The 57,671-nt window shown below is 68.3% G+C and carries 51 protein-coding genes; 33 read left to right on the forward strand and 18 right to left on the reverse strand.

Going from position 1 to position 57,671, the window contains the following annotated elements; genetic code table 11:
- Window positions 1-103 precede the first annotated feature (103 nt).
- Window positions 104-1,051 carry a threonine/serine dehydratase gene (locus KL771_RS24890; protein WP_261971213.1) on the reverse strand — a complete coding sequence of 316 codons (948 nt, stop codon included), beginning with the start codon at window positions 1,049-1,051 and terminating at the stop codon, window positions 104-106.
- 253 nt (window positions 1,052-1,304) lie between these two features.
- Here KL771_RS24890 and zapE point away from each other — a divergent pair, with 253 nt between their 5' ends.
- The 9 genes from zapE (at window position 1,305) to lpdA (ending at window position 13,124) form a co-directional block, all read left to right on the forward strand.
- Entirely contained in the window at window positions 1,305-2,474 is a 1,170-nt protein-coding gene (gene zapE, locus KL771_RS24895) for a cell division protein ZapE (RefSeq protein ID WP_261971214.1), read from the forward strand.
- A gap of 154 nt (window positions 2,475-2,628) precedes the next feature.
- Complete coding sequence (gene mdh, locus KL771_RS24900) at window positions 2,629-3,591, forward strand: malate dehydrogenase (protein WP_261971215.1); 963 nt, start codon at window positions 2,629-2,631, stop codon at window positions 3,589-3,591.
- A gap of 136 nt (window positions 3,592-3,727) precedes the next feature.
- Entirely contained in the window at window positions 3,728-4,921 is a 1,194-nt protein-coding gene (sucC, locus tag KL771_RS24905; protein ID WP_261971216.1) for an ADP-forming succinate--CoA ligase subunit beta, read from the forward strand.
- Between the two features lie 120 nt (window positions 4,922-5,041).
- Window positions 5,042-5,920 (forward strand): succinate--CoA ligase subunit alpha, encoded by an 879-nt coding sequence (gene sucD, locus KL771_RS24910; protein ID WP_261971217.1) that lies wholly within the window; start codon window positions 5,042-5,044, stop codon window positions 5,918-5,920.
- A 190-nt stretch (window positions 5,921-6,110) separates the two neighbouring features.
- Window positions 6,111-9,080, forward strand: coding sequence for a 2-oxoglutarate dehydrogenase E1 component (locus KL771_RS24915; protein ID WP_261971218.1), 2,970 nt, complete (start codon window positions 6,111-6,113; stop codon window positions 9,078-9,080).
- Window positions 9,081-9,144: 64 nt separating this feature from the next.
- Window positions 9,145-10,377, forward strand: coding sequence for a 2-oxoglutarate dehydrogenase complex dihydrolipoyllysine-residue succinyltransferase (gene odhB / locus KL771_RS24920; protein ID WP_261971219.1), 1,233 nt, complete (start codon window positions 9,145-9,147; stop codon window positions 10,375-10,377).
- A gap of 187 nt (window positions 10,378-10,564) precedes the next feature.
- A complete protein-coding gene (locus tag KL771_RS24925; RefSeq protein ID WP_261971220.1) occupies window positions 10,565-10,795 on the forward strand; it encodes a hypothetical protein in 231 nt (76 codons plus the stop codon).
- Window positions 10,792-11,538, forward strand: coding sequence for an SDR family oxidoreductase (locus KL771_RS24930; protein ID WP_261971221.1), 747 nt, complete (start codon window positions 10,792-10,794; stop codon window positions 11,536-11,538). The genes KL771_RS24925 and KL771_RS24930 overlap by 4 nt, the downstream gene beginning before the upstream one ends.
- A 188-nt stretch (window positions 11,539-11,726) precedes the next feature.
- A complete protein-coding gene (gene lpdA, locus KL771_RS24935) occupies window positions 11,727-13,124 on the forward strand; it encodes a dihydrolipoyl dehydrogenase (RefSeq protein ID WP_261971222.1) in 1,398 nt (465 codons plus the stop codon).
- Window positions 13,125-13,345: 221 nt separating this feature from the next.
- On the opposite strand, the gene KL771_RS24940 is transcribed toward lpdA, so the two are convergent.
- The 3 genes from KL771_RS24940 to KL771_RS24950 form a co-directional block, all read right to left on the reverse strand.
- Window positions 13,346-13,819 carry a hypothetical protein gene (locus KL771_RS24940; protein WP_261971223.1) on the reverse strand — a complete coding sequence of 158 codons (474 nt, stop codon included), beginning with the start codon at window positions 13,817-13,819 and terminating at the stop codon, window positions 13,346-13,348.
- Window positions 13,820-13,957: 138 nt separating this feature from the next.
- Window positions 13,958-14,977: a TraB/GumN family protein gene (locus KL771_RS24945; RefSeq protein ID WP_261971224.1), complete on the reverse strand. Its 1,020-nt coding sequence runs from the start codon at window positions 14,975-14,977 to the stop codon at window positions 13,958-13,960.
- Between the two features lie 8 nt (window positions 14,978-14,985).
- Window positions 14,986-15,927: a tyrosine recombinase XerC gene (locus tag KL771_RS24950; protein ID WP_261971225.1), complete on the reverse strand. Its 942-nt coding sequence runs from the start codon at window positions 15,925-15,927 to the stop codon at window positions 14,986-14,988.
- A 101-nt stretch (window positions 15,928-16,028) separates the two neighbouring features.
- On the opposite strand from KL771_RS24950, the gene KL771_RS24955 reads away from it, so the two are divergent.
- From KL771_RS24955 to KL771_RS24985, 7 genes are all read left to right on the forward strand, one after another.
- The gene (locus KL771_RS24955) at window positions 16,029-18,242 is read left to right on the forward strand and encodes a primosomal protein N' (protein ID WP_261971226.1); all 2,214 of its coding nucleotides are present in this window, start codon (window positions 16,029-16,031) and stop codon (window positions 18,240-18,242) included.
- Window positions 18,243-18,482: 240 nt separating this feature from the next.
- The gene (locus tag KL771_RS24960; protein WP_054358694.1) at window positions 18,483-19,043 is read left to right on the forward strand and encodes a F0F1 ATP synthase subunit delta; all 561 of its coding nucleotides are present in this window, start codon (window positions 18,483-18,485) and stop codon (window positions 19,041-19,043) included.
- A complete protein-coding gene (gene atpA / locus KL771_RS24965) occupies window positions 19,043-20,572 on the forward strand; it encodes a F0F1 ATP synthase subunit alpha (protein ID WP_261971227.1) in 1,530 nt (509 codons plus the stop codon). Before KL771_RS24960 ends, atpA begins: the two co-directional genes overlap by 1 nt.
- 80 nt (window positions 20,573-20,652) lie before the next feature.
- Entirely contained in the window at window positions 20,653-21,534 is an 882-nt protein-coding gene (locus KL771_RS24970) for a F0F1 ATP synthase subunit gamma (protein ID WP_261971228.1), read from the forward strand.
- Between the two features lie 54 nt (window positions 21,535-21,588).
- Complete coding sequence (locus KL771_RS24975; protein WP_261971229.1) at window positions 21,589-21,813, forward strand: hypothetical protein; 225 nt, start codon at window positions 21,589-21,591, stop codon at window positions 21,811-21,813.
- 62 nt (window positions 21,814-21,875) lie between these two features.
- The gene (gene atpD, locus KL771_RS24980; protein WP_261971230.1) at window positions 21,876-23,315 is read left to right on the forward strand and encodes a F0F1 ATP synthase subunit beta; all 1,440 of its coding nucleotides are present in this window, start codon (window positions 21,876-21,878) and stop codon (window positions 23,313-23,315) included.
- Window positions 23,316-23,487: 172 nt separating this feature from the next.
- Window positions 23,488-23,904: a F0F1 ATP synthase subunit epsilon gene (locus tag KL771_RS24985; RefSeq protein WP_261971231.1), complete on the forward strand. Its 417-nt coding sequence runs from the start codon at window positions 23,488-23,490 to the stop codon at window positions 23,902-23,904.
- Window positions 23,905-24,044: 140 nt separating this feature from the next.
- Here KL771_RS24985 and KL771_RS24990 read toward each other — a convergent pair whose 3' ends face one another.
- The 5 genes from KL771_RS24990 to KL771_RS25010 form a co-directional block, all read right to left on the reverse strand.
- On the reverse strand, window positions 24,045-25,376 hold the full coding sequence (locus tag KL771_RS24990; RefSeq protein WP_261971232.1) for an Hsp70 family protein: 1,332 nt from the start codon (window positions 25,374-25,376) through the stop codon (window positions 24,045-24,047).
- A gap of 245 nt (window positions 25,377-25,621) precedes the next feature.
- Entirely contained in the window at window positions 25,622-26,416 is a 795-nt protein-coding gene (locus KL771_RS24995) for an ATP-grasp domain-containing protein (RefSeq protein WP_261971233.1), read from the reverse strand.
- Window positions 26,417-26,427: 11 nt separating this feature from the next.
- A complete protein-coding gene (locus KL771_RS25000) occupies window positions 26,428-27,600 on the reverse strand; it encodes a hypothetical protein (protein ID WP_261971234.1) in 1,173 nt (390 codons plus the stop codon).
- Window positions 27,601-27,910: 310 nt separating this feature from the next.
- The gene (locus KL771_RS25005; RefSeq protein WP_261971235.1) at window positions 27,911-29,152 is read right to left on the reverse strand and encodes an aminopeptidase; all 1,242 of its coding nucleotides are present in this window, start codon (window positions 29,150-29,152) and stop codon (window positions 27,911-27,913) included.
- Between the two features lie 5 nt (window positions 29,153-29,157).
- Window positions 29,158-29,667: an RNA pyrophosphohydrolase gene (locus KL771_RS25010; protein WP_261971236.1), complete on the reverse strand. Its 510-nt coding sequence runs from the start codon at window positions 29,665-29,667 to the stop codon at window positions 29,158-29,160.
- Between the two features lie 415 nt (window positions 29,668-30,082).
- Between KL771_RS25010 and rsfS the strand changes: the two genes are divergently transcribed.
- From rsfS to KL771_RS25040, 6 genes are all read left to right on the forward strand, one after another.
- Window positions 30,083-30,433 (forward strand): ribosome silencing factor, encoded by a 351-nt coding sequence (gene rsfS, locus KL771_RS25015; RefSeq protein WP_315901525.1) that lies wholly within the window; start codon window positions 30,083-30,085, stop codon window positions 30,431-30,433.
- Window positions 30,434-30,489: 56 nt separating this feature from the next.
- The gene (gene rlmH, locus KL771_RS25020; RefSeq protein WP_261971237.1) at window positions 30,490-30,972 is read left to right on the forward strand and encodes a 23S rRNA (pseudouridine(1915)-N(3))-methyltransferase RlmH; all 483 of its coding nucleotides are present in this window, start codon (window positions 30,490-30,492) and stop codon (window positions 30,970-30,972) included.
- 612 nt (window positions 30,973-31,584) lie between these two features.
- Window positions 31,585-32,913, forward strand: a complete 1,329-nt coding sequence (locus KL771_RS25025) for a murein hydrolase activator EnvC family protein (protein ID WP_261971238.1) — start codon at window positions 31,585-31,587, stop codon at window positions 32,911-32,913.
- On the forward strand, window positions 32,910-34,244 hold the full coding sequence (locus KL771_RS25030) for a S41 family peptidase (protein ID WP_261971239.1): 1,335 nt from the start codon (window positions 32,910-32,912) through the stop codon (window positions 34,242-34,244). The genes KL771_RS25025 and KL771_RS25030 overlap by 4 nt, the downstream gene beginning before the upstream one ends.
- 254 nt (window positions 34,245-34,498) lie before the next feature.
- The gene (locus KL771_RS25035) at window positions 34,499-35,674 is read left to right on the forward strand and encodes a divergent polysaccharide deacetylase family protein (RefSeq protein ID WP_261971240.1); all 1,176 of its coding nucleotides are present in this window, start codon (window positions 34,499-34,501) and stop codon (window positions 35,672-35,674) included.
- An 83-nt stretch (window positions 35,675-35,757) separates the two neighbouring features.
- The gene (locus tag KL771_RS25040; protein WP_261971241.1) at window positions 35,758-36,213 is read left to right on the forward strand and encodes a hypothetical protein; all 456 of its coding nucleotides are present in this window, start codon (window positions 35,758-35,760) and stop codon (window positions 36,211-36,213) included.
- Between the two features lie 38 nt (window positions 36,214-36,251).
- On the opposite strand, the gene KL771_RS25045 is transcribed toward KL771_RS25040, so the two are convergent.
- From KL771_RS25045 to proB, 6 genes are all read right to left on the reverse strand, one after another.
- A complete protein-coding gene (locus tag KL771_RS25045; protein WP_261971242.1) occupies window positions 36,252-36,695 on the reverse strand; it encodes a hypothetical protein in 444 nt (147 codons plus the stop codon).
- Window positions 36,696-37,064: 369 nt separating this feature from the next.
- A complete protein-coding gene (locus KL771_RS25050) occupies window positions 37,065-37,556 on the reverse strand; it encodes a type II toxin-antitoxin system HicB family antitoxin (RefSeq protein ID WP_390867689.1) in 492 nt (163 codons plus the stop codon).
- Complete coding sequence (locus tag KL771_RS25055) at window positions 37,553-37,747, reverse strand: hypothetical protein (protein ID WP_140940252.1); 195 nt, start codon at window positions 37,745-37,747, stop codon at window positions 37,553-37,555. Before KL771_RS25055 ends, KL771_RS25050 begins: the two co-directional genes overlap by 4 nt.
- A gap of 75 nt (window positions 37,748-37,822) precedes the next feature.
- A complete protein-coding gene (locus KL771_RS25060; RefSeq protein ID WP_261971375.1) occupies window positions 37,823-38,452 on the reverse strand; it encodes a nicotinate-nucleotide adenylyltransferase in 630 nt (209 codons plus the stop codon).
- 2 nt (window positions 38,453-38,454) lie between these two features.
- Complete coding sequence (locus KL771_RS25065) at window positions 38,455-39,744, reverse strand: glutamate-5-semialdehyde dehydrogenase (protein WP_261971243.1); 1,290 nt, start codon at window positions 39,742-39,744, stop codon at window positions 38,455-38,457.
- Window positions 39,741-40,859: a glutamate 5-kinase gene (proB, locus tag KL771_RS25070; protein WP_261971244.1), complete on the reverse strand. Its 1,119-nt coding sequence runs from the start codon at window positions 40,857-40,859 to the stop codon at window positions 39,741-39,743. The genes KL771_RS25065 and proB overlap by 4 nt, the downstream gene beginning before the upstream one ends.
- Before the next feature lie 208 nt (window positions 40,860-41,067).
- Between proB and KL771_RS25075 the strand changes: the two genes are divergently transcribed.
- The gene (locus KL771_RS25075) at window positions 41,068-41,535 is read left to right on the forward strand and encodes a DUF3806 domain-containing protein (protein WP_261971245.1); all 468 of its coding nucleotides are present in this window, start codon (window positions 41,068-41,070) and stop codon (window positions 41,533-41,535) included.
- A 3-nt stretch (window positions 41,536-41,538) separates the two neighbouring features.
- On the opposite strand, the gene KL771_RS25080 is transcribed toward KL771_RS25075, so the two are convergent.
- Complete coding sequence (locus KL771_RS25080) at window positions 41,539-41,925, reverse strand: hypothetical protein (protein ID WP_261971246.1); 387 nt, start codon at window positions 41,923-41,925, stop codon at window positions 41,539-41,541.
- A gap of 243 nt (window positions 41,926-42,168) precedes the next feature.
- Here KL771_RS25080 and KL771_RS25085 point away from each other — a divergent pair, with 243 nt between their 5' ends.
- From KL771_RS25085 to leuB, 7 genes are all read left to right on the forward strand, one after another.
- Window positions 42,169-42,507, forward strand: coding sequence for a ribbon-helix-helix domain-containing protein (locus KL771_RS25085; RefSeq protein ID WP_261971247.1), 339 nt, complete (start codon window positions 42,169-42,171; stop codon window positions 42,505-42,507).
- A gap of 102 nt (window positions 42,508-42,609) precedes the next feature.
- A complete protein-coding gene (locus KL771_RS25090; RefSeq protein ID WP_261971248.1) occupies window positions 42,610-43,020 on the forward strand; it encodes a c-type cytochrome in 411 nt (136 codons plus the stop codon).
- 42 nt (window positions 43,021-43,062) lie between these two features.
- A complete protein-coding gene (locus tag KL771_RS25095) occupies window positions 43,063-43,458 on the forward strand; it encodes a VOC family protein (RefSeq protein ID WP_261971249.1) in 396 nt (131 codons plus the stop codon).
- A gap of 47 nt (window positions 43,459-43,505) precedes the next feature.
- Complete coding sequence (locus tag KL771_RS25100) at window positions 43,506-44,054, forward strand: gluconate 2-dehydrogenase subunit 3 family protein (RefSeq protein ID WP_261971250.1); 549 nt, start codon at window positions 43,506-43,508, stop codon at window positions 44,052-44,054.
- 20 nt (window positions 44,055-44,074) lie between these two features.
- The gene (locus KL771_RS25105) at window positions 44,075-45,646 is read left to right on the forward strand and encodes a GMC family oxidoreductase (RefSeq protein WP_261971251.1); all 1,572 of its coding nucleotides are present in this window, start codon (window positions 44,075-44,077) and stop codon (window positions 45,644-45,646) included.
- A 163-nt stretch (window positions 45,647-45,809) separates the two neighbouring features.
- Window positions 45,810-46,493, forward strand: a complete 684-nt coding sequence (locus KL771_RS25110; RefSeq protein ID WP_261971252.1) for a carbonic anhydrase — start codon at window positions 45,810-45,812, stop codon at window positions 46,491-46,493.
- A gap of 187 nt (window positions 46,494-46,680) precedes the next feature.
- A complete protein-coding gene (leuB, locus tag KL771_RS25115) occupies window positions 46,681-47,793 on the forward strand; it encodes a 3-isopropylmalate dehydrogenase (RefSeq protein ID WP_261971253.1) in 1,113 nt (370 codons plus the stop codon).
- A gap of 141 nt (window positions 47,794-47,934) precedes the next feature.
- On the opposite strand, the gene KL771_RS25120 is transcribed toward leuB, so the two are convergent.
- Window positions 47,935-49,473: a hypothetical protein gene (locus KL771_RS25120; RefSeq protein ID WP_261971254.1), complete on the reverse strand. Its 1,539-nt coding sequence runs from the start codon at window positions 49,471-49,473 to the stop codon at window positions 47,935-47,937.
- 314 nt (window positions 49,474-49,787) lie between these two features.
- Here KL771_RS25120 and KL771_RS25125 point away from each other — a divergent pair, with 314 nt between their 5' ends.
- Genes KL771_RS25125 through KL771_RS25135 form a run of 3 tightly spaced genes read left to right on the forward strand, consistent with a single transcriptional unit; the run spans window position 49,788 to window position 56,633 of the window.
- The gene (locus KL771_RS25125) at window positions 49,788-53,102 is read left to right on the forward strand and encodes a transglutaminase family protein (protein WP_261971255.1); all 3,315 of its coding nucleotides are present in this window, start codon (window positions 49,788-49,790) and stop codon (window positions 53,100-53,102) included.
- A 13-nt stretch (window positions 53,103-53,115) separates the two neighbouring features.
- Window positions 53,116-55,713 carry a circularly permuted type 2 ATP-grasp protein gene (locus tag KL771_RS25130; RefSeq protein WP_261971256.1) on the forward strand — a complete coding sequence of 866 codons (2,598 nt, stop codon included), beginning with the start codon at window positions 53,116-53,118 and terminating at the stop codon, window positions 55,711-55,713.
- Window positions 55,710-56,633 carry a transglutaminase family protein gene (locus tag KL771_RS25135; RefSeq protein WP_261971257.1) on the forward strand — a complete coding sequence of 308 codons (924 nt, stop codon included), beginning with the start codon at window positions 55,710-55,712 and terminating at the stop codon, window positions 56,631-56,633. The genes KL771_RS25130 and KL771_RS25135 overlap by 4 nt, the downstream gene beginning before the upstream one ends.
- 110 nt (window positions 56,634-56,743) lie before the next feature.
- Here KL771_RS25135 and KL771_RS25140 read toward each other — a convergent pair whose 3' ends face one another.
- The gene (locus KL771_RS25140) at window positions 56,744-57,664 is read right to left on the reverse strand and encodes an aminotransferase class IV (RefSeq protein ID WP_261971258.1); all 921 of its coding nucleotides are present in this window, start codon (window positions 57,662-57,664) and stop codon (window positions 56,744-56,746) included.
- Window positions 57,665-57,671 lie beyond the last annotated feature (7 nt).

Here is a 57,671-nt window from a genome sequence, read left to right on the forward strand (position 1 = left end):
GACGATCTGGATGCCGTTGCGGAGCGAGTAGGCCCCGGATCGGCGGCCCTTCGGGCCTTGTCCGGGGATGCGGCCGGAAGATCTGGGACCGACCGCCCCCCGGCTACCCGGCGGTGACGGCGAGTTTGGCGAGGTCGACATTGGCGCCGCAGACCAGGACGCCGACGCGCTCACCGGAGGCCGGGCGATAGGCGCCGGAGACGATCGCGGAGAGCGCCGCCGCCCCGCCCGGTTCCGCGGCGATGCCGAGCCGGCGCCACAGCCGGCGCTGCGTCTCCTCGATGGCGTTGTCGCCGACCAGCACGGCGTCGGCGACATGCTCGCGCGCGATCATGTGCACGATCTCACCGACCCGGCGTGCGCCTAGGCTGTCAGCGGCGATGGAATCGACCGGCACGTCGACGGGAGCACCGGCTTCCAGGGCGGCATGGAGGGCGCGCGACCCCTGCGGTTCGACCGCCACCACCTTGACGCGCCCGCCGTACCAGAGCGCGATGCCGGCGACGAGGCCACCGCCGCCAGCCGCGACCAGCACGGTGTCGAGATCCGGCATGTCGCGCTCCCATTCGAGACCGACCGTGCCCTGTCCGGCGACCGTGAACGGGCTGTCGAAGGGATGCACCATCAGCGCGCCGCTCTCCGCCGCATAGGCCTCCGACAGCACCTGCGCGTCGGCATAGCGCTCACCCTCGATGACCACGTCGGCGCCGTAGTCGCGGATGCGGGCGACCTTCACGGGGCTGGAGATGACCGGCACGAAGATGCGCGCCTTCACGCCCAGGCAGGCCGCCGCATAGGCGACTGCGGCGCCGTGATTGCCGCCCGAGGCGGCGGTCACGCCGGAGGCCGGAATCGTGCGCGCCAGCAGATTGTTGAACGCGCCGCGCGGCTTGAACGAGCCGGCATGCTGGAGCAGTTCGAGCTTCAGGTGGATCGGCTCGGCGACCCCGAAGGCAGCGCCTTCGACGGTCATCACGGGCGTGTGGCGGACATGCGGTGCGATGCGCCGATAGGCGGTCTCGATCGCGGCGGCATTCAGAACTTCGGCCATGAGGTCTCCCCACTGTGCCGACGGTCCTACAGGAGTGCGCCGTGCGCGCCAAGACTCAGCAGGGTTTCACAGAAACAGCCCCCCGACTTTGGGATAAAAACTCTGCTGAAACAAAAGGATCGAAGCCGGCAGGCGCGGGCCTGCCGACGCAGGCCTGCCCATCCGCCGCAGGACCGTCATCCCGACGGCTGACTTGTCGCCCCGGCGGCGGCACGGTATGGCGTTGCTGCGCCGCAACAGGGGACGGGCTCAGATGGGCGAAGCCATGCCGGCCATGCGCACCGTGACCGAACGCTACGAGCATCTCGTGGCGACCGGCGCGATCGGCCGCGATCCGGCCCAGGTCGACCTCGTCAACCGGCTCGACCGTCTGGCCGACGAACTCGGCACCGCGGCCCCGGCCTCCAAGGGCTCGGCGCTCGGCTGGATCTTCGGCCGCCGGATGCAGGCGAACCAGAAATCGGTGCGCGGGCTCTATGTCTGGGGCAAGGTCGGCCGCGGCAAGACCATGCTGATGGACCTGTTCTTCGAGCGCGCCCAGGTCAGCCGCAAGCGCCGGGCGCATTTCCACGCCTTCATGAGCGAGGTCCAGGACCGCATCCATGCCGCCCGGCAGGCGATCCTGAAGGGCGAGATCAAGGGCGACGACCCGATCGCCCCGGTCGCCGCCGACATCGCCAAGGAGGCGCGGCTGCTGTGCTTCGACGAGTTCGTCGTCACCGACATCGCCGATGCCATGATCCTCGGCCGTCTCTTCGCCCGGCTCTGGGAGGCCGGCACCTGCGTGGTGGCGACCTCCAATGTCGAGCCCGACCGGCTCTATTGGGAGGGGCTGAACCGGCCGCTGTTCCTGCCCTTCATCGACCTCCTGAAGGCCAACATGACTGTGCTGGAGCTCGACAGCCGCACCGATTTCCGCTCCGAGAAGGAGGATATCGGCCGGGTCTATTTCGCGCCGCTCGGGCCGGAGGCGGTCCAGGCGATCGATGCGATCTGGAACCGGCTGACCGGCGGCGCGGTCGGCGAGATGGCCTCGATCGATTTCCGCGGGCGCAAGATCGCCATCCCGCGCGCAGTCGGCGGCATCGCCCGCTTCTCCTTCGCGGATCTTTGCGAGCGCCCGCTCGCCGCCGCCGACTATCTGAAGATCGCCGGGCAGTACCATACCGTGATGCTCGAGGGCGTGCCCCTGCTCGGGCCGGAGAAGCGCAACGAGGCCAAGCGCTTCATTCATCTGGTCGACGCACTTTACGACAACCATATCCGTCTGGTCCTGACCGCCGCGGCCGAGCCTCAGGGGCTCTATCGCGGCGGCGAGGGAACCGAAGCCTTCGAGTTCCGGCGCACGGTTTCGCGGCTCATGGAGATGAGGTCGGCCGAATATCTTGCGCTGCCGCAAAATCCGTCTCAGTCGTCGCGATGAACTTGCCCAAACTATTGGCATGCCAGTCCTTTTACGGACATGCTGCACGGCCGCATCATTCGTTCGTTCGACTTGCACCCCGGTGCGGTTCGGAGTATTGCGACCCGCGGACAGGATGTCGCAGCCACCACCCCTCGACGCAAAGGATAGTCGCATGGCGCGTAACAAGATCGCCCTGATCGGCGCAGGCCAGATCGGCGGAACGCTCGCTCATCTTGCCGGCCTGAAGGAGCTCGGCGACATCGTTCTGTTCGACATCGTCGACGGCGTGCCGCAGGGCAAGGCGCTCGACCTGGCAGAATCCTCGCCGGTCGAGGGCTTCGACGCCAAGCTGGCCGGTGCCTCCTCCTACGAAGCGATCGCCGGGGCCGACGTGGTGATCGTCACCGCCGGCGTGCCGCGCAAGCCCGGCATGAGCCGCGACGACCTGCTCGGCATCAACCTCAAGGTCATGGAAGCGGTCGGCGCCGGCATCAAGCAGCATGCCCCCGACGCCTTCGTGATCTGCATCACCAACCCGCTCGACGCGATGGTCTGGGCGCTGCAGAAGTTCTCGGGCCTGCCGGCCAGCAAGGTCGTCGGCATGGCCGGCGTGCTAGACTCGGCCCGCTTCCGCTACTTCCTCGCCGAGGCGCTCGGCGTGTCGGTGCGCGATGTCCACGCCATGACGCTCGGCGGCCACGGCGACGACATGGTGCCGCTGGTCCGTCATTCGACCGTCGGCGGCGTGCCGCTGCCCGACCTGGTCACGATGGGCTGGCTGACCCAGGAAAAGCTCGACGCGATCGTGGAACGCACCCGCAAGGGCGGCGGCGAGATCGTCGCGCTGCTGAAGACCGGCTCGGCCTTCTACGCCCCGGCCAGCTCCGCCATCGCGATGGCCGAGAGCTACCTCAAGGACCAGAAGCGCATCCTGCCCTGCGCCGCCTATCTGACCGGCCAGTATGGCGTCGACAGCACCTATGTCGGCGTGCCCTGCCTGATCGGCGCCAACGGCGTCGAGAAGATCGTCGAGGTCGCCTTCAACGACGCCGAGAAGGCGATGTTCGCCAAGTCGCTCGCCTCGGTGAACGGCCTGATCGAAGCCTGCAAGCAGATCCAGCCGGCGCTCGCCTGATCGGGCCCGGCCGCAAGGCCGATCCGGCGGCGGCTCTCCTGCCGCCGGGTAGCCAGACCCGTTTCTTCCCGCAGCATCCTTTCGACCCTTCGCGCCGATGCCATGACATCGGCCGACCCGACGAGGCCAGGGACCCATGAATATCCACGAGTATCAAGCCAAGGCGGTCCTCAAGGACTACGGGGTTCCGGTTTCGGCCGGCGTTCCCGCCTTCACGGTCGACGAGGCCGTGGCGGGCGCGAAGGCGCTGCCGGGTCCGCTCTATGTCGTCAAGAGCCAGATCCACGCCGGCGGCCGCGGCAAGGGTAAGTTCAAGGAACTGCCCGCCGACGCCAAGGGCGGTGTCCGGCTCGCCAAGTCGGTCGAGGAGGTCGCGGCCCACGCCAAGGACATGCTCGGCAACACGCTGGTGACCCTGCAGACCGGCGCCGCCGGCAAGGTCGTCAACCGCCTCTATATCGAGGACGGCTCCGATATCGCCCGCGAGCTCTATCTGTCGATCCTGGTCGACCGCGCGACCGGCAAGGTCGCCTTCGTGGTCTCCACCGAGGGCGGCATGGACATCGAGGCGGTCGCCCACGACACGCCCGAGAAGATCCACACCTTCCGGGTCGACCCCGCCGCCGGCTACCAGCCCTATGTCGGCCGCAACGTCGCCTATGCGCTGAAGCTCGAAGGCGCGCAGATCAAGCAGTGCGTCAAGCTGGTCGGCGATCTCTACCGGGCCTTCGTCGAGAAGGACATGAGCCTGCTCGAGATCAACCCGCTGATCGTCACCAAGGACGGCAACCTGCGCGTCCTCGACGCCAAGGTGAACTTCGATTCCAACGCCCTCTTCCGGCATCCCGAGATCGTCGCCCTGCGCGACGAGACCGAAGAGGACCCGAAGGAGATCGAGGCGTCCAAGTACGACCTGTCCTATATCGCCCTCGATGGCACGATCGGCTGCATGGTCAACGGCGCCGGCCTCGCCATGGCGACGCTCGACATCATCCAGCTCTATGGCGAGAGCCCGGCCAACTTCCTCGACGTGGGCGGCGGTGCCTCGGAGGAGAAGGTCACCGCGGCCTTCAAGATCATCACCGCCGACCCGCAGGTGAAGGGCATCCTGGTCAACATCTTCGGCGGCATCATGAAGTGCGACATCATCGCGCGCGGCGTGCTGGCGGCGGTGAAGGCGGTCGGCCTGCAGGTTCCGCTGGTGGTGCGCCTTGAAGGCACCAATGTCGAACTCGGCAAGCAGATCATCCGCGAATCCGGTCTCAACGTGATCGCCGCCGACGACCTCGACGACGCCGCGCAGAAGATCGTCGCGGCGGTGAAGGGCTGAACATGCTCGCGCGGGAGGCGCTCGCCGCCTCCCAGCACGGCCGCCGCCTGAAGGCGGATAGCCCATTTACCTTCGTATTCCTTCCTGACAGCTGGCGGGTTCGCCTGGAGCTTCGAAGCCATGTCCGTACTGGTCAACAAGAACACCAAGGTCATCACCCAAGGCTTCACGGGAGCCCAGGGGACCTTCCATAGCGAGCAGGCGATCGCCTACGGCACCAAGGTGGTCGGCGGCGTGACCCCGGGCAAGGGCGGCTCGACCCATATCGGCCTGCCGGTCTACGACACGGTCGGCGAGGCCAAGGCCGCCACCGGCGCCACCGCCTCGGCCATCTACGTGCCGCCGCCCTTCGCGGCCGACGCGATCCTGGAGGCGATCGACGCCGAGATCGAGCTGATCGTATGCATCACCGAGGGCATCCCGGTGCTCGACATGGTGCGCGTCGGCAAGGCACTGAAGGGCTCGCGCTCGCGCCTGATCGGGCCGAACTGCCCCGGCGTGCTGACGCCCAACGAGTGCAAGATCGGCATCATGCCGGGCCACATCTTCCAGAAGGGCTCGGTCGGCATCGTCTCGCGCTCCGGCACGCTGACCTATGAGGCCGTCAAGCAGACGACCGATGTCGGCCTCGGCCAGACGACGGCGGTCGGCATCGGCGGCGACCCAGTCAAGGGCACCGAGTTCATCGACGTGCTCGACATGTTCCTGAACGATCCCGAGACCCAGTCGATCATCATGATCGGCGAGATCGGCGGCTCGGCCGAGGAAGAGGCGGCGGAGTTCATCGCCGGCCATGCCGTCAAGAAGCCGATGGTCGGCTTCATCGCCGGCGTCGCGGCCCCTCCCGGTCGTCGCATGGGTCATGCCGGCGCGATCATCTCGGGCGGCAAGGGCGGCGCCAACGACAAGATCAAGGCCATGGAGGCCGCCGGCATCCGCGTGTCACCGTCGCCGGCCAAGCTCGGCCAGACGCTCGCGGCGGTCCTCGCCGGCAAGTGAGACGACGACGCCTCGCGGCACCGTGAGGCGGACCTCGCGGCACCGTGAGGCGCAATCCGGGCTTCGGCCCACTAGATAAGGGGATGACGGCCGTCGGAGCCGAAATTTCGACGGCCGGTCCGAAGAGGCCGCGGCGGCCAGCCGCGCCCGGCAAGCCAAGAGAGGCGGAGCCGAGGGCTCCGGGACGGATATGGGTGAACCGGCCAATTCCGCGCTCCAGTTCCTGTCGGGCGGCAATGCCGCCTATATCGAGGAGCTGCACGCCCGCTACGAACAGGATCCGGCCTCCGTCGATGCCGGCTGGCGCGACTTCTTCGAAGAGGTCAAGGACGAGAAGCAGACCGTCCTGAAGAACGCGCGCGGCGCCAGCTGGGAGCGCAGCGACTGGCCGCGGCCGGCCAACGGCGAACTGGTCTCCGCGCTCGACAGCGACTGGGGCTGGCTGGAAAAGCAGGCCGGCGACAAGATCAAGGCGAAGGCCAAGGGCACCGAGATCACGCAGGAGCAGTTGCAGGCTGCTGCGCGCGACTCCGTCCGCGCCATCATGATGATCCGCGCCTACCGCATGCGCGGCCACCTGCATGCCGATCTCGACCCGCTCGGCCTCGCCCCCGAGAAGGACCACGAGGAGTTGCATCCGGCCAGCTACGGCTTCACCGAGCGCGACCTCGATCGCAAGATCTTCATCGACAACGTGCTCGGCCTCGAATTCGCGACCGTGCGCGAGATGATCGCGATCCTGCGCCGCACCTACTGCCAGACGCTCGGCGTCGAGTTCATGCACATCTCCGATCCGGCCGAGAAGAGCTGGATCCAGGCGCGCATCGAGGGGCCGGACAAGCAGATCGCCTTCACCCGCGAGGGCAAGCGCGCCATCCTGCGCAAGCTGATCGAGGCCGAGGGCTTCGAGAAGTTCATCGACGTGAAGTATACCGGCACCAAGCGCTTCGGCCTCGACGGCGGCGAGGCGCTCGTGCCGGCGCTCGAACAGATCATCAAGCGCGGCGGCAATCTCGGCGTCAGCGAGATCGTGCTCGGCATGGCCCATCGCGGCCGGCTCAACGTGCTCGCCCAGGTGATGGGCAAGCCGCACCGGATCATCTTCCACGAGTTCAAGGGCGGTTCGGCCGCTCCCGACGAGGTCGAAGGCTCCGGCGACGTCAAGTACCATCTTGGCGCGTCCTCGGACCGCGAGTTCGACAACAACCGGGTCCACCTGTCGCTGACCGCCAACCCGTCGCACCTTGAGATCGTCGATCCGGTCGTGCTCGGCAAGGCGCGCGCCAAGCAGGACCAGCTCGCCGACAAGCCGCGCAGCGAGGTCGTGCCGCTCGAGCAGCGCGCCCGCGTGCTGCCGCTCCTGATCCATGGCGACGCCGCCTTCGCCGGCCAGGGTGTGGTCGCCGAATGTCTCGGCCTGTCCGGCCTGCGCGGCCACCGCACCGCCGGCTCGATCCATTTCATCATCAACAACCAGATCGGCTTCACCACCAATCCGCGCTTCTCGCGCTCCTCGCCCTACCCGTCCGACGTGGCGAAGATGATCGAGGCGCCGATCTTCCACGTGAACGGCGACGATCCGGAAGCGGTGACCTTCGCCGCCAAGGTGGCGACCGAGTTCCGGCAGAAGTTCCACAAGCCGGTCGTGATCGACATGATCTGCTACCGGCGCTTCGGCCATAACGAAGGCGACGAGCCCGGCTTCACCCAGCCGATCATGTACCGGAAGATCCGCAACCATCCGACCTCGGTGCAGATCTATTCCGAGAAGCTGGTCGCCGAGGGCGTGGTCACGCGCGGCGAGGTCGAGGAGTGGATCGCCGACTGGCGCAAGCACCTCAACAACGAGCACGAGGCCGGCCAGAGCTACAAGCCCAACAAGGCGGACTGGCTCGACGGCCGCTGGGCGGGCCTGAAGTCGGCCGGCGGCGATCCGGACGAGGCGCGCCGCGGCAAGACCGGCCTGCCCACCGACAAGCTGAAGTCGCTCGGCCTCAAGCTGACCGAGGTGCCGAAGGGCTTCAACGTCCACAAGACGATCGGCCGCTTCCTCGACAACCGCCGCACCATGATGGAGACCGGCGAGGGTATCGACTGGGCGACCGCCGAGGCGCTGGCCTTTGCGACCCTGATCGACGAGGGCCATCCGATCCGCCTGTCCGGGCAGGATTGCGAGCGCGGCACCTTCAGCCAGCGTCACACGGTGCTCTACGATCAGGAGACCGAGGCCCGCTACATCCCGCTCAACAACCTGGCGCCGGGCCAGGCCCGCTACGAGGTCATCAACTCGATGCTCTCGGAAGAGGCCGTGCTCGGCTTCGAATACGGCTACACCCTGGCCGAGCCCGACGCGCTGACCCTATGGGAAGCCCAGTTCGGCGACTTCGCCAACGGTGCCCAGGTCGTGTTCGACCAGTTCCTGTCCTCCGGCGAGCGCAAGTGGCTGCGCATGTCGGGCCTCGTCTGCCTGCTGCCGCACGGCTACGAAGGCCAGGGGCCGGAGCATTCCTCCGCCCGCCTGGAGCGCTTCCTGCAGATGTGCGCGGAAGACAACATGCAGGTGGTCTACGCCTCGACGCCGGCCAACTACTTCCACGTCCTGCGCCGGCAGCTGCATCGCGAGTTCCGCAAGCCGCTCATCCTGATGACGCCGAAGTCGCTGCTGCGTCACAAGAAGTGCGTCTCCAAGCTGTCCGATCTGGCCGACGGTTCGTCGTTCCACCGGGTGCTGTTCGACCACGCCGAGACCAACCCGGAACTGACCGCGACCCGGCTGAAGCCCGATCAGCAGATCCGGCGCGTCGTGCTCTGCACCGGCAAGGTCTATTACGACCTGCTCGAGGAGCGCGAGAAGCGCGGCATCGACGACATCTACCTGATGCGCGTCGAGCAGCTCTATCCGGTACCGCTCAAGGCGCTGGTCAAGGAGTTGACCCGCTTCCGTCATGCCGAAATCGTGTGGTGCCAGGAAGAACCCAAGAACATGGGTTCTTGGTTCTTCATCGAGCCCTATCTCGAATGGATCCTGGCCCAGATCGACGCCAAGACCCGGCGGCCGCGCTATACCGGCCGCGCCGCCTCGGCCGCCACGGCGACCGGCCTGATGTCCAAGCACGTCGCGCAGCTGCAGGCGTTCATGAACGACGCCCTCGGCGATTGATCCTCCTCCAGCGTCGGGCGACCCCGGGTCGCCCGATGACCCAAGAAGGCAAGAGACCCTCACCATGGCCACCGAAATCAAGGTTCCGACGCTCGGGGAATCCGTCACCGAGGCCACCGTCGCCAAGTGGTTCAAGAAGCCCGGCGAGGCCGTGAAGGCGGACGAGCCGCTGGTCGAGCTGGAGACCGACAAGGTCACGGTCGAGGTTCCCGCCCCGGCCGCCGGCGTGCTCGAATCGATCGTCGCCAAGGAAGGCGAGACGGTCGGCGTCGCCGCGCTGCTCGGCACCATCGCGGCCGGCGCCGCCGCCACCGCATCGGCCCCCGCCGCCGCGCCGGCCCCTGCCCCGGCGGCTGCCGCCCCGGCACCCGTGGCCACCGCGGCCGCTCCGGCCGGCGGGATGCCGCCCGCGCCGTCGGCCGCCAAGATGATGGCCGAGACCGGCGTCAGCGTCGCGGAAGGCTCCGGCAAGCGCGGCCAGGTCCTCAAGGAGGACGTGATCGCCGCCGCCACGGCCCCCAAGCCGGCGCCCGCCCCGGTCGCCGTGGCCCCGGCCGCCCCGCCGGCGCCGCGCCCGACCCCGCAGGCCGACGATTCGGTGCGCGAAGAGCGCGTCAAGATGACCAAGCTGCGCCAGACCATCGCGCGCCGCCTGAAGGACGCCCAGAATACCGCCGCCATGCTGACGACGTTCAACGACGTCGACATGTCGGCCCTGATGGCCATCCGCAATCAGTACAAGGACCTGTTCGAGAAGAAGCACGGCGTGCGCGTCGGCTTCATGGGCTTCTTCGTCAAGGCCTGCGTGGCCGCACTGAAGGAGATCCCGGCCGTCAACGGCGAGATCGACGGACAGGACATCATTTACAAGAACTACTACCACATCGGCGTGGCGGTCGGCTCCGACAAGGGCCTCGTCGTTCCGGTCGTGCGCGATGCCGACCGGCTGTCGATCGCCGGCGTCGAGAAGACGATCGGCGAGTTCGGCCGCCGCGCCCGCGACGGCCAGCTCAAGATCGACGAGATGATGGGTGGCACCTTCACCATCTCCAACGGCGGCGTCTACGGCTCGCTGATGTCGACCCCGATCCTGAACGCGCCGCAGTCGGCGATCCTCGGCATGCATCGCATCGAGGACCGTCCGGTGGTGCGCAACGGCCAGATCGTCATCCGCCCGATGATGTATCTCGCCCTCTCCTACGACCACCGCATCATCGACGGCAAGGAAGCCGTCACCTTCCTGGTGCGCGTCAAGGAGATGATCGAGGACCCGCAGCGCCTGGTCATGGACATCTGACGCCACGCACGGGCGCGGTCGGAGCAGCCCTGCGCTCCGCCGGGCTTGCGCCGTGACAAAGCTTGTGGCGGCATCCTGTCCGGTCGGGCCGGATGCCGTTTGCGTTCCGGCCCGTCGCGTGCCGGCGGCGGGGATTTCCCGATCCGACGCGCAGCACCGTCATGTCGCCCGCCAGGAGATCCGCCCGATGCGCCTTCGTCCCCTGTTCCTGGTCGGCCTGGTGCTGGTCATGACCGGGTCCGGCGTCGCCGCGGCGGCCGGGTCGCTCGCATGGCGCGGCCATATCCCGGCCGACACCGGCCTGATCGCCTTCGGCCTGGCGGCGACGGCGCTCACGGCAGGCATCCATTTCGTCATCAAGGCCATCGTGCCCAAGAAACGCCGCGACGCGGCCCAGGGATCGGAGACCAGACCATGAGCAAGGGCGTCCTCATCGTCACCGGCGGCAGCCGCGGCATCGGCCGCGCCACCGTGCTGCTCGCCGCCGCGCGCGGCTACGATGTCGTGTTCTCCTATGTCAGCGACGAGGGCGCAGCCCGCTCGCTGGTCGCGGCCGTCGAGGCGGCCGGCGGCAAGGCCGTCGCAGTGAAGAGCGACATCGGCTCGGAGGCCGACACGCTCGCCCTGTTCGCGGAAGCCGATCGGCACGGCACCCTGGTCGGCCTCGTCAACAATGCCGGCGTGGTCGACCTGCCGGCGCGCGTGGAGGAGATCAGCGTCGAGCGTCTGGAGCGGATGCTGCGGATCAACGTGATCGGCTCGATCGTCGCCGCGCGCGAGGCGCTGAAGCGCATGTCGACCCGCCATGGCGGCAAGGGCGGGGCGATCGTCAACCTGAGCTCGGCCGCCGCCACGCTCGGCTCGCCCGGCCAGTATGTCCACTATGCCGCCGCCAAGGGCGCCATCGACGTGTTCACCCTCGGCCTCGGCCGCGAGGTGGCCGCGGAGGGCGTGCGCGTCAACGCCATCCGGCCCGGCCTGATAGACACCGACATCCACGCCTCCGGCGGCATCCCAGACCGGGTCGCACAGCTGCGCGAGTCCATCCCGATGAAGCGCGAAGGCACCGCCGAGGAATGCGCCAACGCCATCCTATGGCTGATCTCGGACGAGAGCAGCTACACCACCGCCTCGGTGGTCACGGTCTCGGGCGGACGCTGAGCCGCTGCGGCCGGCAGGATCCCCGAAACGGTCGGCACCTATACCAAAGCCGAGTGCGTCCGGGGCCATTCCTGCGCTATAAGGCCGCAACCCCATCGCGGTCCGGCACCGGCCGGGCCGGCATCATCGGCTGAACCGGTCGGCACGGTCGACCGGTCCGGCCGGCAGCCAGGAAAGCACCGAACGCCATGTTGTACGATCTCGTCGTCATCGGAACCGGCCCCGGCGGCTATGTCTGCGCCATCCGCGCCGCACAGCTCGGCATGAAGGTGGCGGTGGTCGAGAAGCGCAAGACCCATGGCGGCACCTGCCTGAATGTCGGCTGCATCCCGTCCAAGGCGCTGCTGCACGCCTCCGAACTGTTCGACGAGGCCCGCCACGGCTTCGCCGCCCTCGGCATCAAGGCGACCGCCGAACTCGACCTGCCGACCATGATGAAGCACCGCGCCGACACCGTGACGTCGAACGTCACCGGCATCGACTTCCTCATGAAGAAGAACAAGATCACGCCGATCCACGGCACCGGCCGCATCCTGTCGCCCGCCCAGGTCGAGGTGACCGCGGCCGACGGCGCCGTGCAGGTGATCGACACCAAGGCGATCGTGATCGCCACGGGCTCGGATGTGGCCCGGCTGCCGGGCATCGAGATCGACGAGCGCCAGGTGGTGTCCTCGACCGGCGCGCTCGAACTCGACGCCGTTCCGGCGCGGCTGATCGTGGTCGGCGCGGGCGTGATCGGGCTCGAACTCGGCTCGGTCTGGCGCCGACTGGGGTCCAAGGTGACGGTGGTCGAGTATCTCGACCGCATCCTGCCCGGCATGGACACGGAGGTCGCCAAGGCCTTCCAGCGCATCCTGGAGAAGCAGGGCTTCGCCTTCAAGCTCGGCACCAAGGTGACCGGCATCGCGAAGACCGAAGCCGGCCTGACGGCGACGGTCGAGCCGGCCGCTGGCGGCGCCGCGGAGACGATCGAGGCCGACGTGGTGCTGGTCGCCATCGGCCGCGTGCCGTTCACCGCCGGGCTCGGCCTCGACGAGGTCGGCGTCGCCAAGGACCCGCGCGGCCGCGTGGTGATCGACGACCATTTCCGCACCAACGTTCCGGGCATCTACGCCATCGGCGACGTGGTGCGCGGGCCGATGCTGGCCCACAAGGCCGAGGACGAGGGCGTCGCGCTGGCCGAGATGCTCGCCGGCCAGGCCGGCCACGTGAACTACGACGTGATCCCGGGCGTGGTCTACACCATGCCGGAGGTGGCGACCGTCGGTAAGTCCGAAGAGGACCTGAAGGCCGCCGGCATCGCCTACCGGGTCGGCAAGTTCCCCTTCACCGCCAACGGCCGCGCCAAGGCCAACCGCCAGACCGACGGCTTCGTGAAGATCCTCGCCGACGCCGCGACCGACCGCGTCCTCGGCGTCCACATCCTCGGCGCCGGCGCCGGCGAGATTATCCACGAGGCCGCCGTGCTGATGGAGTTCGGCGGCTCCGCCGAAGACCTCGCCCGCACCTGCCACGCCCACCCGACCATGTCGGAAGCCGTCAAGGAGGCCGCCATGGCGGTCGACAAGCGCGCCATCCACATGTGACCGGCTCCCCGAACGCCTGCCGATCCACCCCCTTCATCCGCCCTTCGGGCACCTTCTCCCCCCTTCAGGGGGCGAAGGGGAAGGAGCCGCGGGCGCGGCGACTTGCGCGGCTTTCCTCGATCTCTCAACCCGTTGTCCCCTTCTCCCCTCAAGGGGGGAGAAGGTGGCCGAAGGCCGGATGAGGGGGTCGATGCCGCGGAAACGCGAAAAATTTCCGGCCCTCACTTCTGCCGTTTCAGGCGGTAGGTGACCCGGCGGGGTTCGAGGGGCACGGTGCGGAATCGGGTGGTGACGGTCATGCGCAGGCTGCCGCGTTCGGGAGCCTCGACCAGGATGCGGCGTTCGACGCGTTCCTCGTCGATCACGGCGGCGAGGGTCGGCGTGCCGCCTTCGCCGGCTTCGCCCCATTGGCCGGAAACCGGCCGCCAGACGCATTCGTAGTGCAGGCAGCGAACCGTCAGGGCGATCTGCACCTTCGGCCCCTCGCCGCGCGGAACGGGGCGGCGGCAGTCGACGCGGATTTCGGCCGCGATCACGTCGCTGCCCTCAACGGCCTCGCTGTTCAGCCAGGACCCGGCATAGCCCCATTCGTCGCAGGCCGGCCCGGCCGCCCATGACGGGATCGCGCCGCCGGAACCGGCCAGCACGAACGCGGCGGTCCAGAGCGCGACGACGTTCGTCGCAGGCCTCGTCATCGGTCTCTCCCGCTCTCGCCGGACCCGCACCGGACAAACGTCCGGGTCGTTCCGAAAGCATGGCGGGGAGACTGGAGCGAGGCTGGTGAACCGGGCCGGAAACGCCCGTTCAGCCGGCATTCATCCGGTGTGCGCGGTTCAGCGGACGGCGGTGACCTTGTAGCCCGCTTCGCGCAGCAGGCGGACCAGGCCCTTCTCGCCGATCAGATGCAGCGCACCGACCGCCAGGAAGGCGCCGCCCTGGTCGATCAGCGGCCTTGCCGCCTCCAGCATCTTGGCGTTGCGGCGGAAGGAGGCGTTCTCCATCACGCTCGCCGCGGTCTTGTCGGCGCCGGTGCGCGCGAAGATGTCGATCGAGAAGGCCCAGAGCAGGTCGATGCGACCGGCCGCATAGAAGCGCACCGACGTCTCCTGATAGTCGACCGATCGGGCGTCGATCGACAGGATCGACTTCAACAGGGCGATTTGCTCGGCCTCGCTCATCTGGTCGATGGACGAGAACTGGTCCTTGACCGTTTCGAGGTCGAGCACGGGGACTTTGCGCGCCCGTCCGGCCTTGCCGATCGCGATGTCCAGCATGTCCTGGCCCGCCTGCCAGCGCTTCAACTCGCACGGCGGGTAGAGCAGCGCTCCGAACACCACGACCCAGGGCTTCCAGCCGGCCACGGCCCAGCCCGGCAGCCCGCGCGCCTCGAAGGCCTTGGCGGTCGCCGCCCAGGTCTCCGGCCCGAGCACGCCCGGCAGGCTGCGTCCGTCGGTGAAAAGCATCGAATCGATCCCTTCCGCATAGGCGGTGCCGGCGGATTTCGGATCGAGCACCGAGGTATTCTCCAGGGCCACCACCCGCGCCCCGTCGAGCGCCTTGCGGACGGCCGGCTTCAGATCGGTCACGCGCGGATCGGACAGGTGGATCGTGCCGAGCAGCCAGGACGGCGTCTTGGAGGCCTTGCCTTCGATCTTCCAGAAGACCGCATCGCCGTTCTCGATCCCGGCCGCCCGGGCCTCGATCGCCCGCCAGCGCTCCGGTTCGTCCGCGGCGATGGCGGGGCGCAGATCGGTGCCGGCACAGACCGGCGTCTCGGCCCGGGCCGATGTGCCACCGAAGGCCAGCAGGGCCGCGAAGACGACGGGGAACAGGCGGACGGCATTCTGGGACATGTCGAACCTCAGGCGCGCGGATGCGTGCGGCGGTAGACCTCGATCAGGCGGGTCGCATCGACACCGGTATAGACCTGCGTGGTCGAAAGCGAGGCGTGACCGAGCAGTTCCTGGATCGAGCGGAGATCGGCGCCGGCGGACAGCAGATGGGTCGCGAAGGAATGGCGCAGAGCATGCGGGGTCGCGCTGTCGGGCAGGCCGAGCGCACCGCGCAGCCGCTCGATGGCCAGTTGCACGATGCGGGGCGACAGGGGACCGCCGCGCACCCCGACGAAGAGCGGCCCGTCCGGCGGCAGGGCGTAGGGGCAGAGCCGGAGATAGTCGGCGAGGCCGGCCCGGATCGCCGGCAGGATCGGCACGATCCGCGTCTTGCCGCCCTTGCCGGTGACGCGCAGCACGTCGGCGGCGAGCGGCGCCTCGGCGCGGGTCAGCCCCAGCGCCTCCGAGATGCGCAGGCCGGCGCCGTAGAGGAGGCTCATCACCGCGGCGTCACGGGCGGCCACCCAGGGCTCCTCGGCCAGGCTCTCGCCGGCATCGACCAGCCGCAGGGCCTGGCCCGCCTCGACCGGCTTGGGCAGGGACTTGCGCGCCTTGGGCGCCCGAACGGCCGCGAACGGGGCCGCATTGGCCTCGCCGCGGCGCTCCAGGAAGCGGATGAAGGACCGGATGCCGGCGAGCGACCGGCCGAGGCTGCGCGCCTCGATGCCCTCGCCGCGCCGGCGCGCCAGGAAGGCGCGGATGTCGGCCGGCCGGAGCTCGGACAGGGACGCGATGCGCGGCGGCTCGCCGAGATGCAGCGTCAGGAAGGACAGGAACTGCCGGAGGTCGCGATCATAGGCCTCCAGCGTCTTCGGCGAGGCACGCCGCTCGGCGCCGAGATGGCGCTGCCAGTCGGCTGCGGCGGCGGCAAGATCGGGTGCCGCGATCAGGAGGGGCGATTCGGCCGTCATGCCGCCATCCTGATCGAGGCGTGATGAACAGCCGATTAGCGACTATCGTCCCTGCCTGCCGCCGGCCCCCCCGAATCGAACCATCCCATCGACACACCCCCATGGCCCAGACCGACCTCCTGTTCGACAGCCCCGCCGCGTCCCCCCGGGACGTGGTGCCGGTGGTCGTGCCGGTGGCGCTCGACCACGCCTACTCGTACCGGGTGCCGCGCGGGGTGACGGTGCAGCCGGGCACCATCGTGCAGGTGCCGCTCGGCACCCGCGAGGTGACCGGCGTGGTCTGGGACGACGAACCCGGCGGGGAGACCGTCGGCCATAACCGGCTGAAGCCGATCGCCGCCGTCCACGACGCGCCGCCGCTCGGCGAGACCATCCGCCGCTTCGTCGATTGGGTGTCGCGCTACTACATGATGCCGCGCGGCATGGTGCTGCGCATGGTGCTGCGGTCGCCCGAGGCGCTCGAGCCGGAGGCGCCGATCCGCGGCGTCCGCCTCGTCGGCGCCCCGCCGGAACGGCTGACGCCGGCGAGGCGGCGCGTCCTGGAGGCCCTGGTCGACGGGCTCGCCTGGTCGCGCCTCGGCCTTGCCGCCCAGGCCGGCGTCTCGGTGTCGGTGGTCGATGGGTTGATCGACTGCGGCACGCTGGAGACGGTCGAACTGCGCGCCGGCCGACCGGCCGACATTCCCGAACCCGACTACGGCCGCCTCGCCCTCACCGACGACCAGCAGGCGGCGGCCGAGGACCTGACCGCGACCGTCGCCGAGGGCGGCTTCAAGGTGGTGCTGATCGACGGCGTCACCGGCTCGGGCAAGACGGAGGTCTATTTCGAGGCCATTGCGGCCGCCGTGAAGGCCGGACGGCAGGCGCTGGTGCTGCTGCCCGAGATTGCCCTGACGGCCGAGTTCACCGACCGCTTCGCGGCCCGGTTCGGCGCCAAGCCGGAGGAATGGCATTCCGACGTGTCGGCCAAGGCGCGCGCGCGCACCTGGCGCGGGGTCGCCACCGGCGAGGTGCGCTGCGTGATCGGCGCCCGCTCGGCCCTGTTCCTGCCCTTTCGCGATCTCGGCCTGATCGTCGTCGACGAGGAGCATGACGGCGCCTACAAGCAGGACGAGGGCGTCGTCTATCACGCCCGCGACATGGCGGTGGTGCGCGGCCGGCTCGGCGGCTTCCCCGTCGTGCTCGCCTCGGCGACGCCCTCGATCGAGAGCCGGGTCAATGCCGACCAGGGCCGCTATCGCCGCCTCGTCCTCCCGTCGCGTGTCGGCGGCGCACGGCTGCCCGAGATCTCGGCCATCGACCTGCGCCAGAAGACCCTGCCGCGCGGCCGGGCGATCGCGCCGCGCCTGCAGACGGCGATCGACGAGGCGATCGGGCGCGGCGAGCAGGCGCTCCTGTTCCTGAACCGCCGGGGCTACGCACCGCTGACGCTCTGCCGCAGTTGCGGCCATCGCTTCGAATGCCCGAACTGCTCGACCTGGCTGGTCGAGCACCGCTTTCGCGGCGTGCTCGCCTGCCACCATTGCGGCCATACCGAGCGCCGGCCGGATGCCTGCCCGTCCTGCGGCGACCTGGACAGCCTGACCGCCTGCGGCCCCGGCGTCGAGCGCGTCGCCGAAGAGGCCGCCGCGCTGTTTCCCGAGGCCCGGCGGCTGGTGCTGTCCTCGGACATGCCCGGGGGCACGAAGCGGCTGAAGGACGAATTGGGCGCCATCGCCAAGGGCGAGTTCGACCTGGTCATCGGCACCCAGCTGGTCGCCAAGGGGCACAACTTCCCGAAGATGACCGTCGTCGGCGTGGTCGACGCCGATCTCGGCCTCGCTCATGGCGATCCGCGCGCGGCCGAGAAGACCTTCCAACTCCTGCAGCAGGTGACCGGCCGCGCCGGCCGGGCCGGTGGCGAAGCGCGCGGCTTCCTGCAGACTCATGCGCCCGACCATCCGGTCATGAAGGCGATCATCGCCGGCGACCGCGAGCGATTCTATACCGCCGAGATCGACGAGCGCCGCCGCGCCTTCATGCCGCCCTTCAGCCGGCTCGCCGCCGTGATCGTCTCCGCCGACGAGCGCGAGCCGGCGCTGGCCGCCGCGCGCGACCTCGCCGGCGCGATCCCGCCCGCCGACGCGATCCGCGTGCTCGGCCCGGCCGAGGCCCCGATCGCGGTCATGCGCGGCCGCCACCGTCTGCGATTCCTGGTGATCGCGCCCCGACAGGCCGACCTGCAGGGCTATCTCGCCCAATGGCTGCAGGGCCGTCGCTGGGGCAAGGGCGGCATCAAGATCCAGGTGGACATCGACCCGCAGAGCTTCCTGTAGCCCCGTCCCGGCAGTGCACCGCCGCAATGGCGGTAAACCGCCACCGAAACTGACCTTAGACTTTCGGAAATGTCGCAACGCATCATGTTGCGTGGGTCATACCCATATGCTAGGACACCCCCGGCTTCGGGTGGCGCATCCTTACTGCGCAGGACGCCCGAGCAAAAAGCCGAACAGAATCAAGGGCGTGCGGAGGCGGTTAACCTTTGCCCGTCCGAATTGGCGTGGGGGTCTTCGCCCTTGACTGAGTCAACGATCGTTACCGGCGTCGCGCAGCGTTATGCCGGCGCCCTGTTCGACCTGGCGCTCGATGCGGGCGCCGTGGATCAGGTCGCGGCCGACCTCGACGCCTTCGAGGGTCTGGTCAAGGAAAGTGCCGATCTGAAGCGGCTCGTGATGAGCCCCGTCTTCGCGGCCGAAGAGCAGATCCGTGCCATCTCGGCCGTGCTCGCGCGGGCCGGGATCGGCGGTCTCGCCGCCAACCTGATCCGGCTGGCCGCGCAGAATCGCCGGCTGTTCGCCATTCCCGACATGATTGCCGGCTATCGTGCTCTGGTCGCCGCCCATCGCGGCGAGGCGACCGCCTCCGTCGTGTCGGCGGAGCCGCTCTCCGACGATCAGGTCGCCGCGCTGAAGGATGCCCTCGCGGGCGCCACCGGCGGTCGCCAAGTCAAGCTCGTATCGTCTGTGGATCCGTCGCTCATCGGTGGCCTGATCGTGAAGGTCGGCAGCCGGATGATCGACACCTCGCTCAAGACGAAACTCACTTCCCTCAAGGTCGCACTGAAAGAGGTCCGCTGATGGATATCCGGGCGGCGGAAATTTCCGCAATCCTGAAGGAGCAGATCAAGAACTTCGGCCAGGAAGCCGAAGTTTCTGAGGTCGGTCAGGTTCTCTCCGTCGGCGACGGCATCGCGCGCGTCTACGGCCTCGACAAGGTCCAGGCCGGCGAGATGGTCGAGTTCGCCAACGGCGTCCGCGGCATGGCGCTGAACCTCGAAGTCGACAATGTCGGCATCGTCATCTTCGGCACGGACCGTGACATCAAGGAAGGCGACACGGTCAAGCGCACCGGCGCGATCGTGGACGTTCCGGTCGGCAAGGGCCTGCTCGGCCGCGTGGTCGACGGTCTCGGCAATCCGATCGACGGCAAGGGTCCGATCGAGTTCGTCGAGCGCCGCCGCGTCGACGTGAAGGCGCCGGGCATCATCCCGCGCAAATCGGTGCACGAGCCGATGTCGACCGGCCTGAAGGCCATCGACGCGCTGATCCCGATCGGCCGCGGCCAGCGCGAGCTGATCATCGGCGACCGCCAGACCGGCAAGACCGCGATCGCGCTCGACACGATCCTGAACCAGAAGCCGCTCAACCAGGGCACGGACGAGAGCGCCAAGCTCTATTGCGTCTACGTCGCCGTGGGTCAGAAGCGCTCCACCGTCGCCCAGTTCGTCAAGGTGCTCGAAGAGCAGGGCGCGCTGGAATATTCGATCGTCGTCGCCGCGACTGCCTCGGACCCGGCGCCGATGCAGTTCATCGCCCCCTTCGCGGGCTGCGCGATGGGCGAATATTTCCGCGACAACGGCATGCATGCGGTCATCATCTATGACGACCTGTCCAAGCAGGCCGTCGCCTACCGCCAGATGTCGCTGCTGCTGCGCCGCCCGCCGGGCCGCGAAGCCTATCCGGGCGACGTGTTCTACCTGCATTCGCGCCTTCTCGAGCGCGCCGCGAAGCTCAACAAGGAGAACGGCCTCGGCTCGCTGACCGCTCTCCCGGTCATCGAGACGCAGGCGAACGACGTGTCGGCCTATATCCCGACCAACGTCATCTCGATCACCGACGGCCAGATCTTCCTCGAGACCGACCTGTTCTACCAGGGCGTCCGCCCGGCGGTGAACGTCGGCCTCTCGGTCTCGCGCGTCGGCTCCTCGGCCCAGATCAAGGCGATGAAGCAGGTTGCCGGCAAGATCAAGGGCGAGCTCGCCCAGTATCGCGAGATGGCCGCCTTCGCCCAGTTCGGTTCGGACCTCGATGCGGTGACGCAGAAGCTCCTGAACCGCGGCGCCCGCCTGACCGAACTCCTGAAGCAGCCGCAGTTCTCGCCGCTGAAGACGGAAGAGCAGGTCTGCGTGATCTATGCCGGCGTCAACGGCTATCTCGATACCCTGCCGGTGTCGCGCGTCCGCGCCTTCGAGGACGGCCTGCTGCGCCTGCTGCGCTCCGAGCACGCCGCTCTTCTGAACGGCATCCGGGACAAGAAGGAACTCACCGACGAATTCGGCGCCAAGCTGAAGAGCGTCGTCGAGGCTTTCGCCAAGTCCTTCGCCTGATGCCCCGTTGGGACGACGCCGTCGGCTGGATAAGCCGTCGGCATCGTCCGCAACGCCCTTGAGGGAGCCGAGACGGCCCGATGCCGAGCCTGAAGTCACTCCGCAACCGTATCGCCTCGGTCAAGGCGACGCAGAAGATCACCAAGGCCATGCAGATGGTCGCGGCAGCGAAGCTGCGCCGCGCCCAGATGGCGGCCGAGGCCGCGCGTCCCTATGCCGAGCGCATGAGCACCGTGCTCGCCAATCTCGGCCAGGCCTTCGAGGGCAAGCCGGATGCGCCCGCCCTGCTCGCCGGCAACGGCAAGTCGGACGTGCATCTGCTGGTGGTCTGCACCGCCGAGCGCGGTCTTTGCGGCGCCTTCAACTCGTCGATCGCCCGTCTGGCCCGCGACCATGCCAACCGGCTCATCGCCTCCGGCAAGACGGTCAAGATCCTGTGCGTCGGCCGCAAGGGGGCTGAATCCCTCAAGCGTCTGTTCGGCGACAAGATCATCGAAGTCGTCGAACTGAAGGGCATCCGCCAGATCGGCTTCGGCGAGGCCCAGATGGTCGCCCGCAAGGTGCTGGATCTGTACAGCGCCGGCGAATTCGATGTGGCGACGCTGTTCTTCTCGCAGTTCCGTTCGGTGATCCTGCAGATCCCGACCGCGCAGCGCCTGATCCCGGCCGAGATCCCGACCGATGCGGCACCGGCCGCCGCGGGCGGCGCGATCTACGAGGTCGAGCCGAGCGAGGAGGAGATCCTGGGCGATCTGTTGCCGCGCAACGTTGCGGTCCAGGTGTTCAAGGCGCTCCTCGAGAACGCCGCCTCCGAGCAGGGCGCGCGCATGTCCGCCATGGACAGCGCGACCCGCAATGCCGGCGAGATGATCAAGAAGCTGACGACCAACTACAACCGGACCCGTCAGGCGCAGATCACCAAGGAACTCATCGAGATCATCTCGGGCGCCGAAGCCGTCTAGACGGAACCCGGCGCCCCGGGTTTGATTGTGATCACGAGCGGATGGAGGCATGGCATGGCCGAGCAGCCGGACCACATCGTGATCGAGATGCTGAAGCGGATCCGCGCCTCGCAGGAGCGGATGGAATTGGACCTATCCGACCTGAAGTCTCGGGTATCGTCGCTGGAGCTCCATCAGGGCCAGACCCTGGCCATGATGGGCGGCATCAGCCAGCGACTTGACCGCCTGGACGAACGGATCGGACGCATCGAACGCAGGCTCGACCTGGTCGACGCCTGATCGGAACAGAATACCCCTCGGTCGCCCCTGGCGGTTTCGAGAACTCACGAGGACATGACACGATGGCTGACAAGAAGATCGGTCGGGTTCGACAGGTAATGGGCGCCGTCGTCGACGTGCAGTTCGACGACCACCTGCCGGCAATCCTGAACTCGCTGGAGACGGACAACCGCGGTGCGCGGCTGGTGCTCGAAGTGGCCCAGCATCTCGGCGAGAACACGGTCCGCACCATCGCCATGGACTCGACCGAGGGCCTCGCCCGCGGCCAGGAGGTGTTCGACACCGGCAACGCGATCCAGGTTCCGGTCGGCGACGGCACCCTCGGCCGCATCATGAACGTCATCGGCGAGCCGGTCGACGAACTCGGCCCGATCGTCCACGAGACCAAGCGCCCGATCCACGCGACCGCCCCGGAATATGTCGAGCAGTCGACGGAAGCCGAGATCCTGGTCACCGGCATCAAGGTCGTCGACCTGCTGGCGCCCTACGCCAAGGGCGGCAAGATCGGCCTGTTCGGCGGCGCCGGCGTCGGCAAGACCGTTCTGATCATGGAACTGATCAACAACGTCGCGAAGGCGCATGGCGGCTTCTCGGTCTTCGCCGGCGTGGGTGAGCGCACCCGCGAGGGCAACGACCTCTACCACGAGATGATCGAGTCCAAGGTCAACGTCGACCCGAAGGAGCATGGCGGTTCCGCCGCCGGTTCCAAGTGCGCGCTGGTCTACGGCCAGATGAACGAGCCGCCGGGCGCCCGCGCCCGCATCGCGCTCTCGGGCCTGACCGTCGCCGAGGAATTCCGCGACCGCGGCCAGGACGTGCTGTTCTTCGTCGACAACATCTTCCGCTTCACCCAGGCGGGTTCGGAAGTGTCGGCGCTGCTCGGCCGCATCCCGTCGGCGGTCGGCTATCAGCCGACGCTCGCCACCGAGATGGGCGCCCTGCAGGAGCGCATCACCACCACCACCAAGGGTTCGATCACCTCGGTGCAGGCCATCTACGTGCCCGCCGACGACCTGACCGACCCGGCCCCGGCCGCCTCCTTCGCCCATCTCGACGCCACGACCGTGCTGTCGCGCTCGATCGCCGAGAAGGGCATCTACCCGGCCGTCGATCCGCTCGACTCGACCTCGCGCATGCTGTCGCCGATCGTCGTCGGCGAGGAGCATTACGGCGTCGCCCGTCAGGTGCAGGCGATTCTGCAGCGCTACAAGGCGCTCCAGGACATCATCGCGATCCTGGGCATGGACGAGCTGTCCGAAGAGGACAAGATCGCCGTCGCCCGCGCCCGCAAGATCGAGCGCTTCCTGTCGCAGCCCTTCCACGTCGCCGAAGTCTTCACCGGTTCGCCCGGCAAGCTCGTCGCCCTGAAGGACACCATTGCCGGGTTCAAGGGCCTGTGCAACGGCGACTACGACCACCTGCCCGAGGCCGCCTTCTACATGGTCGGCTCGATCGACGAAGCCGTCGAGAAGGCCAAGCGCCTCGCCGCCTCGGCGGCCTGATCGGCTTGACGAGCGGCCCCACCGCGGGGCCGCTGGACTGATCCGGGCCGGAGCACGCTCCGGCCCATTCCCTGAGGGTCGCGGGTCTCGCGCGCCATCCGCGCCGTGATCCCCCCTCCGGATCGGCCGAAAAGGCCGCTCCCGCCCCGGAACCCCGCTGTCGAGGCCCGCCATGGCTGAAGCCTTCAAGTTCGAACTGGTCTCCCCCGAGCGCCTGCTCGTCTCCGAAGAGGTCGCCCAGGTCGTCGTGCCCGGCTCCGAGGGTCAGTTCACCATGCTCAAGGGCCATGCGCCCTTCATGACCACGATGCGCCCCGGCGTCATCGAGGTGACCGGCCAGTCCGGCACCGTCAGCCGCATCTTCGTGCGCGGCGGCTTCGCCGATGCCTCGCCGGCCGGCTTGACCGTGCTGGCCGAGATGGCCGTGCCGGTGCAGGACCTGAAGGCCGACCAGATCGCCCGCGAGATCAAGAACGCGGAAGAGGACGTGGCCGACGCCGGCAGCGACGAGAAGAAGCGCGTCGCCCAGGAGAAGCTCGACCAGCTGCGCGAAGTCCAGGCTGCCCTCGGCGCCCCCGCCGCGCACTGATCGATCCTGTCTGACCGAGATTTTAAGGGCTCCGGCTGTTGCCGGGGCCCTTTTCGTTGTGCGGCGACCGGTAGCGTTCGACGCGGGCGATCGTCCCCTGCCCTGTCCGCCGGATGGCGATCACCCGACCGCCCCTCCCCTCACCCGACGATCCGGCGGGCCGGCGCGCCTTGCACCACGCCGTCTTCGCGCACGCACCAGGTCTCCAGCTCGGGGCTCTTGCCGATCAGGGCGAGGCCGCGCGCGATCGAGACCAGTTCGTCGCCGGTCTCGATCGCGACATGGCGGAACTTGTCCGCAAACAGTTGCCGGACGGCGGGGATCTGCGAGGTGCCGCCGGTCAGGAAGACCTTGGTGACGGCCTCCGGCGCCAGGCCGGCGCCGGTCAGCACCTCGTCGGCCGCGGCCGCGATGCGCTCCAGATCGGGCTCGATCCAGCCCTCGAAATCGCTTCGGCGGACGTCCTTGGAGAGCCGCATGTCGCCGAGATCGACCTGCAGCGGCGCGATCTCCTGGCGCGAGAGCTCGGTCTTCAGGTCCGAGATCGCCTTGTAGAGGTCGTAGGCGCGTTCCATCTCGATGAAGTCGATCAGGCGGCCGAGCTTGTCCGGCTCGACCGCGACCCGCTGCAGCTTTTCGAGTTCGTAGATGGTCTTCTCGTTGCGCATCAGCGACAGCGCGTTCCAGCGCGACATGTCGAGGAAATAGGAGCCTGGAATCTCCAGCTCCTTGCCGAAGGAGCGGTAGAGGCTGCCCTTGCCGAGCTCCGGCGCGACCAGGTTGGCGATGATGCGCTGGTCGAAATTGTCGCCCGCGATGCCGATGCCGGACACGCCGAGCGGGCGGATGTCGACCGCCCCGGCGGTCTTCTCGAAGCGGAACAGGGTGAAATCCGAGGTCCCGCCGCCGAGATCGGCGACGAACACGACCGCATCGGACTGCAGCCTTTGGATGAAGTAGTAGGCCGCCGCGACCGGCTCGAAGACGAAATGGACATCCGCGATGCCGAGCGCCGCGAAGGCGGCGCGGTAGCGGCTTTCGGCGACGGCCGCCTGGGCGGTGGCGCCCGAATAGGCGACGGGCCGGCCGACGACCACGGAGGTGACGTCCGCGGGCGCGAAATCCTCCAGCTTGTCGAAATAGCGCTCCAGGAAGGTCAGCATCAGGTCTTCGTAGGTGGCCGTGCGCCCGAAGATGTTGGTGCCGCGGAAGCTCGGGCTCGCCGCATGGGTCTTGATCGACTGAAAGAAGCGGCCGCCGTCGTGCAGCTTGAGGAGCATGTCGATCGCCCAGGGGCCGGCCTCGGCCCGGGTCGCGTGCTCGCGCCCGGTGCGGTCGCGCCAGAAGCAGAGCGAGGTGCGGAACACGCTGCTCGCGGCCCCGCCCAACCGAAACTGCAGCGGCGCGCCGCCGTCCGGCAGGGCGCCGACCGTGTTGGTGGTGCCGAAATCCAATCCCAGAACGGTCGACATGCCGGTGCCTCGAGCCTCTCCCGGCCGACGGTCGAACCGGCCAAACGCGGAGCGGTCGGCATAAAGGCATCCCCGCGCCCTGACAAGCCGAAGAGGCCGCCATTGCGCGCAGGATCGGCGGCACGGCACAGGCGTTGGGCGGCGCAGCACCCGCAACGATCCGCTGTGCCGGCAAGGCTGGTACCCGAAAGGCGCGGGCGCTCCGGCCCTACCCAACCAACCATCGGCGACCGCCATCCGACCGGTCAATCGTTACAGGTCGCCATCGCCTCAATGGCCGCAACGATCCGGCCCGGGTCGACCGCATACCAGCGGGCCGAATTGAAATTGTTGAATTCGATGACCTTCGGGCCATCGGAGGTTTGAGCGACATCCAACGTCACGACCCGGTCGGGCGTCCAGATCGCCGCCACCTCCCGCGCGAAGGCCGCAACGGCGTCGTCGATCGGCCCGTCCGAGAGCGCCTGCCCGCCGCGCCGATAGAGACTGCCGGCGACGACCTGCCCGTCGACGACGATGAAGCGCGTTTCCGACAGGATGTCCCGCGCGGGAGCGACCACCACGCGGCACTCAGGCGCGACCGGCCAGGGCGCGTCCGGCCCAGCAATCCCTGCGCGCCAGCTGGAAAACGCCTCGCGCGTCACGACCGCCCCGGCAAAGGCCTTGCCGTCGTCGGCCGGACGGATGAAAGCACGCCCGGCATCCAGTTCCGTGACCTCGGCAAAGCGCCGCACCCGACCATCCACATTGAGCATCCGGTCGCCGAGGGCGCCCCGGCAGGCTTCGAACGAGAAATGGTCCTCGTCGCCGTCCCGGCCGAGCCAGCCTCCGGGGGCCCAACCCCGCGCCCGGCCGATTCGCACCAGCGCGACCGAACCGATCACGACCACGGGCCCACCCGGCGCGATCTCGGGCTCCAGGCCGCCGCCCCGAAGGCGCAGCCTGACGAAATCATGTCGCAAGCCGGCGCGCTCAAGCAGGACACTGAGCTCGGCCGCAACGTCGGCGCCGAGAAAATCCTCCTGGACGACCCAATGCATTCCTCTGGCCCTCAAGTCCTGCAGGCTCTGTCACGCAGTTCGGCGAGGGCCGGCAGGGACACGTTGCGGGCGATGCGGGCTTCCACCGCCGCTTTCGCGGCATCGAAATACTCGACGCGAATGGTCAGGCGGCTTGCGGGCCCGGTCATGCCGCACAGGTCCTTGCGGCCGAGCGCCCCGACAACCAGCCCGTCCTTGTTGGCGACCGGATCATCCGAAGGCTGGCTCGTCGAGACGTCCGATCCATTGGTCCGCAACGTGACCACAAGGCCGGACCGGTCGTTCCGGCCGTCCGCCGCCATGATCTGTGCCGCCCAGCCGGCTGCATTCCATGCCTCGCCGTCGACCGCGAAGGCAATGTTCAACATGACCGGCAAGGGATCGGTGCCCCGCGCGCCCCGGTTCGCCGATACGACGGCGGCCGGCATCGCCACGAAGGACTCGACCGTCTCCTGCGTTCTCGGTCGAACCAAGGATGCCGGCGAACGATACTCGGTCATCAGTCTGGTCGAAACGACTTCGTTCCAATCCAGCGCGCGGATCGACGAGGGCGGCACGGCGGTCGCCAGCGCGAGAAGACCGTCGCTGATGCCCATTTCACGCAGATACCGAGCGATCGGCTTGTAGGTATCGGCACCCGCGCCTTGGTCCTCAGGCTTGATCGCGACCGTCTTCTCGGAAATCAGGCGCCGGGAAATCTCACGCCGGCGCCCGTTCTCGATCATGAAGCGGACGTAGTAGCGCCGGTGGATTCGGGCGACGGAGCGCGACTGGTGGACGCCGACGGCACTCGCCGCCCCGAGAATGCGCCTTTCGGCACCGGCAAGAGCATAGACGCAGGCCGAAGCGCAGTTCGACATCCCTGTATCCGGCTCCCCGCGCACCGGCTCTCCCGATTTGGGGGCAGGACAAGCCGGCTTGCCGGGAGCGCAATCGGCGAAGCGCGTCCGCTGGACCGCAACAGTCACCCGCCGCGCTCGAAACAGACGGCCGACCTGGAGCGCGGCTTCGACATCGCCCCCGGAGGAGGCGATGAAAATCGGCAGGTCGCGTTGGCCAAGGTCGCGGAACAGCTTGCGAAACAGACCCGGCGTCTCGCGGACGAACTCGCCCTGGGCGGAGACCCACTCGCCGCACGCACTGGCACAATCCGGCCGCGAATCCCGGACGACGACGATGCGCATCGGGTTGTCGGAGCCGAGCGGGTCCTTCGCGGGCGCGGCGTTTGCCGGCCGGAGACCGGACGCCATTCCGGACAGGAAGACCGTCACCAGGACCAGGAACAGCGAACGTATCGGCCCCATCGGCGGTTCTCCGCAGGGCCGCTCCCATCGCGGATGCGCCGGACAGGCCCATATTCCCCTCAAGGTAGCAATGAGCGAAGATCGAGCCAAGAAGCTTCGGAGGAGAACGCGAGACGCGTGGCCGATCCGCGCACCTTGCTGCCTATCGGGCGGGCGCCCCAACCGGCGCCCGCCAGAAGCCGCTATTTCCTCACACCCAAGCGCCCTTGCGCATGACCGGCTCGACCGAACCGTCTTGGCGGACGCCGTCGACATCGACCTCGCCGGAGCCGATCATCCAGTCGATATGGATCAGGCTGGAATTGATGCCGGCAGCGATCTGCTGCTCGGGCGTCATCTCGCCGCCGCCCTCGACCGTCTTGGCATAGGCCTGGCCGAGCGCGATGTGGCTGGCGGCATTCTCGTCGTAGAGGGTGTTGAAGAACAGCAAGCCGGACAGCGAGATCGGCGAGGCATGGGGCACCAGCGCGACCTCGCCGAGCCGGCACGAGCCCTCGTCGATCTCCAGCACCTTGCGCAGCACGTCCTCGCCCGACGAGGCATGGGCCTCGACGATGGCGCCGCCCTCGAAGCGGACCCGGATGTCCTGGATCAGCGTGCCCTGGTAGGAGAGCGGCTTGGTCGCCGCGACATGGCCGTTGACGCGGGCCCGGTGCGGGGTCGTGAAGACCTCCTCGGTCGGGATGTTGGCATTGTAGGTGATGCCGTTCTCGGCCTTGCCGGCGCCCCCCGCCCAGCGGTGCCCGTCGCAGAGACCGACTTCGAGGTCGGTGCCGGGGCCGGTGAAGCGCAGCGCCGCATAGCGCTTTTCGTTGAGGATGCCGGTCCTGACGGCGAGCGCGCGGTTGTGCTCGGCCCAGCCTTCGATCGGATCGGGGGTATCGACGCGCGAGGCGGCGAAGATCGCGTCCCAGAGCCGAGCGACGGCCTCGGCCTCCGGCAGATCCGGGAACACGGTCCGCGCCCAGGCCGGCGTCGCGGCCGAGACGATGGTCCAGTTGATCGCCGAGCGCGCGATCAGGTCGAGCGCCGGTCGGTAGGCGGCCGAGCGGGCCCGGTTGGCCCGGGCGACCTTGGCCGGATCCTGGCCGGCGAGCAGCGAGGGGTTCTCGCCCACGATGGCGAGCCGCGCCGCGCCAGAGCGGAAGGCGGCGGCCATGCCGTCGTAGAGCCAGGCTGTCGCCTTGTCGAAGCTCTCGTCGGAGGCGGTGGCGAAGCGCTCCAGCGTGGTCGCGTCGTCGGTGTAGAGGATGGTGACGATGGTGGCGCCGGCCTTGTAGGCGTGGTGGGTGATGCGCCGGGCGAGCGGGACCGCATCGAGCGGCGCCGTCATGACCACTTCCTGGCCCTTCACCGCGCCGAGGCCGACCCGAACCGCCACCTCGGCGAGCTTGTCGAGGCGGGCTTCGAATGTGCGATTGTCGTTGGTCATGAGGTTCAGGCTCCGAGGGATTTGAAGGCTTCGACGACGCGCTCGTAGACCGGGCGCTTGAACGGGATGATCAGTTCGGGCAGCCGCTCCATGCGCTCCCATTTCCACTCAGCGAATTCCTGCTCGCCGGCCGGGGGATTGAAGATGTCGATCTCGGTCTCGTCGCCCTCGAAGCGGAACGCGTACCACTTCTGCGTCTGACCGCGCCATTTGTTCTTCCAGCGCGCACCGACCACGGCACGCGGGATGTCGTAGGCATACCAATCCGGCGCCTCGGCAATCAGGCTGGCCGAGCGCACGTTGGTTTCCTCCCAAAGCTCGCGGCGGGCGGCCTCGAGCGGATCCTCGCCGGGATCGATGCCGCCCTGCGGCATCTGCCATTCGTGGCCCGGAGCGGTGTGCTCGACGAGACCCTCGTTGGCGCGCCGTCCGATCCAGACGAGCCCCGCCGGATTGAGAAGCATGATGCCGACGCAGGGACGATAGGGCAGGCTCTCGAATTCTTGGGGCGTCACGGCAGGACCTCGTCCGACGATGGCTTCTGAGCGTGGGGAGTGCCAGGGACTGGGCTTCCAGGGGACTGGCGTCCGGGATGGCGAGGAGGATTAGCGCACAATGCCGTGCCGGTCACGTCCGCCCGGCGTCCAGGCCCTGCCCGGAACGTTCATCATCCGTGCAAAATGAAGCAACAGTCGGACCCGATTCGGCCGCCGCGGGTCGAAACCGTCTTGAAATCGTTAATTCGTCGCCCCTATCTTTGGGACGCGGACAGGTGCGTCCGCGGTGTGGCGGCCGATATCACCGTCCGCCACCGAATGTGAGGAGACTACGCCGCTGACCATGGCAATCGAGACTCAGGAAACGCGCCTGCGTTCCCCTGGCCGCTCGCCCAAGCCCGATCCTGCCGGAGCCCGTCTGGAGAGCGCAAGCTTGGACGCCGACATCCTGGCCAAGGCCGTCCTCAAGAGCCTGGACGATTCGAAGGCCGAGGACATCGTTCCCATCGACATTCGAGGCAAGTCCTCGCTCGCCGACGTGATGGTGGTCGCTTCCGGGCGGTCGCATCGCCATGTCGGCGCGATCGCGGACCGGCTTCTGAGCGAACTTCATGAGGCCGGCTTCCGCGACCTTCGGGTCGAGGGCTTGCCTCATTGCGACTGGGTCCTGGTCGATGCGGGCGACGTGCTCGTCCATATCTTCCGGCCCGAAGTCCGTGGCTTCTACAACCTCGAAAAGATGTGGCAGTCGGAACCGACCGCGCCGCGTCTGGTCGCCGGCTGAGGCCACGCGTCACCTTTCCCGCGGGGCCGTGCCCCGATCGGACGGAGGTTCGTCCCTTGCGACTCCGGATCGTGGCGGTCGGCCGCTTGAAGGCCGGCCCGGAGCGGGAACTCGTCGATCGCTATCTCGACCGTGCCGCCAAGAGCGGCAAGGCCCTCGGTTTCACGCGCCTCGATAGCCGGGAATATGTCGAAAGCCGCGCCGCGCGGTCCGACGACCGGCGCGCAGAGGAGGCGACCGCGATCGTGGCCGATCTCGAGCCCGGCACCGCCCTGGTCGCGCTCGACGAAACCGGCCGCGGCCTCTCCTCCGAGGACTTCGCCCGCTGGATCGCGGCCCGGCGCGACGCCGGGTGCGGCGATCTCGTGATGGCCATCGGCGGCCCCGACGGGCACGGACCGGCCGTCCGCACGCGCGCGGACCTGACGCTGGCCTTCGGGGTGATGACCTGGCCGCACCAGATGGTGCGCCTGATGCTGGCCGAGCAGGTCTATCGCGCGATGACCATCCTGTCCGGCCACCCCTACCACCGCGCCTGAAGGCTCGAAGCGCCCCCCTGCCCGCGCCGCGTGGGACGGTGCCGCACGGTCCCGATTGCGCCGCAATGCGGTATGATCCTACAGAGGTCGACGGCGTGGCCCGTGTCCGGTCCGCCGGTCGCAGACGGCGAAGACCGACGGTCGCTTCGGACCGAAGAGGGTCGGATACGCAATCGAGACACTCTGATATTTGCCGGCCGCAGGTGTCAGATTCAAACCACGAGGCGCCGCGCGATTCGGCGCGCGCTATCGGAGATGCAAACAGCGGTGCGGCAGAGGCGCGAAGCGGGAATGGCGGCGGCAGGGGGCCTTCGCGGGAGGTCCTACGCGGCGGCGCGCCTCTTTCTCGTCGGACTGCTGGCGTCCTTCGGCGCGCGTGAGGTCGATGCCCAGGCACCCGGATCGGTGCGCGGCCCGGCGGGACCGGGACAGGCCGGACAGCCGACAGGCACTGGACAACCGGCTGGCCCAGGACAACCGGTCGGCGCCGGGCAGCAGGCCGGCCGCCCCGGAGCGCCGCCTGCGGTCTCCCCGGCCGCGACTTTGCCGGCGACGGCGGGGGTGCCGTCTCCCGGTCCGGCGATCGCGACGGGTCCGGCCCCGGCAGGTCCCGTGGCGATCGTGGCCGCAACCGTCGATCCGGCGGCGGCCGTGGTCGAGCGGCAGCGCCAGACCCAATCGGAACTGGATGCGCTCGCCCGCGACATCCGCACCTCGGAAGAGCGGGAAGCGCAGATCCGGCTGGAGATCGAGGGCCTGGAACGCGACCGCAGCCGGATCTCGGCGCAATTGGTCGAGACGGCCGCGCGGGTGCGCGGCCTGGAGGATGCCGTGTCCGCCACGGAAGCCCGGATCGGAACGCTGGACGGCGATGCGGCGCGCATTCGCCGTTCGCTCGCCGATCGGCGTGCCGTGCTTGCCGACGTGCTCGCCGCTCTGCAGCGTATCGGCCGCAAGCCGCCGCCCGCGCTCCTGGTCAGGCCGGAAGATGCGCTCGCTTCGGTCCGCAGCGCCATCCTGGTCGGTGCGCTTCTGCCCGAACTGCGCCGCGAGGCCGAGGTCCTGATCGCCGATCTCGACCGCATGGTGCGCCTGCGCGACCAGTCCGCCGCCGAGCGCGACCGGTTCAAATCCGACATGCTTGCCCTGGCCGAAGAACGCAGCCGGCTGGAACTGCTGTTCGAGGAGCGTCGCCGCTCGCGTCTCGACCAGCAGAAGAAGCTCGACGACGAACGCCGCCGCTCGCAGGACCTGGCCGGCAAGGCGACCAGCCTGAAGGACCTCGTCACACGCCTGGAACTGGAGATCGACGGCGCCCGCCGCGCCGCGGAGGCCGCCCGCCGGGCCGAGGACGAGGCGCGTGCCCATCCGCCGGCGAAAGATCAAAAGTCCGTGACAGCGGCCCTCCAGGATCCCAGCCGTCTGCAGCCCGCCTTGCCGTTTTCGGAGGCGCGCGGGCGGCTTCCGATGCCCGCAGCCGGTATTCGGCTCAAGGGCTTCGGCGACGATGACGGGCTCGGGGGGACCATCCGCGGCATCCAGATCGCCACGCGCCCGGACGCCCGCGTGTCCAGCCCCTGCGACGGTTGGATCCTGTTCGCCGGCTCGTTTCGGTCCTATGGCAAACTCTTGATCATCAATGGCGGCGGCGGATATCATGTCGTGCTGGCCGGCATGGATCGTATCGATGTGGAAATCGGACAATTCGTGCTCGCCGGCGAACCGGTTGGGTCGATGGGATCGCGGCGCCTCGCCAGCGCGGCGGTCGGACTAGGTCCTCCCGGTACGTCCGGCCCAGGCGGGGCTGGTGCGGCACTGTCCGGTCAAACGGACGCGATGCCGGGCCAACCGGTCCTCTACGTCGAATTCAGGAAAGAGAATTCGCCGATCGACCCGACCCCGTGGTGGGGCCATTCTCGTGACGAAAAGGTTCGCGGATGATGCGGAAAATCTCGCTGGTGTTCATGGGAGCGGTCGTCGGCGCCAGTGCCGTGATCGGGATCACCGAAGGACGCCACCTCCTGGCCGGGACGGCCGTCGCGGCCGGTGCCGAGACCTACCGCCAGCTCAACCTGTTCGGTGACGTTTTCGAGCGCATCCGCTCCGACTATGTCGAACAGCCGGACGATGCCAAGCTGATCGAGGCGGCGATCAACGGCATGCTGTCCTCGCTCGATCCCCATTCGAGCTACATGAGCCCCAAGAACTTCCGCGACATGCAGGTGCAGACCCGCGGCGAGTTCGGCGGCCTCGGCATCGAGGTCACCATGGAGGAGCAGACCCTCAAGGTGGTCAGCCCGATCGACGACACCCCGGCGCATCGGGCCGGCGTGCGCGCCGGCGACATCATCCTGCAGCTCGATGGCGAGAACGTGCAGGGCATGACGCTGAACCAGGCGGTCGACAAGATGCGCGGCCCGGTCAATTCGGCGATCACGCTGACCGTCAAGCGCGACGGCGCGGCCGATCCGCTCGAAATCAAGATCGTGCGTGACATCATCCGCATCAAGTCGGTCCGCTCGCGCATCGAGGGCGATGTCGGCTATGTCCGCATCACCCAGTTCAACGAGCAGACCTTCGAAGGCCTGCGCGACTCGATCGAGAAGATCAGCCGCGAGATCGGTCCGGACAAGCTCAAGGGCTATGTGCTCGACCTGCGCAACAATCCGGGCGGCCTGCTCGACCAGGCGATTTCGGTCTCCGACGCCTTCCTGGAGAAGGGCGAGGTCGTCTCCACCCGCGGCCGCAATGCCGAGGAGACCCAGCGCTACAACGCCCGTCCGGGCGACCTGACCCGCGGCAAGCCGGTCATCGTTCTGGTCAACGGCGGCTCCGCCTCGGCCTCCGAGATCGTCGCCGGCGCGCTGCAGGATCATCGCCGGGCGACCATCCTGGGCAGCCGCTCCTTCGGCAAAGGCTCGGTGCAGACCATCATCCCGCTCGGCGCCAACGGCGCGATCCGGCTGACCACCGCGCGCTACTACACGCCGGCCGGCCGCTCGATCCAGGCCAAGGGCATCGAGCCGGACATCGAGGTGCTGCAGGAGGCGCCGGCCGAGCTCAAGGGCAAGGACGACACCAAGGGCGAGGCCGGGCTGAAGGGGCACCTGAAGAACCCGACCGACGCGACCGAGGAAAAGTCCGGCAGTCAGGCCTATGTGCCGTCCGACCTCAAGGAAGACCGCGCGCTGAACACCGCCTACGACCTGCTGCGCGGCGTCCAGATCAACGCCAACTTCCCGCCGAACCCGAAGGCCTCGGTGCCGAACTAATGTTCGGTGCCGGCAGGACCTTAGTGGGACGGTAACGATCGTAACGAATGGCGCTCCCGGACGGGGCCGGAATGCGGGACACTCGCGTCGAGGCTCGCCGCCCGTGATTCGCGCAAGGCTCGGCCTTCGACCGGACAGGCCGAGGGCAGACCGACGAAGCACCGATGACGAGACGAGCCGCCGGTCGCTGCATGCGATCCGGCGGCTTTCGATTCCGGGCCGGACCCGGCCCCGCAACGGAACGGCAACGCCTGATGGCGGATGATCTCAACGCCCCGCTCGGCCTGACGACGAGCAAAACCGGCTGGAAGCGATTGCCCTTCGGGGCGATCGGCATCGCCCTCTTGATGCTTCTGTCGGCCGGCGCGGTGGTCTGGACCGCCTTCTTCCCCGATCCATTCGGCGGCGAGCCGACCGCCGTGGTCCGCATCGACCGCGGCAAGACCGGGGTGGGACCGAACGATATCGGGGTCGGCGATCCCAAGCGCGCGGGCGGCAGCCTGCCGGGCGAGCAGAAGGACGGCGAGCCGGCCTCCGGCGGCCCGGCCGATCCGGGGACGCGCGGCGGCGCGGGGTCCGCCGATCCCGGCAAGCGCATCGGCGTGCCGCCGGAAGGCCAGCCGCTGACCTCGACGCCGGTGATCCGCGTCACCGATCGCGGCAAGTTCGGCCCGCTGCCGAAGATCGCGCCCGACGGCGCCCGTGCGCTCGAAGTCTATTCCCGGCCGGTGCCGAAGCGCCCGGCGGCAACGCCCAAGGTGGTGATCGTGGTCGGTGGCCTCGGTCTCAGCCAGACCGGCACCCAGGAGGCGCTGCGCCTGCTGCCGCCCGATGTGACGCTGGCCTTCGCCCCCTACGGATCGAGCCTCGACCGCTGGATGCAGCGCGCGCGCCAGGACGGGCACGAACTCCTGCTGCAATTGCCCATGGAGCCGTTCGACTATCCCGACAACGATCCCGGCCCCCACACCCTGCTGACCAGCCTGACGGCCGAACAGAATATCGAGCGGATGCACTACGTGCTGTCGCGGGTCACCAACTATGTCGGCGTGATCAACTATATGGGCGCCAAGTTCAGCGCGGACGACGCCCGCCTGACCCCTGTCTTCCGCGAGATCGCCTCGCGCGGGATGATGTATCTTGACGACGGAACCTCGGCACGGTCGGTCGCCGAACCGATCGCGCGAACCTCGAAACTGCCCTTCGCCAAGGCCGACCTGGTCATCGACGCCGTCTCGACCGAACAGGCCATCGACGCCCGCCTGCAGCAGCTCGAAAACCTCGCCCGCGCCCGCGGCATCGCCATCGGCGTCGCCTCCGCCCTGCCGGTCTCGGTGCGCCGGATCAGCGAATGGGCCAAGTCCGTCGAGGGCCGCGGCCTGATCATCGTCCCGGCCAGCATGGCCGCCCGCGAGGGACAGTCGGGCTGAAAGCCAAGGCTTCGCAGCCGCATCGCCACGACATCCGGTATATCTTTGCGGTGAGTGCAGGCCTTGGCAGGGAGGCCCGGGATATGGCGTGGGATGGATCGGAACTCGACGAAATCCTGGAGGCCATGCCACTGCCGCCGGACTCCGAAGGCTTCAACGCCGCCAGATCCTCGTCGCGGCTTTGCGCGGACTTTTGCCGAGCGGTTTGGGACAGCCTGGATGAGAAATCCAAACTTGTGGTGACCATTTCCGACCTGATGTGGACGTGCGGCGGCGCCGAAGGCTTGAGAGGTGCCGCGCTCAAGTATGTCCGCGATCTTTTAAACGAGGACCTTTCGAAGCGAAAATTCGATGATTTCGATAATTCCTTGCATTCACTCCTGATTGGGACCCTCTCTCGAAACGGAAGGCTTTCAGATTACGAGCTCGAGTACCTGTCTTTCATGGCCCATCAAATTGGCGTGCCAAAGTCACAAATCCTCGACATTGCAAAGAGAAACATATCTTTTTATCAATACATGCATATTATTAACTCCTAGAAGAGATGCTGATAAAACAAAAATATCAAATGATAGAACTATTCACTAATTCTTTGCTCATTGGCCCACGTCCAGATCAGTCTGGCGGCCTCCAATGCGTCCTCAGGATTCTGAAGAATGCCCTCTTCACTGTCGATGACCACGCCGCCTGTGGCCGATGCAAAAGCGGACGCAAAGGCGTAGGCGGATGCTACCCATTCCGGATCGCCACCGAAGTACAGACTGGCCACCTTGTCGAACTGCCTATCGAAGCCAACCTTGGCCCAATCATCGATCTGACGAATATCTTCGGGTCCGCCCAGATAGAATTCAGCACCGGCAGGCCGCCCCAAACGCTTCATCGGAAGAAATCCAGTGTGATCTTCAAATTTGACCGGATACTCGACCAAGGAAAGCTCAAATCCAATTTTGTTCAAAATATCCTGTATACCATAGATATCAGGTACAGGACCGCGGAATACGACATGGACTGACATCGACATGAAGGGATCCATTTCATAACGGAAGCTTCAATACAAAATCCTGAGAACTTTCGCGCGGAACGCTTTCAAGTGAAGATAACCCAAGGATGGCGTCCTGGCAGCTGCAAAATTGCAGTTCGGCACTTCTGGTATCAGCGTGAACCTCCCGAGCCGTTCGACGATCCGGACACCGATCCCGGCCCCACAGCCTGCTGACCAGCCTGACGCTCGAACAGAATATCGAGCGGATGCACGACATCCTGTCGCGAATCACCAACTCTGTCGGCGTGATCGGCTCCATGAGCGCCAGTTCATCGCCGACGACGCCCGCCTGACCCTGGTCTCCCGCGAAATGGCCTTCGCGAGGGACAGTCGGGCTGAGACCGGCGTTCAGGCGGCCCGGACGATCGGCTCGACCCCGATGACCAGACGCTGTCCCATGGCCGCCAGGGCTTCGGACAAGGCCGGCAGTTTGGTGGGATGCATCGGATCCAGAATGCGCCGCACCGCCTTCTCGTCCTTGCCGAGCCTTTCGGCCAGATCCGCCTTGCTGATGCCCGCCGCCGCGAAGGCTTCGAGAACTGCGAGTTTGGCAGCGACATCGGCAGCGACGGTCACGATCGGACCCTGCCCCACGGTCCGGGCCGCCGGCAAAGCAAGGCCCCGGGCCGGATAGGTCAAAAGGGCCAGACCGAGCGCCTCTTCGGCCGAAAGCAATGCGGCGTGTTCGTCGTCGCCTTCGGTGATGGCTTCAGGGACATCCGGAAAGGACACGACTACGACATCGGAAGCTTCGCCGGGCTCCAGGATGGCTTCGTAGCTAAAGGTTCGCATCGTGGCTCCCTGACATTGGCGGCGGCCCATGAACGGCACAGGGTTCACAGCCCGAGGGTCTTTCTGATCTTGGCTTCGGTTTTCGGATCGATTTCCCGGCTCGGCAAGGTCGTCACGCGCGTGCCGACCCAGACCATGGCATGACCGCCCTTGCCGCGCGCCATGGTGATCTTGAATGGGAGACCGAGCGCCTTTGCGTCTGCGCGCAATTGCGCGATGAACCGCTCCCGCTTGTTCATACCGTCTCCCCCGACGCCCAGAAACGGACATTTTTGTCCGGAAGTCAAGGACCAGCTAATCGCAATCTCCGAACCCTACCGCACCCCCGCGCGGCGCAGGGCGGTGGAGGACAGGGGCGAGCGGGGCGCGTGCAGGAAGGTCCAGACGGGGGGCGGCGCGTCCAGGATCGAGGCGGCCTCGTGTTCGGGGATGCGGCGGCCGGCGAGCGCCCGGGCGGCGGGGCTGGACAGGGCCGCAAGCGTGTAGCCGGGCCGGTCGACGACCGCGATCGGCACCGCGTCGGCGATCCGCCGCCAGTGCTGCCAGCGGTGGAAGGCGCCGAGATTGTCGGCGCCCATGATCCAGACGAAGCGGACCGCCGGCAGACAGGCGGTCAGCCGGCGCACCGTCTCCCAGCTATAGGGTGAGCCGAAGCCGGCCTCCAGGCCGGTCACGACCACGCGCGGATGGCGCGCCAGGGCGCGCGCGGCCTCGATGCGGGCGGCGAGCGGGGGCAGTCCGGCACGGTTCTTCAGCGGGTTGCCGGGCGTGACCATCATCCAGACCCGGTCCAGGCGGAGCCGTTCCAGCGCCGTCTCGACGACATGGACATGGCCCTGGTGCGGCGGATCGAAGGAGCCGCCGAACAGGCCGACGCGCAGGCCGGCGAAGACCGGCGGCACCTTGAGGTCCTCGAGGCGCGGCTCCGGCGCGGCGCCGTCCAGGGTCACGGACGGACCTGACCCGTGCCGGTGACGCGATACTTGAACGAGCACAGCTGCTCGACGCCGACCGGCCCGCGCGCATGCATCTTGCCGGTAGCGATGCCGATCTCCGCCCCCATGCCGAACTCGCCGCCGTCGGCGAACTGGGTCGAGGCGTTCCAGAGCAGGATGGCGGAATCGATCTCGGCCATGAAGCGCGCCGCCGCCGCCGGATCGTCGGTGACGATCGCGTCGGTATGATGCGAGCCGTAATGGCCGACATGGTCGATCGCGGCATCGAGACCGTCGGCCACCTTCACGGCGATGATCGCGTCGAGATATTCGGTCGACCAATCGGCCTCCTCGGCCGCGTCCACCTCGGGGCACAGCCGGCGCGTCGTCGCATCGCCGCGGATGCGGCAGCCGGCCGCCCGAAGGGCTGCGACCAGCACCGGCAAATGGGTCTCGGCCACGGCGGCGTCAACCAGCAGGGTCTCGGCCGCGCCGCAGATGCCGGTGCGGCGCATCTTGGCGTTGACGACGATCGCCTGCGCCATGGCGAGATCGGCCGCGGCATGGACGTAGACGTGGCAGTTGCCTTCCAGATGCGCGAAGATCGGCACCCGCGCCTCGTCCTGCACGCGCGCCACTAGGCTCTTGCCGCCGCGCGGCACGATCACGTCAATGGCGCCGTCGAGCCCGCGCAGCATGGCGCCGACCGCAGCCCGGTCGCGCGTCGGCACGAGCTGGATCGCATCCACGGGCAGGCCGGCCTCGTGCAAGCCCTCGCGCAGGGCGGCGACGATCGCCGAGGACGAGCGGAAGCTGTCAGATCCGCCGCGCAGGATGGCCGCATTGCCGCTCTTCAGGCACAACGCGCCGGCATCCGCCGTCACGTTCGGGCGGCTCTCATAGATGATCCCGATCACGCCGAGCGGCGTCGCGACGCGCTCGATGACGAGGCCGTTCGGGCGGGTCCAGCCGGCCAGCACGCGGCCGACCGGATCAGCAAGCCCGGCGACCTCCTCGATGCCCCGCGCCATCGCCTCGATGCGCGCCGGATTGAGGGTCAGCCGGTCGACGAAGCTGGCGGCGAGCCCGTCGCGGATGGCGGTCGCGACGTCCTCGGCATTGGCGGCCAGGATCGCCGGAGCGCACGCCCGGATCTGTGCCGCCATGGCGGCCAGCGCGGCATTCTTGACGGCCGTCGGCGCGACCACGAGCGCCCGTGCGGCGCCGCGGGCACGACGCCCGATCTCGCGCATGGTCTCCTCGACCGTCGAGCCTTCGATCAAGCGGGCTTCCAGCATCATTCGCCCCTCAGGACCATGTCGTCGCGGTGGATCATCACCGTGCGACCCGTATAGCCGAGAACCGCCTCGATTTCATGGGTCTTGCGTCCCAGCATGGCAGCCGCGTCGTCGGCGTCGAAGGCGATGAGCCCGCGGCCGAGCTGTTCACCGGCCGGACCTGAGATCAGGACCGCATCGCCGCGCGCGAAGCGGCCCTCGACGCGGGTGCAGCCGGCCGGCAGCAGGCTCTTGCCGCGCCGGAGCGCCCCGGCGGCGCCGGCATCGACATGCACGGTGCCGCGCGCGTCGAGCGAGCCGGCGATCCACTTCTTGCGCGCCGTGACCGGGCTGCCCTGGCCGAGGAACCAGGTCGCGGACGCGCCGGCATCGATCGCGCCGAGCGGGTTCAGGCGCTTGCCGAGCGTGATGATCATGGCCGTGCCGGCATCGGTGGCGATCTTGCCGGCTTCGATCTTGGTCTTCATGCCGCCGCGCGACAGTTCCGAGCCGGCCCCGCCCGCCATGGCCTCGATCTCGGGCGTGATCCGCTCCACGACCGGGATCAGCTTCGCGTCCGGGTCGTCGTTGGGCGGGGCGGTATAGAGGCCGTCGATGTCGGACAGCAGCACGAGGAGATCGGCGCCGATCATGGTGGCGACGCGCGCGGCGAGGCGATCGTTGTCGCCGTAGCGGATCTCGGTGGTGGCGACCGTGTCGTTCTCGTTGATCACCGGCACGGCGCGGCGCTCCAGGAGCACCGACAGGGTGGCGCGGGCGTTCAGATAGCGCCGGCGGCTCTCGGTGTCGTCGAGGGTCAAGAGTACCTGCGCGGCCGTGAAGCCATGCGCGCCGAGCACCTCCGAATAGGCCCGCGCCAGCGCGATCTGGCCGACGGCCGCCGCCGCCTGGCTCTCGGCCAGTTGCAGCGCGCCCTTCGGCAGGCCGAGCCGGCCGCGACCGAGCGCGATGGCGCCGGAGGAAACCAGGATCACCTCCGCGCCGCCCTTCATCAGACCTGCGACGTCGTCGGCGAGGCTTTCCAGCCACGGCTGCTTCAGGGCGCCGGTGGCACGGTCGACCAACAGGGCGGAGCCGATCTTGACGACGATGCGGCGGTGGTCGCGGAGGGCGGGCATGGGTTTCTGGCCGGTTCTGGACGGGGTCCTCCGCATAGACGCGATTGCGCGGCGGGGCAACCGGGGCGAGGCCGGCTGTGGCACATCGGCAGACGCCAACTTCGGTTCAAATGTCGTTCGCGGGAGACTTTCGTGCGACATCTTGCTTTATCGACGGTTGCGCCCGCGCTAGCGTGCCGCCCGGAACGATCCGTCGGGGCATGCAGCCATGACCATGAATATCCGCCGTCTGACCCCGGCCGATCGACGCATGCTGGAAACGCTCTGGCGTACCGCCGCCGACAAGACCGCGATCGTCTTGCCCGGGGCGCACCTGATGCGCCAGCCGACCGATCTGGCCATCCTCCAGGCCCTGATCGACGATCCGACCACGAGGGCGGCCGTGTTCGCAGCCGCGGAAGCCTACGCGATTGCCTTCAGCGAGGTTCTGATCGGCCTGGAGGCCCGCATGCAGGACGGCATTTCCCTGCAGTGGTGCGTGGTGATCGACGAATACGGCACGCATTTCGCGATCAAGCATGCGGAATTCGACGCCTTGATCCGCATAAACTTTGCGCTCGAAAACAAGCTGGCAGACGGCGGCCCCTTCAAGGTCGCGAGGCTGTTCTCCAACCTTGTGACGATCGTTGAAGAAGAGGTTGAACAGGGCAAGGCCAAGCGCTCGCCACGAGAGTGACCGTTACCGCTGCGCGGCCTGCGGCGTCAGCGTCTCGGTGCCGGCGCCGGACTGGTCGGCCGTGCTCCAGACGCCTTCGAGCGAGCCGTCCGGCTGGATGTGGTAGACGACGAGGCCGAAGGAATGGCCGAGCGCATAGGCGGCCGAGAAGGCGTCGAGATTGCGCATGCAGATGCCGACCGAGGTGGCGCCGCCGGTCTCCCAGACGATGCGGCAATTGGTGCTGTCGGTCAGCGAGATGGTCGCCTTGCCGCGATAGGTCGTGCCGTCGAAATTGGTGCCCTTGACGGCATAGACGCCGCCGATCTCCTGGGCCGGGGCGGTGGCGGGGGGCAGCGCGAAGAGGATGGCGGCCGCTGCGGCCGGCGCCCGGAAGGCTCTGCGGAGCATGCCCGTCCCCTCCATGGATGACGCAAAGACACCGCCATGACCCTGCGGAGGCTCCGGGAAGCCTTCCGGAAGGGACCCGCGCGGCCGGACCACCGGCACCTTCCCCAGAGCTACCCCTCTTTCGTTTCGCCGATATTGCGTCCCCGATCCTCCTCAGAAAGGCCAGTAGTGTCCGGCGGCGTCTGCGCATAAAGTATGAGGCGACACCCGACGTCAGATCGGGTGCGCCCTGGGAGGAACCGCATGTGCCAGATTTTCGCGAGCCTGCCGCCGGCGACCTACGCATTCCAGACCCGGTCCGTCCGGCTCGGCGGCCACGCCACCTCGATCCGACTTGAGCTGCGCTTCTGGCAGATTCTCGAGGAGATCGCGGACCAGCAGGGCGTGACGCTGCCGAAATTCCTGACCAAGCTGCATGACGAGATCCTGGACCGGCACGGCGAGGTGGCCAATTTCGCCTCGCTGCTGCGCTGTGCCTGCCTGACCTATCTGGCCGAAATCCGCGGTCGCGACGAGGTCGAGACGGCGCTCGCCGTCGAGGCGCGCCGGGATTTCCGCTACCCGCTCGCGGCGGCCGAATAGCGCGCTTGTAGTATAGACCTACCACCCGCTCCGCCGGCGAACGCCTACACTCCCTCCAGAAGCCACGAAGATCCGCAAACGGATCCGCTGGAGGAAGTGCCCTTGATCGGTTCCCGGAAGACTGCAGCCTGCGCGGCTGCGGCGACGATGATCTTTGCCCAGGCGGCCTCTGTCCTGACGCTGACGGTGCCCGGCCGCGCCGACGACCTGGAGGCCGGCAAGGCCCAATTCCTGAAGAGCTGCGGAACCTGTCACAGCGCCGAACCGGGCGCCGCACCGCGCCAGGGTCCCAACCTGCACGGCGTGATCGGGCGCAAGGCCGGGACCCTGCCCGGCTTCACCTATTCGCCCGCGCTGCAATCCTGGGGCGAGGTCTGGACCGAGGACCTGCTCGAGCCGTGGATCACCAACGCGCAGCTGACCCGGCCCGGTACAGTCATGAACTACCGCCAGGCAGACGAAGACAAGCGCAAGCTGATCATCCAGTATCTGAAATCCCTGTCGGCGAAATGATCGCACGACAGTCCGGCACGGCTCCCAGTCCAAGAGGTTGGCATGGCGAAGGCAATCCACATGATGATCCGGGTCCTCGAAGAGGCCCGATCGGTCGCGTTCTACGGCCAGGCGTTCGGCCTCGCGGTCGCCGACCGGTTCGACTTCGACGGCTTCACGCTCGTCTACCTGCGCAATGCCGAGAATGATTTCGAAGTCGAGCTGACCATCAATCACGGCCGGACCGAGCCCTACGAGCTCGGCACCGGCTATGGCCATATCGCCTTCGCGGTGGCCGATCTCGACGCCGAGCATGCCCGCTTCGTCGCGGCCGGACTCAATCCCAATCCGATCAAGGAGTTCCACCGCGACGGCGGCCTGATGGCCCGCTTCTTCTTCGTCCAGGATCCGGACGGCTACAAGATCGAGGTGCTGCAGACCCACGGACGCTACCGCTGATACCGGCCGGCGGGAGGCCGGCCGATCGACACTCGGGAGGAACGCGAATGACCAAACGCGATGAACTGCCGGCCCCGGACAAGAAGGGCCTCAGCCGACGCAATTTCCTGCTCACCGGCACCGCCGCCGCCATCGTGGTCAAGGGCGGGGCGATCTTCTGCCCCACCGAGGCCTGGGCGCTGGAGGCTCAGGCCCTGAAGCCGACCACGCTCCGGACCCTGATCCGGATGGCCCGCGACATCTATCCGCATGACCGGCTCGCCGACCGCTTCTACGCCGTCGCCGTCAAGGGCTTCGACACCGACGCCGCCAAGGACGCAGGCGCCAAGGCACTGGTCGAGGAGGGCATTGCCGGCCTCGACGCCAAGGCGAAGGCCGCCCATGGCGTCGGCTATGCGGAGGTCGGCTGGGAGGCCGACCGCGTGGCGATCCTGAAGGCCATGGAGAAGGACAGCTTCTTCCAGAAGGTGCGCGGCACCCTGGTGGTCAGCCTCTACAACCAGAAGGAAGTCTGGCCGCTCTTCGGTTACGAAGGCGAATCCGCTTCCAAGGGCGGTTACATCAACCGCGGCTTCAACGACATCGCCTGGCTCTGACCGGCAGGGAGGACACCCCCATGGCTGCACCCTTCAAGCTCGACGACGACGGCGTCGTCGTGGTGATCGGCTCCGGCGCCGGCGGCGGCACGCTGGCGACCGATCTCGCCCTCAAGGGCATCAAGGTCGTCTGCCTGGAGGCAGGCGGGCGGCACGAGATCGAGGATTTCGAGAACGACGAATGGTCGAACTTCTCGAAGATCTCGTGGCTCGATCCGCGCACCACCTCCGGATCCTGGCGCGTGGCGCGCGACTTCCCCGGCTTGCCGGCCTGGATCGTGCGCGCGGTCGGCGGCTCGACCATCCACTGGGCCGGCGCCTCGCTGCGCTTCCAGGAGCATGAGTTCAAGGCCAAGACCACCTATGGCGAACTTGCCGGCGCCAACCTGCTCGACTGGCCGATCACGCTCGCCGAGATGGAGCCCTGGTACGAGAAGGCCGAGAACCGGATGGGCACCACCCGGACCCACGGCATTCCCGGCCTGCCCGGCAACAACAACTACAAGGTGTTCGAAGCCGGCGCCAAGAAGCTCGGCTACAAGACCGTCTCGACCGGCAACATGTCGATCAACTCGCAGGCCCGCGACGGCCGCGGCGCCTGCCAGCAGATCGGCTTCTGCTTCCAGGGCTGCAAGTCGGGCGCCAAGTGGTCGACGCTCTATTCGGAAATCCCGAAGGGCGAGGCGACCGGCAATCTGGAGGTCCGGCCGAACAGCCATGTGCTGAAGATCGAGCACGACGCCTCCGGCAAGGTGACGGCGGTCGTCTATGCCGACAAGACCGGCACGGTCCAGCGTCAGAAGGCACGCATCGTGGCGGTGGCCGGCAATTCGATCGAGACGCCGCGGCTGCTGCTCAACTCCGCTTCCAACCTGTTCCCGAACGGGCTGGCCAATTCGTCGGGCCAGGTCGGGCGCAACTACATGCGCCACCTGACCGCCTCGGTCTATGCCGTGTTCGAGAAGCCGGTGAAGATGTGGCGCGGCACGACGATGGCGGGGATCATCAAGGACGAGTCCGTGCACGATCCCAAGCGCGGCTTCGCGGCCGGCTACGAGATGGAGACGCTGTCGCTCGGCCTGCCCTTCATGGCCGCGTTCCTGGATCCGGGCGGCTGGGGGCGGTCCTTCACCTCGGCCATGGACGGCTACGAGAACATGGCCGGCATGTGGATCGTCGGCGAGGACATGCCGCAGGAGAAGAACGGCATCACGCTGCACGCCACCCAGAAGGACAAATACGGGATGCCGGTCCCGAACGTGCATTTCGACGACCATCCCAACGACATCGCCATGCGCAACCATGCCTGGAAGCAGGGCGCGGCGGTCTATGACGCGGTCGGCGCGGTCCGCACCTTCCCGACACCGCCCTATCCGTCGACCCACAATCTCGGCACCTGTCGCATGTCGGCCAATGCCCGCGACGGCGTCTGCAACAAATACGGCCAGACGCACGACGTGAAGAACCTGTTCATCTCCGACGGCAGCCAGTTCACCACCGGCGCCTCCGAGAACCCGACCCTGACGATCGTGGCGCTCGCCACGCGACAGGCCGAGTTCATCGCCGCCGAGATGGGCAAGAAGAACATCTGATCCGCTCCGCGCGCCTTGCGACCGGCGTCGGCACCCCCGGCGCCGGTCGTCCTTTCGGGCTATACGAAAAGTCTCTCCGGCACCGTGACAGATCGCTGCGCCGCACCATCTAGTCTCGCCGCGGCTGCGATTTAATGCGATCGAACGGACTGGAGGGCCTGTCATGCTGCCAACGCGACTTCTCCACGGATATCGGAATTTCCGGTCGGGCCGGTACACGGTCGAACACGAGCGCTATCGCCATCTGGCCGAAGCCGGCCAGAAGCCCGAGACCATGATCATCGCCTGCTGCGACAGCCGCGCCGCGCCCGAGCTGATCTTCGACGCGCCGCCCGGCGATCTCTTCGTCGTGCGCAACGTCGCCAATCTGGTTCCACCCTACACCCCCGACGGCGAGCACCATGGCACCTCGGCGGCGCTCGAATTCGCCGTCATGGCGCTGCGGGTGAAGACGATCGTGGTCATGGGTCACGGCCGCTGCGGCGGCATCGCGGCGGCGCTCAACGAGAATGCCGAACCGCTCTCGCCCGGCGACTTCATCGGCAAGTGGATCTCGCTCCTGGAACAGCCGGTCGCCGAATGCGCCTGCCACGAAGGCCTCGCGCCCGACCAGCGCCGCCATCTCCTGGAACGGATCTCGATCCGCCATTCCCTGAACAACCTGCGCAGCTTTCCTTGCGTCAATACCCTGGAAAGCCGCGGCAAGCTCGCCTTGCACGGTGCCTGGTTCGACATCAGCCTCGGCGAACTGCACGTCTATGACGAAGCCTCCGATCGGTGGCAGGCGCTCGGCGATGCCGAGCCGACCGACACCGGCCTCTCGCGGGTGGCCATGCCGGCCGGCTGACGCCATCGGCAGGGGTCTCGTACCGGCGCGCATGGGCTCGGTCCGCCGCGCTTTTTGGTACCTATTCGTACCAACGCCAGACCGGCACGCCGAACGTTGCCGCCCTTGAGGACGCTTGCTAAAGAACGCCGCTCGTTCCGGCTCCGCCCCGACGCGTCCCGGCCACCCAGACCCTGCGAGGAACCCCATGGCGTCCCACAATCTCCTTCTCCTGCCCGGCGACGGGATCGGCCCCGAGATCATGGGAGAGGCCAAGGGCATTCTGAACTGGTTCGGCAAGCGCGGCATCGCGTCCTTCGAGACCGAGACGGCGCTGGTCGGCGGCGCCTCCTATGACGCCTGCGGGAAGGCCATCTCCGAGGACACGATGAAGCTTGCCGACCAGGCCGATGCGGTCCTGTTCGGCGCGGTCGGCGGCCCGAAGTGGGACGGCGTGCCCTATGACGCGCGCCCGGAGGCCGGATTGCTGCGCCTGCGCAAGGATCTCGGCCTGTTCGCCAACCTGCGCCCGGCCATCTGCTATCCGGCGCTTGCCGACGCCTCCTCGCTGAAGCGCGACGTGGTCGAGGGCCTCGACATCCTGATCCTGCGCGAACTCACCGGCGGCGTCTATTTCGGCGAGCCGAAGGAGATCGTGACGCTGGAGAACGGGGAGAAGCGCGCGGTCGACACCCAGCTCTACACGACCCACGAGATCGAGCGCATCGCCCGCGTCGCATTCGATCTCGCCCGCACCCGGCGCAACAAGGTCTCCTCGGCCGAGAAGCGCAACGTCATGAAGTCCGGCGTGCTGTGGAACCAGGTCGTCACCAAGATCGGCAAGGAAGAATATCCGGACGTGCAGCTCGAGCACGTGCTCGCCGACAACTGCGCCATGCAGCTCGTGCGCTGGCCGAAGCAGTATGACGTGATCGTCTGCGACAACCTGTTCGGCGACATCCTGTCCGACGTGGCCGCCATGCTGACCGGCTCGCTCGGCATGCTGCCCTCCGCCTCGCTCGGCGCCCCCGATCCGACCACCGGCCAGCGCAAGTCGCTCTACGAGCCGGTGCACGGCTCCGCCCCGGACATCGCCGGCCGCAGCCTCGCCAACCCGATCGCCATGATCGCTTCCGTCGGCATGGCGCTGCGCTATTCCTTCGGCCTCGGCGAGGCCGCCGACCTGCTCGACAAGGCCATCGCCAACGTGCTGGCCACCGGCACCCGCACCAAGGACATTGCCGAGAAGGGCTCCAACGCGGTCAGCACCCAGGAGATGGGCGCCGCCATCCTCAAGGAACTGGAGAGCCTCGCCCGCTGATCGGGACCACGGCTTCCCCAAATCGCATCGTCCGCGCGGGCCGGTCCTCGGATCGGCCCGCTCCTTTTGGAGACGTCGCGCCGGCCGTCCGATTCCGTCCGATCATCGCGGACGGAATCCCGGACGCCTTGCCGACGGGGTTCACCTGACCGTCACCGGGACGCGATCGATGACCGCATCGGCGGTTCCCGGACGACCATAGACATAGACGAGATCATAGCGGCCGGGCTTTGCCGGCGCGGGGATATCGAAAGCCGTCAGATTGCGCACGTCGTGCATCGTATCGGTCCCGAAGCGCGGCAGCGGCAAGCCCGGCGGCAGGAAACCGACCTTGTCGAAGAACATGGCCTTCATGGCGAACCGCACCGGCAGTGTCCCCCCGGGCGCAACCTCTCCGGCGACGTCGACGAAGGCCCGCCCGGTCACCGTCACGGTCTTGCGTGCCAACACGATCCCGTCCGAAAAAGTGACCAGACGCGCCTCGTAGCGACCTTCCGGCGCGGGAAAGCGCTCCGTGCTGCCCTTGATGCCTTCGGCGACCTTTCGTGTCGGCCGACCGGCTTTGTCGAACGCCCAGATCTCGATCGAGCTTCCGCTCAGACCGGGCAATTCGGGCTTGATCCGCTCGTGAAGGGATATCGAATCGGGCAGGCCGACCGTGTAGTTCCGCGCCGATACGGAGAGATCCCGCACGACCAGTACATCCTTGTCGTCCGGGCCGACGGCCACGACGACCCGATAGCGGCCCGCCAGCGGCGGCGCCGTCAGCCTGTAGCGCCTGCCGGTATCGCCGCCGCCGGTGACCGGTTCGCCCCGATCATGAAAGCTCTCTTCGCCATCGGCTTTGCGCCCGAGCAGAACCGGCGGCCGGGCCGCAAGGCCGGACCGGCCTCGAAGCGTCACTTCGAAGATGTCGCCCGCCGTGACCGTTGTCGGCGCGTCGACTGCGATGTCCGGCTTTTCGACCCGCACGGGCCAATCCGCGAGCACCAGGCGCGGCGCGCAGGTCATATAGACGATCCTATAGGCACCCGGTTTGGCCGGAAGCGACACCTCGCCCTGACCGATCTCGTTCGGCCAGGATTCCCGGATCAACGACGCGCCGGGATCGGTGCGCAAGCCGTAGACCCCATCCGTGAACCCGGTCAGGGGGACATGCACCACCGCCCCGCCCGGCGCCGTCGCCTCCACCGGCACCGGCGCAAGCGGGGCGATCGACCGGTCGAGCTTGACGGTGACGGCGGGCGGGGCTCCGGGGCCGACCCGGAAAGCCGCGGTGCCCCAGGCGACCGTCTTCCCCGGCAGCACGGCGTTGACGGCGTAGCTCCCCTCCGGCAGCGCGACCGTGCCGGGTTCGCCGTCGAACAGGAAACGGCTCCAGTCCTTGTCCTTGTAGAGCACGCCGATCCGGGCGCCGCGCACCGGCTTGCCGTCGGCACCGACCACCCGGACGGTCACCGGCTTGCGCGGCTTCTCGCCGAGATGGTCGCGCAGCGCCGCGTCGAGCACGGCGAGCGGCAGGAACAGCCCGGTCAGAAGCGCCGGCAGGTCGTGGCGCCGCTCGAGCGGCTGGAACGATCCCGCACAGGGAAAGCCCGTTTCGGCCGCGCCGGCCGGGCGGATCGAAACGGATGTCAGGGCAGCGACGAGGCCGACGGCGAAGCGGGACAGGATTCGCACGGAGAAACCCTTCGCGAGAGGTGGCCGCCATGGGACCGTGAACCTGCCGCTTCGGCAAGACCCGGCGGAACCCTGACGGCATTTGTCATCCCCGCCACCCCGCGGAGGCGCGCCGGGCGCCGATCGCATGGCTGCAGACCCCAAATCCCGGGGAGCCGTTGCCGTTCCGCCACGGGCGGCGGTCGCATACCGCCGCCCAAAGTGAAGGCTTTGCATACCGTTGCCCAGGAACTAGGCTAAAGGTTCGGATCCCTTCGGGGCCCCGCTTCGATCGGGGCCGATGCCTCACGCCGAGACAGCCAGCGAGCCCGACATTGGCCATCCTGACCGCGCTACACCACGTCACCGCCTATCGCTACGACCGGCCGGTCACCCTCGGCCCGCAGGTCATCCGGCTGCGTCCGGCGCCGCATTCGCGGACCCGCGTGCCGAGCTATTCGCTGAAGGTCGTGCCCGAACAGCATTTCATCAACTGGCAGCAGGATCCGCACGGCAACTGGCTGGCGCGGCTGGTCTTCCCGGAGAAGACGACGGAGTTCCGCGTCGAGGTCGACCTGCTCGCCGAGATGGCGGTCTACAATCCGTTCGACTTCTTCGTCGAGAGCTATGCCGAGAAGTATCCTTTCGCCTACACGCCCGAACTGGCCGTGGAACTGGCGCCCTATCTAGTCACCGAGCCGGCCGGGCCGGAATTCGAGGCCTATCTGGCGGGTATCGATCGCGGTGAAATGCCGATCGTCGACTTCCTGGTCGCCGTCAACCAGCGCCTGTCGCAGGACATCCGCTACGTGATCCGGATGGAACCGGGCGTCCAGGAACCGAACGACACCCTGGCGCTCGCCTCCGGCTCGTGCCGCGACACCGGCTGGCTGCTGGTCCAGCTTCTGCGCCGGCTCGGCCTCGCCGCGCGTTTCGTCTCCGGCTACCTGATCCAGCTCAAGGCCGACATCGCCGCGCTCGACGGCCCGTCGGGCACCGACCACGACTTCACCGATCTGCATGCCTGGTGCGAGGTCTATATTCCGGGCGCCGGCTGGGTCGGCCTCGATCCGACCTCCGGCCTCTTCGCCGGAGAAGGCCACATCCCGCTGGCCGGCACGCCGCACTACCGCTCTGCCGCTCCGATCACCGGCACCGTCTCGGCCTATGGCGGCCAGGCCGAGGTCGAGTTCCATTTCGACATGCGGGTCACCCGCATCGCCGAGAAGCCGCGCGTCACGGCGCCCTTCTCGGACGATGCCTGGGCGGCCCTGGACGATCTCGGCCGCAAGGTCGACGAGGATCTGGTCAAGCACGACGTCCGCTTGACCATGGGCGGCGAGCCGACTTTCGTGTCGATCGACGACTACCAGTCGGCCGAGTGGAACACCGCCGCGGTCGGACCGACCAAGCGCGACCGGGCCGACGATCTGATCCGACGCCTGCGCGAGCGCTTCGCCCCCGGCGGCTTCCTGCATTACGGCCAGGGCAAATGGTATCCGGGCGAAAGCCTGCCGCGCTGGTCCTTTGCGCTCTATTGGCGCAAGGACGGCAAGCCGGTCTGGCGCAATCCCGACCTGATCGCCCGGGAGGGCGGCCCGCGCGGCGCCACCGTCGAGGCGGCCGAGAAGGTCTGCGCCGGGATCGCCGAGCGCCTGGACATCGGCGCCGACTATGTCATTCCGGCCTACGAGGATCCGGCGCACTGGATCCTGAAGGAGATCGAACTCCCCGACAACGTCACCACCCAGGACTCCAAGCTCGAAAACCCCGAAGACCGGCACCGCATCGCCAAGGTCTTCGAGCATGGCCTCGCCCGGCCGACCGGCTACGTGCTGCCGGTCCAGCGCTGGCAGGCGGCGGCCGGCACCGGCTGGTACTCCGAGAAATGGCGGCTGAGGCGCCAGAAGCTGTTCCTGATCCCCGGCGACAGCCCGGTCGGCTACCGTCTGCCGATCGCCTCGCTGCCCTGGATCCCGCCGGCCAACTATCCCTACATCACTGAGCGCGACACCTTCCTGCAGCTCCCGCCCCTGCCCGATCCCGACGAACTTGCACAGGTCTACAGCCGCTCCGAGGCGCCGACCCGCGCGACCCAGCGCTTTCTCGAGGAGATCGGCGCCAACCAGGTGCGCACGGCGATGACGGTCGAGCCGCGCGACGGCGTGCTGCATGTCTTCATGCCGCCGGTCTCCGCGCTCGACGACTATCTGGAACTGCTCGCTGCCGTCGAACTGACCGCCGCCACGGTCGGCGTTCCGGTCCATATCGAGGGCTACCCGCCGCCGTGGGATCCGCGCCTCGACGTGATCAAGGTGACGCCCGACCCCGGCGTCATCGAGGTCAACGTCCAGCCGGCAGGCTCCTGGGACGAATGCGTGGCGATCACCACCGGCCTCTACGAGGACGCCCGGCACAGCCGGCTCGGCACCGAGAAGTTCATGGTCGACGGTCGCCATACGGGCACGGGCGGCGGCAACCATGTCGTGGTCGGCGCCCGTTTCCCGGTCGACAGTCCGTTCCTGCGCCGCCCGGATCTGCTCAAGAGCCTGGTGCTCTACTGGCAGCGCCGGCCCTCGCTGTCTTTCCTGTTCTCCGGCCTGTTCATCGGGCCGACCAGCCAGGCGCCGCGTATCGACGAGGCGCGTCACGATGCGCTCTACGAGCTGGAAATCGCACTCGCCAACGTGCCGACGCCCTGGACCGGCAATCCGCCGCTGCCCTGGCTGACCGACCGGCTGTTCCGCAACCTGCTGACCGACGTGTCGGGCAACACGCACCGTACCGAGATCTGCATCGACAAGCTGTTCTCGCCGGACGGCCCGACCGGGCGGCTCGGCCTGGTCGAGTTCCGCTCCTTCGAGATGCCGCCGGACGCGCGCATGAGCCTCGCCCAGCAGCTCCTGCTGCGGGCCGTCATCGCCTGGCTGTGGCGCGAGCCGCAGGAGGGCGAATTCGCCCGCTGGGGCACGGCGCTGCACGATCGCTTCATGCTGCCGCATTTCGTCTGGGAGGACTTCCTCGGCGTCCTCGACGATCTGAACCGCGCCGGCTACGCCTTCGACCCGGTCTGGTTCGAGGCGCAGCGCGAGTTCCGCTTCCCCTTCTACGGGGCCGTCGAGCATGCCGGCGTGAAGCTGGAGATCCGCACCGCGCTCGAGCCCTGGCACGTCACCGGCGAGGAGGGCGCGGCCGGCGGCACCGTGCGCTATGTCGACAGCTCGACCGAGCGTCTGCAGGTGAAGGCGGAAGGCCTCAATCCGGCGCGGCATGTGGTCACGGCCAATGGTCGCCGGGTGCCGATGACCTCGACCGGCCGCTCCGGCGAATTCGTGGCCGGCATCCGCTACAAGGCCTGGCAGCCGGCCTCGGGCATCCATCCGACCCTGCCTGTGAACGCGCCGCTGACCATCGACGTTCTCGACCGCTGGACCGGTCGATCGCTCGGCGGCTGCGTCTATCATGTGGCGCATCCGGGCGGGCGCAACTACGATACCTTCCCGGTCAATTCCTACGAGGCCGAGGCGCGCCGGCTTGCCCGCTTCTTCGATCACGGCCATACACCGGGCTTCGCGGCCGTCCCGCCGGACGAGCGCAGCCTCGATTTCCCGCTGACGCTCGACCTGCGCCGTCCGCCGCCCCGCCTCTGAGGTTCCTTTCGGAATGACCGAGACCGCCCAGCTCGAATTCGAGATGCGCTTCGCCGGGAGCGCAGGCGCTCCGGGAAGCGAGGCGGTGCGTGCGCTCCTGGCCGGGTATCGCCCGGAGGCCGGTGTCCACGACGAGATGATGGCGGAGGACGGGCGGCCGCGCGCTCACTGGCTGCCTCTGCTCAATCTGCTCGCGGGGCTCGGTCCGAACGAGGTGCGCCGCCGCTTCGCGCTGGCCGACCGGCATCTGGCCGATGCCGGCGTGGTCTACCGGGTCTACGGCGACGAGACCGGGGCCGAACGGCCCTGGCCGCTGTCGCATCTGCCGCTCGTCCTCGCCGAGGCCGACTGGTCGGCCCTCGCCGCCGGCATCGTCCAGCGCGCCGAGCTTCTGGAAGCGATCCTGGCCGATCTCTACGGCCCCGCCGACCTTGTCCGCCAAGGACACCTGCCGGCCGCCCTGGTCGCCGGCAACGGGGAGTTCCTGCGTCCCCTGGTGGGCGTGAAACCGGCCGGCGGTCATCATCTGCATGTCTTCGCCGCCGATGTGACGCGCGGCCCGGACGGCCGCTGGTGGGTGCTCGGCGATCGCACGCAGGCACCGTCGGGCGCCGGCTACGCCATCGAGAACCGGATCGCCCTGTCCTCGCGCGGCCTGCCGGACGTGTTCCGTGCCCTGAGGATCGAACGCCTGACGCGCTTCTTCCAGGCGCTGCGCTCCGGCCTCGCCAAGGCTTCCGGCCGCGACGAGCCGCGCATCGCCCTGCTGTCGCCCGGCCCGGCCAACGAGACCTATTTCGAGCATGCCTATCTGGCGCGCGTGCTCGGCTTCCTGCTGGTCGAGGGCGGTGACCTTTCGGTGCGCGGCGATCAGGTCTGGCTGCGCACCGTCGAGGGCCCGATCCGCGCCGACGTGATCCTGCGCCGGCTGGATGCCGATTTCGCCGATCCGCTCGAACTCAACGCCCATTCGCGCATCGGCGTGCCCGGCCTGATGCAGGCCGTGCGCGCCGGGACGGTGGTGATCGCCAATGCGCTCGGCGCCGGACTGGTCGAGGCGCCGGCCCTGATGCCGTTCCTGCCGGCGCTGTCCCGGCACCTGCTTGGCGAAGACCTGCGCCTGTCCAACCTCGCCACCTGGTGGTGCGGCGATCCGGACGCCCGCGCCGCCGTGATCGGCGACATCCGCGCCAAGGCGCTGGCACCCGCCTTTGGCCGCACCCTGCGCGGCACGCTCGACAATATGGGCGTCAACGGCGCCGACCTGTCGCCGGACGACATGAAGCGGCTGATCGCCGCCATGGAGCGGCGCGGCACCGATTTCGTCGGCCAGGAGCCGGTGCGGCTGGCCACAACGCCGGTCTTCGAGCGCGGACGGCTGCAACCGCGTCCCTTCGCATTGCGCGTCTTCGCCGCGCGTGGCCCGGACGGCTGGACCGTGATGCCGGGCGGCCTCTGCCGCATCTCCGACCGACCGGATGCACGCGCCCTCTCGATGCAGCGCGGCGGCCGCTCGGCCGATGTCTGGGTCGCCACGAGCGCGGCCCCGGAGCCGAGCCTTCTGGTGCCGGACCCCGATCAGGTCGAGATCCGGCGCGACACCGGCGCTCTGCCGAGCCGGGCCGCCGACAATCTCTATTGGCTCGGCCGCTATCTGGAGCGCACGGAGGCGACCCTGCGGCTCGCCCGCAGCCTCGCCGGACAGACCAGCGACGACGGCCCGGATACCGGCGACGGCCCCTCGACCCGCCATGTCGCCGATCTCCTGGCCGCCTGGGGGGCGACGCCGTTCGGGCTCGACGACTATGCCGAGATCGTCCGCGAGGCGCTCGGCGGCACCTCGGTCGGCGCCGCGCCGCAGCTGGCGCGCGAAGCCCGCCGCACCGCCTCGGTGGTGCGCGACCGTCTGTCGCCGGATGCCTGGCGGGCGCTGGCGGATCTGACGGCCGTCTTCCCCCGGCCGTCGTCGGACCGCAACGAAACGGTCGGCGATATCGACCGCGACGGCGACGAGGACGAGGCGGATCTGTTCGCCGCCGCAGACCTGGGTCTGAGAACCATCGCGGCCTTTACCGGCCTCGCCCATGAGAACATGTACCGGCCGTCCGGCTGGCGGTTCCTCGACATGGGCGCGCGCATCGAGCGGGCGATCGCGGTCGCCCGCTACGCCCGGCGCCTCGCGGAGCCGAAGGCCGGCTCCAACCTTCTGATCCGGCTTCTGGAACTGACCGACAGCCAGATCGTTCATCGCGCCCGCTACATCTCAGGCCCCTCGGTGAAGACGGTCCTCGATCTGGTCCTGCTCGACGAAACGCATCCGCGCTCCGCCGCCTTCCAGCTGGATCGCCTGGTCGAGCATCTGACGCATCTGTCCAGCCGCCATGACGGCCGTGCCGACGATGCCGCGCGCGCCGCCCTGCGCCTTGCGGCACTGCTGAAATCCGCCGACCCGGCTGAGTTCGATGCGGACATGATCATGGATGTCGAGATCCGCCTGATGAAGCTCTCCGACGCGATCACGCGCCGCTATTTCGGCGAAGGCGCCGGCGAAGAGCCCGCCGACGAGATCGGCCCGGGCGGGGGATCGATGGGGGAGACCGGCGGCCCATGATCTACGAGGTCACCCATGTCACGCGGTATCACTACCGCGCGACGGTCCCGGTCACGCGCAACATGCTGCACCTGACCCCGGTCGACCGGCCCGGCCAGCGCGTGCTGGCGACCAGCCTCGTCATCGACCCGCGGCCGGCCGAGCGCAGCGAAGGCGTCGATTTCTTCGGCAACCGGACAACCCGGATCACGCTGCGCACGCCGCATGCCTTCCTGGAGATCCACGCCGCCTCGACCGTGTCGGTGGTCGCCCGCGATCTCCCCCGGCCGGGCAGCACGCCGACCTGGGAGACCATCGCCGATCTCGCCGCGACCGGCTTCAGCCTCGCTCCGGAGGATCCCGTCCACTACGTCTTTCCGAGCCGCTCGGTACCGCTCGTCGAAGAAGCCAGGGTCTATGCGGCGCGCTCCTTCCCGCCCGGCCGGCGTATCCTCGACGGCGCGGTCGAGCTCAACCGCCGCATCCGCGCGGATTTCGCCTACGATCCGACCGCCACTGACGTGACCACGCCGGTCGCCAAGGTCTTCGCCGGGCGGCGCGGCGTCTGCCAGGACTTCGCCCATGCGATGATCTCGGGCCTGCGCGGCCTCGGCCTGCCGGCCCGCTACGTGTCGGGCTACCTGCGGACCGAGCCGCCGCCCGGCCGTCCCCGGCTGGCCGGCGCGGATGCCACCCATGCCTGGGTCGAGATCTGGTGCGGTCCGTCGGAAGGCTGGATCGGCCTCGATCCGACCAACGCCATCGCGGCCGGCGACAGCCATGTCGTGCTGGCCGTCGGCCGGGACTATGCCGACGTCTCGCCGGTCGACGGCGTGATCGTCTATTCCGGCCCGCAGGGCCTTTCGGTCGGCGTCGATGTGGTCGAGGTCGACCCGGCCCGCACCAATCCCCGCGTCCTGGCCCCGAAGCGCGCCGAGTAGGCCCAGCCTCCGGCCCGCCGGAGGCTGCCCATTTCTGCGACCGCCGCCTGCCGGTGGCCGGGTCGCGCCGGATGGCAGCCGGCTGCGGCCGAGCCCGGCAGATCGGCCGATCAGACCTCGATCGCGCCGGCAGCCTCGTCCATCAGGTCGGCATAGTGCCGGCGCAGGCGGGCGGTGGTCGGCCCCGGCAGGGCGGTCGGCAGGTCGCGGCCGTCGATGCGGCGGATCGGGGTCAGGCCGCCGAAGGTGCCGGTCACGAAGGCCTCGTCGGCGTCGTAGACCTCGGCGAGGGTGAAGTTGCCGAGCCGGATCGGCACGCCATGGCGCTCGCACAGTTCGATGACATGGGCGCGCGTGATGCCGTTGAAGCAATAGGCGCCGGACGAGGTCCGGACCTCGCCGTTCTTGACGAAGAAGAAGTTGGTTGCGTTGCAACTCGACACGAAGCCGTGCGGGTCGAGCATCAGCGCCTCGTCGGCCCCGGCCTTGATGGCCTGGATCAGCGCCTGGATCAGGTTCAGCCGGCTGTGCGAATTGAGCCGCATGTCGAACATGTCGGGCGGCGAGCAGCGGATCGTCGAGGTGAACAGCGACAGGCCGGTCTTGGCCAGTTCGGGCGACGGCAGCTTGTATTCGGCCGCGATGGCGATGGTCGCCTTGGAGATGGTGTGGCGCGGATCCTGGTTCGGGGTCTTCTTCAGGCCGCGCGTAACCATCAGGCGGATATGCACCCCATCCGACATGCCGTTCGCGGCCAGCATCCGGTCGAGTTCGGCGGCGAGCTCCGCCTTGGCCATGCCGATATCCATGTCGATCGATTTCGCGCCGGCATAGAGGCGGTCGAAATGCCGGTCGGCGAACACGACCGTGCCTTTGTGCAGACGGAAGCCTTCCCAGACGCCGTCGCCGAGCACGTAGCCGGCGTCGAAGATCGAGACTTTGGCCTCGGCGCGCGGCACCAGGGCACCATTCAGATAGATCTTCACATGCTCGTTGCGCGGATCGGCGGCGTAGTCCTGGCTTCCGGCCATGTCGGCT

This window comes from Prosthecodimorpha staleyi, from assembly GCF_018729455.1.
GTDB classification, from domain to species: Bacteria; Pseudomonadota; Alphaproteobacteria; order Rhizobiales; family Ancalomicrobiaceae; genus Prosthecodimorpha; species Prosthecodimorpha staleyi.

Excerpts from the sequence above, each read along its gene's own strand:
- KL771_RS24890 (WP_261971213.1), bottom strand. The coding sequence starts at position 1,051 with ATGGCCGAAGTTCTGAATGCCGCCGCGATCGAGACCGCCTATCGGCGC.
- zapE (WP_261971214.1), top strand. The coding sequence starts at position 1,305 with ATGGGCGAAGCCATGCCGGCCATGCGCACCGTGACCGAACGCTACGAG.
- mdh (WP_261971215.1), top strand. The coding sequence starts at position 2,629 with ATGGCGCGTAACAAGATCGCCCTGATCGGCGCAGGCCAGATCGGCGGA.
- sucC (WP_261971216.1), top strand. The coding sequence starts at position 3,728 with ATGAATATCCACGAGTATCAAGCCAAGGCGGTCCTCAAGGACTACGGG.
- sucD (WP_261971217.1), top strand. The coding sequence starts at position 5,042 with ATGTCCGTACTGGTCAACAAGAACACCAAGGTCATCACCCAAGGCTTC.
- KL771_RS24915 (WP_261971218.1), top strand. The coding sequence starts at position 6,111 with ATGGGTGAACCGGCCAATTCCGCGCTCCAGTTCCTGTCGGGCGGCAAT.
- odhB (WP_261971219.1), top strand. The coding sequence starts at position 9,145 with ATGGCCACCGAAATCAAGGTTCCGACGCTCGGGGAATCCGTCACCGAG.
- KL771_RS24925 (WP_261971220.1), top strand. The coding sequence starts at position 10,565 with ATGCGCCTTCGTCCCCTGTTCCTGGTCGGCCTGGTGCTGGTCATGACC.
- KL771_RS24930 (WP_261971221.1), top strand. The coding sequence starts at position 10,792 with ATGAGCAAGGGCGTCCTCATCGTCACCGGCGGCAGCCGCGGCATCGGC.
- lpdA (WP_261971222.1), top strand. The coding sequence starts at position 11,727 with ATGTTGTACGATCTCGTCGTCATCGGAACCGGCCCCGGCGGCTATGTC.
- KL771_RS24940 (WP_261971223.1), bottom strand. The coding sequence starts at position 13,819 with ATGACGAGGCCTGCGACGAACGTCGTCGCGCTCTGGACCGCCGCGTTC.
- KL771_RS24945 (WP_261971224.1), bottom strand. The coding sequence starts at position 14,977 with ATGTCCCAGAATGCCGTCCGCCTGTTCCCCGTCGTCTTCGCGGCCCTG.
- KL771_RS24950 (WP_261971225.1), bottom strand. The coding sequence starts at position 15,927 with ATGACGGCCGAATCGCCCCTCCTGATCGCGGCACCCGATCTTGCCGCC.
- KL771_RS24955 (WP_261971226.1), top strand. The coding sequence starts at position 16,029 with ATGGCCCAGACCGACCTCCTGTTCGACAGCCCCGCCGCGTCCCCCCGG.
- atpA (WP_261971227.1), top strand. The coding sequence starts at position 19,043 with ATGGATATCCGGGCGGCGGAAATTTCCGCAATCCTGAAGGAGCAGATC.
- KL771_RS24970 (WP_261971228.1), top strand. The coding sequence starts at position 20,653 with ATGCCGAGCCTGAAGTCACTCCGCAACCGTATCGCCTCGGTCAAGGCG.
- KL771_RS24975 (WP_261971229.1), top strand. The coding sequence starts at position 21,589 with ATGGCCGAGCAGCCGGACCACATCGTGATCGAGATGCTGAAGCGGATC.
- atpD (WP_261971230.1), top strand. The coding sequence starts at position 21,876 with ATGGCTGACAAGAAGATCGGTCGGGTTCGACAGGTAATGGGCGCCGTC.
- KL771_RS24985 (WP_261971231.1), top strand. The coding sequence starts at position 23,488 with ATGGCTGAAGCCTTCAAGTTCGAACTGGTCTCCCCCGAGCGCCTGCTC.
- KL771_RS24990 (WP_261971232.1), bottom strand. The coding sequence starts at position 25,376 with ATGTCGACCGTTCTGGGATTGGATTTCGGCACCACCAACACGGTCGGC.
- KL771_RS24995 (WP_261971233.1), bottom strand. The coding sequence starts at position 26,416 with ATGCATTGGGTCGTCCAGGAGGATTTTCTCGGCGCCGACGTTGCGGCC.
- KL771_RS25000 (WP_261971234.1), bottom strand. The coding sequence starts at position 27,600 with ATGCGCATCGTCGTCGTCCGGGATTCGCGGCCGGATTGTGCCAGTGCG.
- KL771_RS25005 (WP_261971235.1), bottom strand. The coding sequence starts at position 29,152 with ATGACCAACGACAATCGCACATTCGAAGCCCGCCTCGACAAGCTCGCC.
- KL771_RS25030 (WP_261971239.1), top strand. The coding sequence starts at position 32,910 with ATGATGCGGAAAATCTCGCTGGTGTTCATGGGAGCGGTCGTCGGCGCC.
- KL771_RS25035 (WP_261971240.1), top strand. The coding sequence starts at position 34,499 with ATGGCGGATGATCTCAACGCCCCGCTCGGCCTGACGACGAGCAAAACC.
- KL771_RS25040 (WP_261971241.1), top strand. The coding sequence starts at position 35,758 with ATGGCGTGGGATGGATCGGAACTCGACGAAATCCTGGAGGCCATGCCA.
- KL771_RS25045 (WP_261971242.1), bottom strand. The coding sequence starts at position 36,695 with ATGTCGATGTCAGTCCATGTCGTATTCCGCGGTCCTGTACCTGATATC.
- KL771_RS25055 (WP_140940252.1), bottom strand. The coding sequence starts at position 37,747 with ATGAACAAGCGGGAGCGGTTCATCGCGCAATTGCGCGCAGACGCAAAG.
- KL771_RS25065 (WP_261971243.1), bottom strand. The coding sequence starts at position 39,744 with ATGATGCTGGAAGCCCGCTTGATCGAAGGCTCGACGGTCGAGGAGACC.
- proB (WP_261971244.1), bottom strand. The coding sequence starts at position 40,859 with ATGCCCGCCCTCCGCGACCACCGCCGCATCGTCGTCAAGATCGGCTCC.
- KL771_RS25075 (WP_261971245.1), top strand. The coding sequence starts at position 41,068 with ATGACCATGAATATCCGCCGTCTGACCCCGGCCGATCGACGCATGCTG.
- KL771_RS25080 (WP_261971246.1), bottom strand. The coding sequence starts at position 41,925 with ATGCTCCGCAGAGCCTTCCGGGCGCCGGCCGCAGCGGCCGCCATCCTC.
- KL771_RS25085 (WP_261971247.1), top strand. The coding sequence starts at position 42,169 with ATGTGCCAGATTTTCGCGAGCCTGCCGCCGGCGACCTACGCATTCCAG.
- KL771_RS25095 (WP_261971249.1), top strand. The coding sequence starts at position 43,063 with ATGGCGAAGGCAATCCACATGATGATCCGGGTCCTCGAAGAGGCCCGA.
- KL771_RS25100 (WP_261971250.1), top strand. The coding sequence starts at position 43,506 with ATGACCAAACGCGATGAACTGCCGGCCCCGGACAAGAAGGGCCTCAGC.
- KL771_RS25105 (WP_261971251.1), top strand. The coding sequence starts at position 44,075 with ATGGCTGCACCCTTCAAGCTCGACGACGACGGCGTCGTCGTGGTGATC.
- KL771_RS25110 (WP_261971252.1), top strand. The coding sequence starts at position 45,810 with ATGCTGCCAACGCGACTTCTCCACGGATATCGGAATTTCCGGTCGGGC.
- leuB (WP_261971253.1), top strand. The coding sequence starts at position 46,681 with ATGGCGTCCCACAATCTCCTTCTCCTGCCCGGCGACGGGATCGGCCCC.
- KL771_RS25130 (WP_261971256.1), top strand. The coding sequence starts at position 53,116 with ATGACCGAGACCGCCCAGCTCGAATTCGAGATGCGCTTCGCCGGGAGC.
- KL771_RS25135 (WP_261971257.1), top strand. The coding sequence starts at position 55,710 with ATGATCTACGAGGTCACCCATGTCACGCGGTATCACTACCGCGCGACG.
- KL771_RS25140 (WP_261971258.1), bottom strand. The coding sequence starts at position 57,664 with ATGGCCGGAAGCCAGGACTACGCCGCCGATCCGCGCAACGAGCATGTG.